Raw genomic sequence first — 55,178 nt, 5'->3', positions numbered from 1 at the left:
GGTGCCGTCCGGCTGGACGACGGCCCTGATGATCACGCCGGTGTCGGTATTGCGCACCGGGATGAGCGCCCCGGCCGCGCCGGACTGCATCGCCGCGCCGTAGGTGACGATGGACAGACCGCTGTCTTCCACCACGACCTTGACCATGGCGCCGCGGGCAACGGTCCAGGGATCCTCCACCGCATTGCTGGGAATGGGCTGACCCGGCAACAGCGCGCGCCGCGCCATGCGGCCGACCAGGACCTGGCGACCTTCGATGAACATGGCAACGCCGAGCAGGCTCGGGGCGAAGGCACGCTCGGTGATCATGTCGTCCCGGATCAGCTCGCCGGCGCGGATCGAAACCGCCGGCACCGGAAGCCGCTTCTCCTCGGCCACGGCGCTGCGCACCGAGGCCAGAATCAGCAGCACGGCGGCCAACCCGCGCACGATCAAGCCCACCCTGTTCAACATCGAGACACCGGAACTAGCGCAAGCCCTTCGAGACGGTCTGGGCCATTTCATCCGAGGCCTGGATGACCTTGGCATTCATTTCGTAGGCGCGCTGCGCCGAGATCAACTCGGTGATTTCCTTGACCGGATCGACGTTCGAGGCTTCGAGATATTTCTGGTTGATCTTGCCGTAGCCGGAATCGCCGGGCAGGCCGACGACCGGCGTGCCCGACGCCGTGGTCTCCTTGTAGAGATTGCCGCCCAGCGGCTCCAGGCCCGCCTCGTTGGCGAAATTGGCGAGGTTGAGCTGGCCGATCTGCCGCGGGTTCACTTCCGTGTCGAGCTTGGCAAACACCTGGCCGGTGGCGTTGACCGTGACCTCGACCGTTCCCTGCGGCACCGTGATCGCGGGGTCCAGCAGGTAGCCGTCGATCGTGACGAGCTGGCCGTTGGCATTGGTGTTGAACGAGCCCGCACGGGTGTACTGCACCTCGTTGTTGGGGCCGAGCACCTGAAACCAGCCGCGGCCGTTGATCGCCATGTCGTAGGGATTGCCGGTCTGCGTCAGCGCGCCCTGGATGTGCAGCTTGCGGATCGCCGCCGACTTGACGCCGAGGCCGAGATTGGCGCCCTCCGGTATAGGCGAGGAGCCGTTGACGTTGGCGACGCCCTGCATGCGGTCCATCTGATAGAACAGGTCGGTGAACTCCGCGCGCGCACGCTTGTACGACGTCGAGTTGATGTTCGCGATGTTGTTCGCGATCACTTCGATGTTGGTCTGCTGGGCGTTCATGCCCGTGGCCGCAATGGCAAGCGATTTCACTTAACCCACTCCTTCAGATCAAATCGACATCCGGACGACTTCTTGATAGGCCTGCACGACCTTGTCGCGGACCGCGACCGCCGTCTGCAGGGCCTGCTCGGCCGACATCAGCGCCTCCACGACCTTGCGGGTCGATTCCTTGCCTTGCATCGCCGAGATCGACGCCGCTTCGCCCGCCTTCAGCGTTCCGATCGCGTCGGTCGTCACCTGCTTCATGACCGATTCGAAGCCGACATCGTCGCCGGCCTGGATCGGAGCTGTCACCGCGGGCGAGATGGCCTGCGTCTCGGTCGCGCGCGTCGCGACCTGCCCTGCGGAGATCGCCGTGGATGAAATCGCCTCAAGCATTGTCAGCTCCTTAGCAGGTCGATGGTCATACCGAGCATCGACCTCACCTGTTTCACGACCTGGAGGTTGGCCTCATAGGACCGGTTGACTTCCCGCATGTCGGCCATCTCGATCATCATGTTGACGTTCGGCAGCTTGACGTAGCCGGCCTTGTCGGCGGCGGGATGCCCGGGATCGTACTCGACGCGGTACGGCGTGGTGTCGACGCCGATCTCCTTGACCTTCGCAAGCTGCGAGCCCGACGCACGGTCCATCGCGGCGTCGAAGGTGATCGTCTTGCGCTGATAGGGATCGGCGCCCGCGGTGCGCCCGGTCGAGGTCGCGTTCGCGAGGTTCTCCGAGACGATGCGCATGCGCGTCGACTGCGCTTCGAGCCCGGAGCTTGCAACAGTCAGAGAGGCGCTCAGTGAGTCCAGCATGTCAATTCACCTCAGGCTTTCGCGCCGGCCAGGACCATGCGGTGGAACGACCGCACGATCGCCGAATTCATCGAATAATCGCGATTGACGTCGCTGCCCTTGATCATTTCCTGCTCAAGGCTGACGGAGTTGCCGGAGTGAACCACTTCCCAGCTGTCCTTCTTCGCGGTCGCGCGCGTGTCGGTCTCGGCCGGAGACAGCTGCATGTGCGACGGCGACGTCGTGGCGAGCCTCACCGGCATGCCGTCGAGGATCTTGTTGAAGGGCTCGACGTCGCGCGCCCTGAAGCCCGGCGTGTTGGCGTTGGCGACGTTGGTGGCGATGGTCGACTGGCGGAGCTCGAGGTAGCGCGCCTGCGACGATGCGAGTTCGAAGAGATAAAGCGGTCCCACGACAGCCCCGTTATTGTCCGTTGGGGGAAGCCTAGGGCGTTAAGCTTTCGTCAAGCTGTTGGGCCGGACGCCGTCCTCGGAATTCTACTGAACTTTCTCGGTTCGCGGCGCCTGCTTCGACTGCAGGAAGTAGATGATCTCGGCGACGGGGCGGAAGAATTCCGCCGGGATCACCTGATCGACCTGCACCGCCTCGTAGAGTGCGCGCGCCAGCGCCTTGTTCTCGATGACGGGGATCCGGTTCTGCTCGGCGACCTCGCGGATCTTCAGCGCGATCACGTCCATGCCCTTGGCCACGACGAGCGGCGCGGGGTTCTCCTCGCGCTGGTAGCGCAGCGCGATCGCGAAGTGCGTCGGGTTCGCAATCACCAGCGTCGCGCGCGCAGCGGAGGCGATCATGCGTTGCCGCGAGCGGTCGCGCGCCAGCGAGCGCAGGCGCGCCTTGACCAGCGGGTCGCCCTCGGCCTGCTTGTGCTCGTCTTTGATTTCCTGCTTGGTCATGCGCAGCTCGCGCCGCCAGTGGAAGCGCGCCCAGGCGAGATCGATCGCGACCAGCACGATGGTGGCGATACAGATCGCCGAGACGATCCGCATCGCGATGTTGAGGATCATCTCCGGCAGCGCGACCGGATCGGTGTACATCGCCTCGAATGCCTTCGCCTCCGACGCGCGCAGCACGAAGACGACCACGGAGGTCACCGCAGCCAGCTTGAACAGCGACTTGGCGAACTCGACGAGGCCCCGCGTTCCGAACAGCCGGCTCCAGCCGCCGATCGGAGAGATCCGCGACAATTCCGGCTTGATGCGCTCCAGCACGAAGCGCGGCGCGTTTTGCAGCAGTGAGGAGGCGAGTCCGAAAACCATGAGGATGACGACCAGCGGCACCAGGAAACGCAGTGCCTGCAGGCCGACCACGGTGAGCAGGTTCTGCGCGTCCGCGCCGGTGGAGAGCGGGAAGCCTTCCGGATCGTCGAGCAGGCTCGTCAAGGTCGGCGTCAATTGCTGCACGCCCTGACCGATCAGGAACGCCATGATGACCAGCAGCGCGGCCATCGAGGCGAACATGGAAGCCTCCCGAGAGACCGGGATTTTGCCCTGTTCGAGCGCATCACGGACTTTCTTCTCGGTCGGCTCTTCTGTTTTGCTCTCCTGATCGGATGATTCTGCCATGCACGTTCAGCGGTCAGCGGAAGACCAGCTCATCCTCCTGCTCGGGGTTGAGCTCGATTTCACCCTTCTCCGCGAGGTCGAGCGCGAGATCGGTGATCACGCGCCGGGCCTCCAGCACGTCGCGCTGGTTCGAGGGCTCGCCGATGGCGAGCTCGTGCTCGACGACGCGGCGGACGCGCGATGCGACCGAGGACAGGATCAGCTCCCGGAAGTGCTTGTCGGTGCCCTTCAGTGCGATGACGATGCGATCGGTCGGCACCTGGTCGAAGATCATGGTGCGCGCCTTCGGCGTCAAATTGGTCACGTCGTCGAAGGTGAACAGCAGCTCCTTCAATACTTCGGCCGACTTCGGCCGCTTCTCCGACAGGCTCTTGAGCATGTCCTCGATATGGCCACGCTCCATCTTGTTGATGATGTCGGCGACACGGGCGTAGGTGTCGGCGCCGAGATTGCGGGCGAAATTGAGCGTCAGGTCCTCGTGCAGCGTCTTCTCGAGCACCTTCATCGCGTCGTCGACGATCGGCTTGAGGCTGAGCACGCGCCGCATCAATTCGTTGCGCAGGCTCGAGGGCAACTGGCTCATCACCTTGGCGGCACAGGACGGCTTGACCTTGGACAGGATCAGCGCCGCGGTCTGCGGATGCTCCTTGGAGAGGTAGGTCGCCAGCGAGTTTTCCGACACCGACGAGACGCGATCCCACACCGACCGGCTGGAATTGCCGAGCAGGTCGGTCATGATCGCCGAGACCTGGTCGGCCGGAAGCACGTCGCCGAGCACGGCCTCCAGGCCGCCGATGGTGCCGAGAATGTTGGCGCCCATCGAGAACTGCTGGGCGAATTCCTCGACGATTCCCTCTAGCTCCTGCGCCGTGATCGGCCGCAGCTCCGCCGCAGCCTTGGTGACGACGCGGATTTCCTGCGGCTCGAACTGCGAGAGCACGCTCGCGGCCGCCTGCCGGCCCATGGCCAGCAGGAGCGCGGCGACCTTTTCCGTTCCGCCCAGCGTGGCAACGCCTCGCTGCTTGACGGGAGCGATGCCGACCTGTGCAGCCATGGTCAGCTATCGCCCTGCCCCAGCGGTCCGACAATCTCCGTGAGCGAGACGCCGAAGCGGGAATTGTCCTCTTCGACGACGACCACCTCGCCGCGCGCGACGATGCGGCCGTTGACGACGACGTCGACGGGCTCGCCGACCCGGTGGTCGAGCGGAACCACGGCGCCGCGACCGAGCTTCATGAGGTTGGCGACCGGGATGGTCGCCGATCCCAGCACCACCTGCATGGTGACGGGAATGCGCAGGATCGCATCGACGTTGGCGAACTTGCCGCTCTCTTCCGCCGTGCGCGCGGCGATTTCCGCGAGCCGCTCCAGCGGGGTCGTGTCGCCATGCCCCTCGTCGGCGGCAGCTCGCGTGGCAGAGTCATAGTCGAAGGATTGCGCCATCTGGTATCGCCTCTTGGTATTTTCGCTCCCGGAGCGCGCTCGCGTTCCGCTCGTATTGGTTCTGCCGGCTTCGGCTTCAGTGCTTGTTCACCTCGGCGCCGCCGGCGGTCGCAGCCGGCGCGAGCCCGCTGCGGGCATCGAGCGCCGCGATCGCCTCATGGGCCTGGTCGATCTTGGTGCTCAGCACGTTGGCGAGCCGCCCGAGATTGGCGGTGGAATCATGCGCCGCGGTGATGACCGTGTCGAAAGCGCCCGCCGTCTCGTGGACGATGGTGGAGAATTCGCCCTGGTAGCTGCGCAGACGCGCCAGCTCGCGGTGCATCTTGGTCACCCGCATGCTGGTGAAGGCAAGTGCGATCAGCAGCACGGCATCAACGAGATAGGATATCATCGACGAACTCCCGTTTCTGGTCGACGGGATCGGCCACCTGCATGGCGTAATAGCCATCAAGCTGGCCGATCTGACACCAGAACAGCACCTGATTGTTGCTCTCGAGGCGGGCCAGCGTGCGCGGCGTGGCCTCCAGCTCCAGCACCTGCCCGACCTTGAATTTCACGACGTCCTCGAGCGAGATCATCTTCTCGTCCAGCACGGCGCTCAGTGTCACCTCGGTACGGTTGACCTCGCTCTCCATCTGCTCGCGCCAACGCGGATCGGTGGTGCGGCCGTCGCTGGCGGTGACGGTTGCAAGCTTCTGCCTCAGCGGGTTGAGCGCGGAATGCGGAATGATCAGGAACATCTGGCCGCCGCGGTAGAGCGCCTGCACCATCATGTTCGCGCAGATCGACATGTTGCTGGCGCGACCGATCGCCAGCGACGCCATCGCCGTCTCGACCCGCTCCACGCGGAAGGTGACGTTGGAGGTGCCGGCAAACGCGGATTGCAGCGCCTTGGCGAACCGCTCGAACAGCGCCTGGACCAGCCGGATCTCGATGTTCGAGAAGGTGCGTTCGACATCGAGCGGCGGTTCCGCGCCGTCGGATCCGAACATCGCCTCGACCATCGTGAACACGAAGTCGCGGTCCAGCATGATGATGACGCGCGAATCCCACTGCTCGGCATAGAGCACCGCGGCGACCGCGTTGCCCTCGTAGTCCTTGATGATGTCGCCTAGCGGATCGTTGGTGATGCCGTTGACCGAGAAATAGCACGGCGTTCCGGCCATCGGCTGCAGGCTGTCGGTGCACGATGCCGCCATGCGATCGAAGATCACATTGAGCATCGGCATGCGTTCGATCGAGATGCCGGCAGCGTCCAGCAGGTAGTTGGGGAGCTGCTTCTTCTGATCGACGCCGACGTCGTCTTCCATCATCATGCGCGGGCCGCCTTCGGTTCAGCATCGGACACGACGGCCTTGGGACCCGCGATCGTCTCGTTCTCGACGACGTCGATCGAGGGCCGCTCGCTGCTCGCGATCATCTTGCGGCCGTGCTCGACGGCGATCTGCGGCATGGCACCGTTCATGAAGGCCAGCAGCGTCTGCTTGACGATGATGTAGGGGCGGCACTTCTTCTCGCGCGTCATCTTGATCTTGATCGCGAAGGGCGAAAGCACGCCATAGGACAGGAAGATGCCGGCGAAGGTGCCGACCAGGGCCGCGCCGATGAAGCCGCCCAGCAGCTTCGGGGACTGGTCGAGCGCGCCCATCGCCTTGATGACGCCGAGCACGGCGGCGACGATGCCGAGCGCCGGCAGCGCCTCGGAGACCGTGACCAGCGCATGATAGGGCGCCAGCTTGCCCTTCACGATGGTGTGGATCTCCTCGTCCATCAGCGCCTCGATCTCGTGGGTGCGCGCATTGCCCATGATGATGAGGCGGACATAGTCGCAGATGAACTGGAGCAGCGAGGGATCTCCGAGCACGCTCGGAAACGCCTTGAAGATCTCGGAGGAGGCGGGATCGTCGATATGCGCCTCGACCTCGTTGCGGCCCTTGCCGCGCAGCTCGCGCATCAGGGCGTGGAGCGCCCCGAGCAGATCAAGGTAGTAACGCTGGCCCGGCACCGCGCCGGTGATGGCCTGCATGCAGGCGACGCCGGTGTCCACGACCGTCTTCCACGGATTGGCCACGATGAAGGTGCCGACCGCGGTTCCCATGATGATCACGAATTCCCACGGCTGCATCAGCACGCCCAGGTGGCCGCCCATGGCGGCAAATCCACCGAGCAGCGCCGCTACCGTGATGAAAACCCCCACGAAACTGCCCAACGCGCCGCTCCATCGCCGATCCCATCGGGAATATCTAGTCGGCGAGCCTTGCGCGAAGCTGGCTTCCTGCCTCGCCAGCCCCGCGCAAGCAATCGGCGGCAGTTTGGGGCGGCGTCGCAACAGCGGCCAGAGGGGCGCGTGTCATGCTATCCACCATCGCGGACTACACCAGGCTGACCAAGGACACGGGCAAGTCGCTGACGCAGGTCGCGACGCAGCCGGACGTCAGCCGCGAGACCGATTACTTCCTCAGCCATATCGGCAACGTCAAGACGATCGACGACTTCCTGAAGGACTATCGCCTCTATTCCTACGCGATGAAGGCCTACGGCCTCAGCGACATGACCTACGCCAAGGCGTTCATGCGCAAGGTCCTGACCGAGGGGGTCGCGAGCAAGGACGCCTTCGCCAACAAGCTGACCGACACGCGTTACCGCGAATTCGCCACTGCCTTCAATTTCGCCGCGCTCGGCGCCAACGCGACCAAGACCACGCTGGCTACGACCGGAACGGCAACCCACTATGTCACGCAGACGATGGAGCAGAAGGCCGGCGACCAGAACGAGGGTCTGCGGCTGGCGCTGTATTTCACCCGCAAGGCCTCCACGATCACGACCGCCTACCAGGTCCTCGCGGACAAGGCGCTGACGCAGGTGGTTCAGACCGCGCTGGGCCTGCCCTCGACGATCAGCGCGGCCAACATCGACGCCCAGGCCAAGATGATCACCAACAGGGTCAAGCTCACCGACTTCCAGGACCCGGCCAAGGTCACCAAATTCGTGCAGCGCTTTGCGGCGATGTGGGACGCGACCCAGGCCCAGAGCGACAGCTCGACCAATTCGGCCCTGGTCCTGATCGGCGGTGCATCCTCGGCCAGCATGGATAGCAACATGCTCGCGACTCTTCAGAACATCAGGTTCAACAGGTAAGCCATGCAATCGGCCCTCTATGTGGGTCTGTCGGCCCAGGTCGCCCTCGAAAAGCGCCTCCAGACGATCGCCAACAACGTCGCCAACGTCAACACGGCGGCGTTCCGCACCGACGTGGTGAAATTCGAGACCGTGCTGTCCAAGGCCGGTCCGAACCCGGTTGCCTTCTCCTCGCCGGGCGACAACATCATCTCGCGCGAGCAGGGCAACATCACCGAGAGCGGCAACCCGCTCGACGTCGCCGTGGTCGGCCAGGGCTGGATCGCCTTCGCCGGCCCAAACGGCACGGTCTATACCCGGGACGGCCGGCTCCAGATCGCCGCCAACGGCGATCTTCAGACCGTGACCGGCTTCCCGGTCGTCGATTCCGGCGGCGCGCAGATCACGCTCGATCCCAACGGCGGACCTATCTCGATCGCGCGCAGCGGTGCGATCACCCAGGACAACAACGAGATCGGCACCCTGGGCCTGTTCAACATCCCGGCCGATGCCAATCTCGAGCGCTACGGCAATTCCGGCGTCACGCCGGACCGACCCGCCACAGCCATCGCCGATTTCTCGCGCGACGGCTTCAAGCAGGGCTATGTCGAGGGCTCCGGGGCCAATCCGATGATGGAATTGACCAAGCTGATCGCCGCCTCGCGCGCCTTCGACGGCACCAACTCGATGATCGAGGGCACCGAGGGCTCGCTTCAGAACGCTATTCGGACGCTGGGCGAACCCGGCAAGTAAGGCGCCTCGCGCGCACTCGGATTGAGGTTGGACTGATACCTTGAACGCTCTTCGGCAACTCGAGTGGGCGCTGCTGGAGCTTCAGCAGAACACTCCCCTGGCAAGCGTCAGCGGCGCGATCTCCGAGATCGCACCGACGCATTTTCGTGTCTCCGGCCTGTCGCGCTTCGTCAGGCTCGGCGAGCTGATCGGCGTCAATTCGGGCGGCAAGGCCCAGATCGGCGAAGTGGTGCGGATCGACAGCGACGGCATCGTTGCCAAGCCGTTCGACCGGCAATTCGCCGGCGGCCTCGGCTCGGTCGCGTACCGGATGCCGCCTCTGTCCTTTGCGCCCGATCCGAGCTGGAAGGGCCGCGTCATCAACGCCCTCGGTGCGCCGCTCGACGGCCTCGGCCCCCTCACCCCGGGATCCCAGGCAGTCTCCGCGGAGGCCGAGGCGCCGTCGGCCATGAAGCGCGCACGCGTGCACAAGCCGCTGCGCACCGGCGTGCGCGTCATCGACCTGTTCGCACCGATCTGCGCCGGCCAGCGCGTCGGCATCTTTGCCGGCTCCGGCGTCGGCAAATCGACGCTGCTCGCGATGCTCGCCCGCAGCCAGGGTTTCGACACCGTGGTGCTGGCCCTGGTCGGCGAGCGCGGCCGCGAGGTGCGCGAGTTCATCGAGGACGTGCTGGGTAACGATCGTCAGCGCGCCGTCACCATCGTGTCGACGGGAGACGAGAGCCCGATGATGCGGCGGCTGGCGCCGAAGACGGCCATGGCGGTCGCCGAATATTTCCGCGACCGCGGCGAATCGGTCCTGCTCATGGTCGATTCGATCACCCGTTTCGCCCACGCCGCCCGCGAGGTCGCGCTCGCCGCCGGCGAGCCGGCGGTGGCGCGCGGCTATGCACCGACGGTCTTCACCGATCTGCCGCGCCTTCTGGAGCGCGCCGGCCCCGGTGAGGAAGGCTCCGGCACGATCACAGGGATCTTCTCCGTGCTGGTCGACGGCGACGATCACAACGAGCCGATCGCCGACACCATCCGCAGCACGCTTGATGGACACATCGTGCTCTCCCGGCACATCGCCGACCAGGCGCGCTATCCGGCCGTCGACGTTCTGGCCTCGGTGTCCCGTCTCGCCCACAACGTCTGGGACCCCGAGGAGCGCGAATTGGTGAGCAAGCTGCGCTCCATGATCGCCAAATACGAGGACACCCGCGATCTTCGTCTGATGGGCGGCTATCAGCCGGGGCGTGATTCGGGGCTCGATCAGGCGGTCGACATGGTCCCGAGAATCTACAGCGCGATGCGGCAGGACGCTTCGGCTCCGCCGAGCGCCGACCCGTTCCGCGAGCTCCGGGACATGCTGCGGGGCGACTAGCAGCTCGCCGGGCCGCAAGCGTGCGACGTCCGCCCGCTTTGCGGGTGCCCGCAGGTTTCCGCCGTGACCCCTCCACCATTCGGGGAGAGACGGAAGGTTGCGTCCGGAGCGCAGGAATCAGCGATTGCGGGAGCGTGGCGATCGACAACCGGCGCGTGCAATTCCTGCGAGTTCCCTCAGCGATTCTCCGACACCCCGCACAAGTTGTGGATGACGTGGCGATCCACATCGTCGGTCTGCACAAGCTTCGATCAATTTGCGTCGGAACACAGACAGCAAGATGAGGTGCAATCAAAGTGGCGCAGAACCGAGTGCATGTCGTTCGCCGCACAACGTATTGCATTCACTATCATGTGTCCCGACGAGCAAGATTGTCTTGAACGTTACATTCGCATGCAACGACATCTGGGGCTCGCGAGGGTCTCTACTTGATTTTGTTGAGAAGCTCATTCATCGTTTCGGCGGAATATAAGAAACGTCTGCGTGTGACTTGAACTCAGGGGCTTCGGTTGAACTATTCCGATCCATCGTCTGCTGGCGACGGCGAACCGGGCTCCCGTGTGACGACGCCGTTGGCATGCCAACGCCGCAGTGTCTCACTTCGCAGCACGCGAACCCCATCGCTTCCGATCGGGCGCGCCGCAATTCGTTCCTTCGAAGGAGAGCTCGACACGATTTGCGCGCCGAACGGCTGCAACCGTTCGATGTCTTTCGGAGGATTCGCGGGGCACAACGCAAAGCGGCTTCGGGACGCCGCCGACGAAGTTCCGGGGACGAGGTAGGTTCATGCCATTGGCACGAGAAGCCGTCGAGCTGCTGGTTCAGGCGGCGAGGGCTTGGTATTTCGAAGGCAACCAGCATGGATTGCGCGATCGGGAATGGATGGCGCTGCGCTTTCTCGGCCGCGCCAACAGGTTTTCGCGCACGCCCTCCGCGCTCGCCGGCTTCATCGGCGCCACAAGAGCGACTGCATCGCAAATCGTGAAGACGCTGGAGAGCAAGTCCTTTCTGGTGCGCAAGCCGTCGCAGGAGGACAAGCGTTCCGTCGTCCTGCACGTCACCGCCCAGGGCGAGAAGTGCCTGAGCCAGCACGACCCGATCAATCACGTGGTGAACGCCGTCAGAGGGCTCGGCAACGACGAATGCGTCAAGCTGCGCGACTCGCTGCGCGAGGTCCTCAACCACCTCGACGCAGCACATCAACGACTCGATGCCAGTGTTTGCCGCGATTGCATGTTTCTCGCCGAACGCGGCCCGGGCACGGGCAAGGGACGTGCGAGCGCCGAGTTCATGTGCCGGCTCTATCGCGCTCCGATCTCGCTCGAGGAAACCGAGCTGCTGTGCACCAGCTTCGAGCGCACGCGTGACCGCCCGAAGATCGAGGAGCATCTCGATCGCGCACGAATGGCAAGCCAGGGCTAGCCGCGCGCATTCCCGAGCGAGTCTTATGGGCTGAGCCTGCGGATCGCTTCGCGGTCGTGCGTTTCTTCGGAAGACCCGCGCGATCCCCTCATTAATTTCCCGGCACCATTGCGCGCGCAGCGAAGCTTCCGCTGAGAGATTTCGAGTGCTTCGCTGCGTCCGCAATCACGGGGCCAGCCTTGCCGGCGTTTGTCCAGCGCCGACGCAGCCGGGGACTCGATGTCCGGAAATCGACCTCCATGGAAGGTTCCGGCCCGGACACCAGAGCTTCGCAATCGTGCGAGCGCTCCCTTGTATGCATTATCCCAGTTGCCATCCCCCCGGACTTCGCTTTACATGCCGGCAACTCGCTCGCGGATAACGCCCGGAGCACCAACAATCACAGACATTTCAGGGGACGGAGCATGGCGCGTAACATATTGATTCTCGGAGCTTCTTACGGATCTCTGCTGGGCACAAAGCTGCTGATGGCCGGGCACAATGTGACCCTGGTCTGCCGCGCCAAGACCGCGGAGCTGATCAACCGCGAAGGTACCGAGGTGCGCATCAAGCTGCGCGACGAGGCGGTGCACCGGGCGATCTTCTCGCGCGACCTGCCCGGCAAGCTCGACGCCGTGACGCCGCAGAATGTCGACCTCTCGCGCTACGATCTGGTCGGCCTTGCGATGCAGGAGCCGCAATACACCAACCACACCGTCCGCATGCTCATGGTCAAGATCGCCGCGGCAAAGCTGCCGTGCCTGTCGATCATGAACATGCCGCCGCTGCCTTACCTCAAGCGCATTCCGGCGCTCGCGGACATGGATCTGGAAGAGGCCTACACCAATGCGCAGGTTTGGGAGCGGTTCGAGCCCGGCCTGGTGACGCTGTGCTCGCCCGATCCGCAGGCATTCCGCCCGCCGGAAGAAGCCGCCAACGTGCTGCATGTCGGCCTGCCCACCAACTTCAAGGCGTCGGTGTTCGCCGACGAGAAGCACAACAAGGTGCTGCGCGAGCTGGAGGCCGACATCGACGCGGTGACGCTCGACGGCCACGACGTGCCGGTGAAGCTGAAAGTGTTCGACTCGCTGTTCGTGCCGCTGGCCAAATGGTCGATGCTGCTGACCGGAAATTACCGCTGCATCACGCCGAACGAGCCGCAGTCGATCCGCGACGCCGTGCATGGCGATCTGAAGCGCTCGCAGACGATCTACGATCATGTCGACGCGATCGCGCGCAAGCTCGGCGCCGATCAGCAGGATCAGGTGCCGTTCGGCAAATACGCCAAGGCCGCCGAGAGCCTGCTCAAGCCGTCATCGGCCGCACGCGCGGTCGCGGGCGGCGCGCCCTTCATCGAGCGTGTCGACCTCTTGGTGAAGCTGATCTCGCACCAGCTCGGCGTGCCCAATCCCGAGATCGACCGCACGGTCGACACCGTGGACCAGAAGCTGAACGAGAAGATCGTGCAGGGCGGATCCGGCGCGCAGTAAAGCGCCGCTTCCGCTGCCAACGCGCAGCGCTTCACGCCGCCGGGAAGAAGCGAAGCCAGATCACGCCGGTCACGCGACGAGCATAACCGCTTTCAGCAAGCTCGCCGAATGGTCGCTGAATGGCATCAGGCGGATTGGAAACCGGGGCTATGCCACCCTCGTCGTCTCCGGCCCCGATCGTTTCCTGCTGCTCGGACGCACCGCCGTTCCCGAGCCGACGCTGTTCGGCACGGCCTTCGTGCCGCTCACCGCGGACACGTTCCGGTTCTGGCGGGCGACATCGCCGGAACATCTGCAACGATTGCACGAGCGCATCGCCGAGATGGAGCGGATCAGGCAGGAATTCGGCTCCTGCGCGATCCCCGCCAACGAGGATGACGATCCGCAAGCCCCCTATCGGCCCGCACTGCTACAATTGTCGGGACACCCGGGGGCCGTATCCGGAGGCTGACGCCGATCGCGCGAAGCCATCGTCGCCGCGCGGCGCCGGGCCATTCATGCATTAATGCGCGTGTCCGCCCTCGCCGGCATCGCCGACATGGTCGCTGCCGCCGTGATCGGCGCTGCCGCCATGGCCGCCTGATCCGGATTCGCCAGCAAAGAAGCCCCAACGTTCGGCATCCAGGACCATCGACGTGTAAAGTGCCCTCACCGCACCGTATTCAGGGTCGGAGGGCTCGAGCTCATCGAGCTTCGCCCTCATCTCGGCGATATCCCTCAACCGTGCCCGCTTGTTGAAGAGCCAATAAATGCCCCCGCCAAGCGTAACGAGAGCCGCAACGCCAAACACCGTGACCGTAATCGTGGCGGGGCTGGTTAGCATGCTCATCATGACCCGTGTTTCCTGGCGCTCTGCCGGCCGACAGCATAGCCAACGCGTAGTGCAACCCCGTAAAGACATCGACAATTTTTGGGTGAAATTCTGATCGAAGCAGCCTGAAAGCGACTCCTCCGCAATGTTCCCAGGGAGCACCGTAAACGCCGCCGTGGGCAACGCGGCATGATTCGCGCTCTTGTGCTCGACGCGCCGCGACGGGGTTGATAAGCCCCTGTCCGCGAATGACGGGGACTTGAGTCGGGCATGACGGTTGCAATCGAGATGGGGCAGACCACGGCAGGCGCCGCGGCCGCCATGGACCTCGAGGAACTGCTGGCGACCCGCCTCCTGGTGCAGGGCAATTCGGGCTCCGGCAAATCGCATCTGCTGCGGCGGCTCCTGGAACAGAGCGCGCCATGGGTACAGCAGGCCATCATCGATCCTGAAGGCGACTTCGTCACGCTGGCCGAGCGCTTCGGCCATCTCGTGATCGAGGCCGAGGACCACACCGAGCGCGGCCTTCAGGTCGCCGGCGAGCGCGCGCGGCTGCATCGCGTCTCCACCGTGCTCAATCTCGAAGGCCTCGACGCCGAGAACCAGATGCGCCGTGCCGCGGCGTTTCTCGGCGGAATGTTCGACGTCGACCGCGACCATTGGTATCCGATGCTCGTGATCGTCGACGAGGCGCAGCTGTTCGCGCCGGCGGTGGCGGGCGAGGTCTCGGACGAAGCGCGCAAGCTGTCGCTCGGCGCCATGACCAACCTGATGTGCCGCGGCCGCAAGCGCGGCCTTGCCGGCATCATCGCGACCCAGCGCCTCGCAAAGCTCGCCAAGAACGTCGCGGCGGAGGCCTCCAACTTCCTGATGGGCCGCACCTTCCTCGACATCGACATGGCGCGCGCCGCCGATCTGCTCGGAATGGAGCGGCGGCAGGCCGAAGCCTTTCGCGATCTCGAGCGCGGTCAATTCATGGCGCTGGGCCCCGCGCTGTCGCGCCGTCCGCTGCGTCTCAACATCGGCCCAACCGACACCTCTCCGCGCAACTCGACGCCGCGGCTGATGCCGCTGCCGGAGGCTGCGACGGAAGACATGCGCGCCGTGATCCTGGCCGCGCCGCCGCCCGATGCCAACCGGCCGCAGCGACGGCCGGCGCCGGATCTGCTGGAGCAGCTTCGCGCCGCGAAGGCGGCCGCCGCGCCGGTGATCCAGCCTGAGGTGGTCGAGGTGCCGGTCAGTGCCGAGGAGCTGGCGGAGCGGCGCGAGCGCGTCAATCGCACGCTGCGCGCCGTGCTCGCCGAGCCCGACGCGGGTTTTCGCGCGGTCGGCGTGCTCTATCAGGAGTTCATGGTCCGCTGCCGCATCGAGGGCCTCGGCGCAGCCGTGCCGGATCTCAACGAATTCCGCCGCATGTTGACGCATGCGCGCGCCGGCCTCGGCACGGATCTCGCAGAGGACGATGCCTGGCAGGACGTGTCGCTGCGCGCCTCCATCCTGCCCGACGACATGCAGGGCGTGTTCATGATGATCGCGCGCGCGGCCAAGGAAGGCTGGCCTTGTCCGGGCGATGCGGCGATCGCGCGCGCCTATGGCTCGCATTCGCTGCGCCGCGCGCAGCGGCTGCTCGGCTACATGGAGGAGCAGGGCCTGATCGTGGTCCAGCTCGACGGCGGCGGCCGCCGGATCGTGACGCTGGTCGAGCTGGCCTGGGCCACCGCGCCGGGCGATCCCAATGGCGACGATCTGCCGGCGGAGCAGGTCGCGAGCGCGGCATCGGCCTGAGGCGAGATCAACGCCGTCATGCCCGGGCTTGTCCCGGGCATCCACGTTCTTCGTGCGGGAGGCAAGACGTGGATGGCCGGGTCATAGGCGAGCGCGAGCGACGCCGTCCTTCGGACGGCTATGCCCGGCCATGACGTGGAGAGATCAGCGCACTGCGTCAGGCCGCCTCGGAGCCGCCGAGATAGGCGTCACGCACGCGGGGATCGTCCTTCAATGCGCGTGCCGGGCCCGACAGCACGATCTTGCCGGTCTGCAGCACATAGGCTTCGTGCGCGATCTCCAGCGCAAGGCTGGCATTCTGCTCGACCATGAACACCGAGACGCCTTCCTGGTTGATGGCGCGGATCAGCTCCAGCACGCGGTCGACATAGAGCGGCGACAGGCCCATGGTCGGCTCGTCCATCACGATCATCCGGGGACGGCTCATCAGCGCACGCGCCATCGCGACCATCTGCTGCTCGCCGCCGGAGAGCGAGCCGGCGCGTTGCGACAGCCGCTGGCCGAGCTTTGGAAACAGCGTCAGCATCTTGTCGAGATCCTGTGCGACGGCCTCGCGGTCGTTGCGCACGAAGGCGCCCATCAGGATGTTTTCCCGCACGCTCATGTCCGCAAACAGCCGCCGCGCCTCCGGCACCGAGGCAATGCCGCGGCGGACGATCTGCGGCGTGGTCAGCCCAATCAGCGAGGCGCCGTCGAAGGTCACATTGCCCGAGCGGGGCTTCACGAGGCCAAGAATGATCTTCATCGTCGTCGACTTGCCGCTGGCATTGCCGCCGAGCAGGCAGACGATGTGACCACGCGCAACCGTGATCGACAGATCGAAATGCACCTGGGCCTGGCCGTAGAACGTATTGACGTTCGACAGCGCCAGCAGCGGCTCGGAGGCGCCCGTCGTCATGCCGCGCTCTCCTGCTCTGACGTCCCCGATAGCCCGTGACCGAGATAGGCCTCGATCACCTTGGGATCGCTGCGCACCTGTTCGCCCGACCCTTCCGCGATCTTCCTGCCCTCGTCCATCACGATGACGCGGTCGGAGAGGCGCATCACCATCTCCAGCTTGTGCTCGATCAGCAGGATGGTCAGGCCTTCCGCCTTCAGCTCGGCGACCAGCGCCTGCATCTCCGCGGTCTCGGTCGGGTTCATGCCCGCGGTCGGCTCGTCGAGCAGCAGCAGGCGCGGCTTCAGTGCCAGCGCACGCGCGATCTCGACGCGGCGGCGATTGGCGTAGGACAGGCTGTAGGCGGGCTGATCGATCCGCGGCAGCAGCCGCTCGCCGAACCGGGCGAGGATGGCCTTTATTTCCTCGCGCAGCCGCTCTTCCTCGTCCCTGACGCTGGCGGGGCGCAGCAGCGCGAGGCCCAATTCCAGCAGCGGACCGATCACCGGCACGACCGGCTTCACCGCACGCAGCCGCGTGTGCGCGCCGATCAGGACGTTGTCCATGACGCTGAGATTGCCGAAGACGCGACCGAGCTGGAAGGTGCGCGCGATGCCCTCGCCTGCGAGCCGCTCCGGCGACAGGCCGGTGATGTCCTGGCCTTCGAACCGAACGGTGCCGGCATCGGGCCGGTCGAGACCGGTGACGAGATTGAACAGCGTTGTCTTGCCGGCGCCGTTGGGGCCGATGATGCTGACGAGCTCGCCCTTGGCGAGGTCGAGATCAATCGCATCGACGGCAGTGAGACCGCCGAAGCGGCGCGTCAGCCCGCGCAGGGACAGCATGGGAGACTGCTCCGCCATCACATCGTCCCCAACAGGCCCTGCGGCCTGAACCGCACCAGCAGCAGCAGCACGATGCCGTAGATCAGAATGCGATACTCCGCCGCGATCCGGAACACTTCCGGCAGCCCGACCAGCGCCACAGCTCCGAGCATTGCACCGACGACATTGCCGAGGCCGCCGAGGATGACGACGGTCAGCGCCAGGATCGATTGCTGCGTGTTGAAGGTCTCGTGGTTGATATAGGAGTACAGATGCGCCGCAATGCCGCCGCTGATGCCGGCCGCAAAGCCGCCGAAGATGAAGGCGAGCGATTTGTAGCGGTTCAGGCTGAGCCCATAGGCGCGCGCGGCGATGTCGTCGTCTCGGATGGCGCGGAAGCTGCGGCCGAGATGCGAGGTCAGCAAGCGGCCCTGCAGCAGCGCCAGCACCACCATCACGGCAAAGCTGAACCAGTAGATCGAGGTCGGGCTGATCAGATCGTAGCCGAACACCGACAGCGGCGGGATGCCGGAAATGCCGATCGGCCCGCGCGTCACGCTCTCCCAGTTCAGGATCACCAGCGACACGATCTCGCCAATGGCGAGGGTGGCGATCGACACATAATGTCCGCGCAGGCGGAAGGACGGCGAGATCAACAGCGTGCCGAGCGCAGCGCTCATCAACCCGCCGCCGATCACGGCGAGGCCGACCGGGACATTGAGGGTCAGCGACAACAGCGCAGACGTATAGGCGCCAATCGCCAGCAGCGCGGCATGTCCGAGCGAGACCTGCCCCATCGTGCCCGCAACCAGCGTCAGGCTCAGCGCGAGCATGCCGAGCAGCCAGGCGTTGATCAGGGTCTGCAGCACGTAGAACGAGACCGGGAACAACGGCAGGACCGCAAAGCCGGCAGCAGCGACAGCCAAAGCCCACCACGGAATGCGCACAGGGCGGCTCGGCGCGATGAAGGTGCCGGTAAGCGGCTCGGGCGGCGCCTGCCGCGCGCTGGCGAACAGACCGTTCGGCCGCAACACCAGCACGACGACCAGCAGCAGGAAGGCGAACAGATTGCGATAGCTGGTGCCGAACACCGCAACGCCATAGCTCTCGACGAGGCCCAGCAGCAGGCTGCCGATCACAGCGCCCGGAACGTTGCCGGCGCCGCCGACGACTTCGGCAACGACGCCCTTCAGCGTCGCCTGCAGGCTCATCGCGGTGTCGATCTGGTTGTAGTACATGCCGACCAGCATGCCGGAGACGCCGCCGAGCGCGGCGGCAATGCCGAACACGGCCTGATTGACGCGGTTGACGTCGACGCCCATCTGCATCGCGGCGTCGCGGTCCTGCGATGCCGCGCGCACGGCCCAGCCGAGCTTGGAGTAGCGCAGGAACACGAACAGCAGCAACGCGCTGGTGAGGCCGACGCCGGCGATGAGCAGATCAAGAGGCCCAATGGTGCCGCCGCCGACCTGGAAGCGAACATCCGGCAACTGGCTCGGCAACGCCCGCGGATTGGGCGAGAAGGTCAGCATCACCAGCTGATCGAGCACGAAGCTGATGCCGATGGTCGCGAGCAGCGGCGCGATGCGCACCGAGTTCTGCAGCGGCCGCAGACCGAACCGCTCGATGATCAGCCCGACGATCGCTGCCGCCGCCGCGACCACGATGATGGTGAGCGGCAGCGGCGTATGCAGCTGAACCACCGCGACCCAGCCGATATAGGCGCCGACCAGATAGATCGAGCCCTGCGCGAAGTTGATCAGCCGGCTGACGCCGAAGATCAGCGCGAGCCCGACCGCAACGAGGGCGTAGACATTGCCGACGATCAGCCCGTTGATCGTATAGTCGAGCCAGGAAGACACGCTGGTATCACCGCGTCGAGAGGGAAGCGGCCGGAGCCCCCGCTCCGGCCATCAGGTTAAGTCGGCTTGCCGTCCCAGAGCGCGAACTGGCCCTTGCGCACGACGAGCTCGGCGTTCATGGCGCCCTTGACGCGGCGGGTGGCGATGTCGAACGTCGCCGTGCCGAAGATTACGCTCGGAACATCCTTGACCTTGGTGAAGGCGTCGCGGATCGCCTTGCGATCGGTACCGCCGATCTTCACGACGGCGGCAGCCATGTTCATCGCGTCATAGGCGTAGGCGTTGAAGGCGTCCGGCTCCTGGCCGTTGTATTTCTTCTTGAAGCCCGCGATGAATTTCTGCACCTCGGGCCGCGTATCCTCGGGGAAGTAGCGCGTGCCGACGTGGACGTCCTCGACCGCCTCGCCGCCAAGCTCGATGAATTTGGGCGAGTAGACCGAGCTCGCAGCGCACATCACCTGCTTCAACCCGACCTGACGCGCCTGACGGGCGATCAGCGCGCCGTCGGAATAATAGGAGATCAGGATCAGTCCGTCCGGATTGGCGTCGCGCACGCGCACCAGCGTCGAGCGGAAGTCGCGTTCCTCCGCGATGTAGCCCTCGGTGACCGCGATTTCGGCGCCATATTCCTTCGCCGCCTTGACGAAATAGTCGCGGCTGGTTCGGCCCCAATCGGTGTTGAGGTGCAGCACCGCGAGCTTCTTCAGTCCGAGGCGCTTGACCGCATAGGCCGCCAGCAGCGGCTGCTCGTCGGCCTGGCTCACGGACGTGCTCCACATGAAGTCGCCGCCCTTGGTGAAGTCAGGATGCGAGTTGGTGAAGCCGAACTGCACGAGGCCGCCGCGCTGGTAGATCGGCGATGCCGCCATCGAGGCGGGGCTGGAGAAATCGCCGAGCTCCAGCACGATGGCGGGATTGGAGACGAACTTCTGGGCGATCGCGACAGACTGGCGCGGATCGCTCTGGCTGTCCTCGAATTGGTAGGCGAGCTTGCGGCCGTTGATGCCGCCCGCCGCCATGATCTCGTCGAGCGCGAGATCAAAGCCCTGCTTCCACTGCGTGCCATATTGCGCGTTCGGTCCCGTGAGGGGACCGCTGACGCCGAGCAGGATCGGCTCGGAGGTGTCAGCGAAGGCACCGCGCGAGACGGCCGCTCCCGCCATCATGGCGGCCAGCGAGCCCTTCACCAGGGTACGACGATCGATGTTGCTCATTTAACGGCTCCATCCACTCAATGTTGAAACAAGCAGCAATTCCTGTGCCGGCGAGATTGCCTATTTCGAGGGCTCGCCGAGTGACAGCATCAGCCGGTTCGCCCAGTTGAAGAACGAGGCGCCGTTGATGACGTCGACGATCTCGGCATCGTCGAGGCCGGCGCGGCGCAATTCTTCGATATTGTCAGGACCGAACGCGATCGGCGTTGCGGCCAGCGCGACCGAGGCCTTGACCACCGCATTCCAGCGCTCGCCGAGATCGGCCTTGACGCCTTCGTCGAGCAGGCGCTGCACGTCGTCGCGGCGCTTGGAATAGGTGCTGGCAAAGCGCGCATGGACGGAGGCGCAATAGATGCAGCCGTTGTAGCGCGAGGTCGCGGCCGCCGCGAGCTCACGCTCGGCGCGCGGCAGACCATCGGCGACGTTGTAGAAGATGTCCTTGTCGGTCTTGGTGCGGGCTTCCAGCACCTCGGGGTCGCGCACCAGCAGGCGGAAATATTCCGACTTGGCGCGGGCGCGGTCGACCAGGCCATTGAAGTGCCGCTCGGTCAGCTCGGCCTCGGGCAGCGGATCGATCCAGGAAACCCAGCCGAGCTCGTCCTGGGTAAAGGCGACGGGTGGATTGACGGTGCTCATGATTGCAGCCCTACGCGCTTGCCGCGGCGAGCGTGCGCAGGCCGCTGACGACGCGCACCTGGAACGACAGGAACGCGACGAGTTGGGAGAAGGTGACGATGCCGGTGGTGGACCAGCCGGCGGCAAGCAATGCCTTCATGTCGGCGTCCGCGGCGTCGCGGGGGCGGAACACCAGCAGATGCGCCTGCTCGAACGCGGCTGCGAGCCTTGCGCCGAGCGCCGGCTTGCTTGCCGCACTGACGCGATAAATCAGGCCGGCCGTGTTTTCGACCGACAGCGGACCGGCGGGATACGAGCCGTACGGGCCCGAAGTCATGCCCCGCGCGATTTCGGCATCGATCGCCGCGATCAGGCGCGCGCCATCGGCATTCGCGGCAAGCTTCTCGCGATAGAACGAGGCAACCGGGGATTCGCCATGCAGGCCGGTGACGAGGGCCGCGACCGCGGCGCGCTCGACAAGCGAGAAATCGCCGGCGTCGATCGGCTCGAACAGTGACAGATAGCTCTTCTGCGCATTCTCGCGCGCCTGCAGGCGCCGTGCCCGGATCGCATCCAGAGCCGACCCGGGTGCGATCCCCGCGAGCGTGTCGATGATATCCTGTGTTGCCATCATTCAGCCTCGCACACATTCATTCCGGTCAACCCGCCAGCGCCACGTCGGGCGCGGTCCGGGTCCAGCCCAGCGCCGGCGCCACCTTCTCCGCGACCAGATCGATCGAGCGCAGGACATGGGGATGCGGTGCATCGACCGAATGCACCTGGAAGACGAGGTCCGTCACCCGCTCCAGCGTCGCGTCGGCCCGCAGCGAGGCGATGACGTGGTCGGCGTCGCCGACATGGGTGTCGAACGCCGTGATCATCTCTTCCAGCGTCTCGCCCGGCGGAAGGTGCCCGCCCTTCATGAATTGCGGCAGCGCGCGGCGCAGGCCGATATCGGCAAGGCGCAGGGCCTCGGCATGGTCATCGGCGACGAAGACGCTGCGCGAGGCCATGATGCGCGGCTCCGCCCCTTTGGGCAGCGCCTCCATATAGGCGTCGATCACCGGGTTCTGGATCTCGGCGAGCGTCGCCTTCGGCGCCTCCTTGGTCCGCGGCTGGGTACGCGAGAGCAACAGGCCATCGCCCGCCTTGCCGGCGCGCGCGCCGCCGGCGACGGAGAATGTCGCCTGCCAGATCCGCCTGTCCAGTTGCGGCCGCTGCGGATAGATGGTGTCGCCGCCGTCGAGCGGCTTGCCGACCAGGGCGGTGCGGACGACTTCGAGATTGCGGGCAAAGATGTCGTTGCGCTGGGCGCTGTCGAGGCCGAAGGCGGCAAAGGCCGACGGGTTGCCGCCGGTGCCGACGCCGAGCTCGAAGCGGCCGTCGCAGAGCAGATCGAGCACGGCGGCGTCTTCCGCCACCCGCACCGCATTCTCCAGCGGCAGCGTGACGATGCCGGTGCCGAGGCGGATGCGGGAGGTTTGCGCTGCGACGTAGCCCAGAAAGGTGAAGGGCGACGGCAGGCCGCCTTCGCGTTCGTGGAAGTGATGCTGCGCGATCCACGCGGAATCGAGCCCCGCTTGCTCGGCGCGCACGATCTGCTCGGCCGCGAAGCGATAGCGGTCCGCCGGCGGCGCCTCGTCCAGCAGCCGCGTGAAGAATCCCAGGCGTTTCAGATTGGCAAAGCGTTTCATGCGACCCCTGTCGGGCGAGGATGGCCAGGCGCCTGATGATGTCGGGTCGTGCGGCTCCAGACAAGCGGGCATTGCGCAAGGCTCATGCGCAGCTCTCATGCGCAAAACCGCCCGCCGGGATCGTCCCTGCGCTGGAGCTGGGCAGACTGCCTACCAGCTCGGCAGCACCGCGCCCTTGAACTTGGTCAGGACGAACTCCTTGACCTCCGGCGTGTGGTAGCTGTCGACGAGGATCTTGACCCAGGGCTTGTCCTTGTCGGCCGTGCGCACGGCGATCAGGTTGACGTAGGGCCCCTTCGGGTCCTCGCGCAGGATCGGATCCTTGACCGGATCGAGGCCCGCCTGGGTTGCGTAATTGGTGTTGATCGCGGCGGCATCGACGTCGTCGAGCGCGCGCGGTGCCTGCGCCGCGTCGACCTCGATGAATTTCAGCTTCTTCGGGTTCTCGCTGATGTCGAGCACCGTCGGCTTGAAGCCGGTGCCGTCCTTCAGCTTGATCACGCCCTTGTCGCGCAGCAGCAGCAGCACGCGGCCGCCATTGGTGGGATCGTTGGGGATCGAGACCTTGCCGCCTTCGGGGATGTCGGCGAAAGCCTTGTGCTTCTTCGAGTAGACGCCGATCGGAAAATTCACGGTCAGCGCGACCGACTCGATCTTGTAGCCGCGGTCGGCTTTCTGGTTGTCGAGGTAAGGCTGGTTCTGGAACGAATTGGCCTGGATCTCGCCGGCGTCGAGCGCGGCGTTCGGCACGACGTAGTCGGAAAATTCGAGCAGCTGGATGTCGAGGCCGTTCTTCGCCGCGATCGGCTTCACCGCCTCCAGGATCTGCGCATGCGGCCCCGGCGTCACGCCGATCTTGATGGTCTCGGCGGAGCTTGCTGCCGACCATGCGGCGAGCACGGTGGCGAGGATCAGGGGGAAGCGAAACGACATCTTGGTCTCCATGGAACGGCACGAATGATTGGAACCGTATTCGCTTCTCCGCAAGGGGAAATCAATGAAATGGAAATCCAAATTGAGTGCCGGGAGCGGGCTGCGCCTTCTGCGTTCGGCAGCAAACGCGGAACGAATTCACGGCGACGGCGGGGCCTTCCGCAAAGCGTGAGGCGCATCACGGCAATGCGGCGCCGCGTGCGCAAGATTTGCGGCACGGCAATCGCAACTCAGGGAGACATCGACCATGACCACTCTTGCTGCGCCAAAGCTCACCGGCCGCAAATGGCTCGAATGCTTTGCACTCTATTTCGTGCTTCAGGGCGTGCCGATCTATTCCGGCGTCGCGCTGGCGATCAAGCTGATCGACGCGTCCGAATTCGTCGGCGAGCCGTTCGGCGCCGCCATCTTCGTGGCCATGCTGTCGACCTTCCACGCCATGCTGACCTCGGGGCTCGGCGCCAGATTCCCGCATGTCTTCAGGCACAGCTTTCAGCCGCTGTTCGCCGATACGGCGTTGTCCTTCTCCGAGAGGATCACGCGCTGGCTGGCGCAGCCGAACACGGCGCTGCAGCTTTTGAGCCAGGCCCTGCTGCTGTCGGCGCTCGCGATCGGCGTGCTCGGCATCAGGTAGCTGCCGGGACGTCAGGGGTTCGATCGCCGATGGCTGATATGTGGCGATTTCCCGGCGGCTGCAATGAATCTCCGGCCGCGGCAACATCACGAAACTTGATGCGCCTGTTGCGGCCGGGCTAACGTTCCCTCGCGGCCTTCGAACTTCCCCAAGTTCAGCCAAGTTCGCACTGGATCGCCGCCCGGGCTCCTCGGGCGGCGATCCGGGTCTTGATCCAGGTCACGATCCGGTTCCTGGCCCGCAGAAGCTCTCCCATCGTCATTTCGTCGCATGGCCCGACGGCCACGCCGGCATTGCCGCCTCGTGCATGATGCAACATGATGCCGGCGACTGATGTCTTCGAGGTGGAGGGTTATCCGATGAACGAGAACGAAATCCGGCGTCTGGTCGGGCAGGTGAAGCAAGGCACGCTGTCGCGGCGCTCGTTCATCCAGAGGGTGGCCGCGGTCGGGATCGCGGCCCCGATCGCAAGCCAGATCCTGGTCTGGCACGACGTCGCCATGGCGGACGCCAGGCTGCCCTACAAGCCGACCAAGGCCGGCGGCGGCGGCCCGCTCAAGCTGCTGTTCTGGCAGGCCCCGACCCTGCTCAATCCGCATTTTGCGATCGGCACCAAGGACCAGATGGCCTCGCGCGTGTTCTTCGAGCCGCTCGCCGGCTGGGACAAGGAGGGCAATCTGATCCCCTGCCTCGCCGCCGAGGTTCCGACCAAGGCGAATGGCGGCCTTTCCGCCGACGGCATGAGCGTGATCTGGAAGCTGAAGCAGGGCGTCAATTGGCATGACGGCAAGCCCTTCACCGCCGACGACGTCGTCTTCACCTGGACCTATGCCGCCGATCTCGCCACGGCCGCCTACAGCACGGGATCCTACAAGGACATCAAGGTCGAGAAGATCGACGACCATACGGTCAAGGTGATCTTCAAGGCGCCGACGCCGTTCTGGGCCGATCCCTTCGTCGGCTCGGTCGGCCAGATCCTGCCGAAGCATCATTTCGGCGACTATGCCGGCGCCAAGTCGCGCGAGGCGCCGGGCAATCTGAAGCCGGTCGGCACCGGCCCGTACAAATTCGTCGAGTTCAAGCCCGGCGACCTGATCCGCGCCGAACGCAATCCCGACTATCACGTCAAGAACCAGCCGTATTTCGACACGCTCGAGATCAAGGGCGGCGGCGATGCGGTGTCGGCGGCGCGCGCCGTGCTGCAGACCGGCGAATACGACTTCGCCTGGAACATGCAGGTGGAGGAGGAGGTGCTCAAGCGCATGGAGGCGAGCGGCAAGGGCAAGCTCGATATCACGCCCTCCGGCAATGTCGAGTTCATCATCCTCAACACCACCGATCCCTGGACCGAGGTCGACGGCGAGCGCTCGAGCGCCAAGACCAAGCACCCCTCGCTGTCCGATCCCGCGGTGCGCCGGGCGCTCAACCTGCTGATCGACCGCGACTCGATTCAGAAATTCATCTACGGCCGCGGCGGCATCGCCACCGCGAGCTTCGTCAACGCGCCCAAGCAGTTCAAGTCGCCCAAGCTCAAATACGAGTTCAGCATCGACAAGGCCAACAAGATTCTCGACGAGGCCGGCTGGAAGAAGGGCGCGGACGGCATCCGCGAGAAGGGCGGCAAGAAGCTCAAATACGTGTTCCAGACCTCGACCAACGCCCCGCGGCAGAAGACTCAGGCCATCATCAAGCAGGCCTGCGAGAAGGCCGGCATCGACATCGAGATCAAGGCGGTCACCGCCTCGGTGTTCTTCTCCTCCGACGTCGGCAATCCCGACACCTATTCGAAGTTCTACGCCGACATGGAGATGTACAACACCACGCAGCCGCAGCCCGATCCGGAGCGCTTCCTGAACCAGTGCGTCTCCTGGGAGGTCGCCTCCAAGGACAACAAATGGCTCGGCCGCAACATCTCGCGCTGGTCCGATCCCGAAGCCGACAAGGCCTACAAGGCCGCGCAGAACGAGCTCGACCCCGCCAAGCGCGCCGCGCTGCTGATCAAGGTCGACGAGACCTTCTGCGAGGCCAACGTCTTCCTGCCCCTGCTCTCCCGCAACGTCGTCAACGCCAACGTCAACAACCTCATGGTCGACATGTCCGGCTGGGACGTCACGACGTGGAATCTGGCGGGGTGGTATCGGGTCTGAGTGGGCTTGGAGAGCGCGGCGAATGCCGTGGTGACATCGTCGCGCTCGTCACAGGCGCATCAGCTGCGGGCGTCGAGCTGGCTGCTGCGGCCGGACGCGGCACCCTGCTGTGCGGCATAGGCGGACGCCGCGCTCGATGCCGGTGAGTATTGCCCGAGCGACTCGGCGAGCTCTTCGGCGGCGTCGGTGAGCTGCTTCATGATCGCGGCGCTGTCCGTCGACGTCTTGCCTGCGGAGTGCAGGACCTCGAACGAGATTCCGTTCGGAAGATCGACATGAATCTTGTCGATCCCGACCGCGTTTGGCGTGTCGTCATTGGCGGCCGGATCGGCACTCGCCGCCGACTGCCCAGGCGTCTGATTGTCGGCGAGCCCCCGCACGAAATCCTCGATGGACTTGAGGGCCTGACTATCGAAGCCGCCGCCGCCGAAGTGGAAGATGCCGACCGACATGCCGTTCGGCAGGTCGACCTTGATCTCGTCGTAGGGGGTGCCTTCCTGCAACAGGGACGAGAAGGTCGAGACGCCGGTCTTCGAGTCATCGGCTGACTTCGATGCGCCGGCCGGGAATGGCGACCCCGCCGCGCTGCCACCACCGATGCTGCTCAAGCTGCCGACACTCATATCCGAAACTCCCACTGTTCATTTGCGAACGCAGCTCCTGCGTGCAACGTGCATGCCAGCTCGCGGATTCATGTTCATCAAGGACTTATCGCCGATTGCGGATAGCAGCTCCGTCACAGCGGCAAATCCGTCCCGGCAGAATCTGCCGATCCGCGATGGACGAGACCTGCCACCTGTGCGCCGTAGTGCCGTAGGGTGGACAAAGGCGCATAGCGCCGTGCCCACGATCTCTCTCCATCAGCAACAGGGCGTGGGCACGCTTGCGCTTTGCCCACCCTACGAGATCGAGCTTGTGGCACGCAGCTCATTTTGCAGGCACGCTGGATTGCTTCCGCCTTCGCCAAGGCTTCGGCGGACAAGTCGCTGCGCTCGCAATGACGCCGTGGCGTCAGTGCGCGCCAAAAACAAAAAGCTGCAGCTTCGGTCCCGATCGGAACCGAAGCTGCAGCGGCCGTCCGTTGCAGGCTTACTGCTTGATCTTCCCGTCCTTGTCGAACTGGGAGACATAGGCCCAGAGATTGTTGACCTCGGTCTCGTTCTTGATGCCGGCGAACGCCATCTTGGTGCCGGGGATCTTGGCCTTGGGGTCCTTGATGTATTCCTTGAACACGGCCTCGTTCCAGGTGATGCCGGAATTCTTGTTGGCGTCCGAGTAGCTATAGCCCTCGACCGTGCCCGACTTGCGGCCGTTGAGGCCGTTGAGCTCAGGGCCGACCTTGTTTTTGGCGCCTTCGCCGATGGCGTGGCAGGCCAGGCATTTGTTGAACGACGTCTTGCCGGCCGCGGCATCCTGCGCCATCGCGGCGGGTGCGGTGGCAATCGCGGTGAGGATCGTCAGTGCGCCAAAAATAAGTTTTGTCATCGGGTGCTCTTCGTCTCTTCCCTGGTGGGTCTGGGCTGGTCAGTCCATTGCCGGATCGGCAATCGCCGGACCTGCCGGTTTTGGCAGGCCTGCGCGGCTTGGACAAGCCACCAAACCATGACAGGTTTCATGATTCCCGACTTGTCCCAGAGCGAACTGGCGGAAGATGGGCGATCCGACTTTCGGATGGCCTACCCAAAGGGCTGCGGACGTGATTGATTTGGCGAGACAAATTGATCGTGCGGCGCGAGCCGGAAAGATATGCCATGAGGGATTTGATATGGCCATCATGATGCCTGCGAGCGACCAGGCGGTGCTGGCGCGCCGCGCTGAGATCGTTGCTGCATTGCGCGCAATCGTATCAGGCGAGGGCGTGATAGATACGCCTGCGGAGATGCGGGCCTATGAGTCCGACGGGCTGACGGCCTATCGGCAGCCGCCGATGGTCGTGGTGCTGCCCGATACGACCGAGCAGGTCTCGCTGATCCTGAAATATTGTGCAGAGCAGAACATCAAGGTGGTGCCGCGCGGTTCCGGCACCTCGCTATCAGGCGGCGCACTGCCGCTCGAAGACGGCGTGCTGCTGGGCCTCGGCAAGTTCAAGCGCATCCGCGTGATCGATTTCGACAACCGTGTCGTCGTCACCGAGCCCGGCGTCACCAATCTTGCGCTCAGCCAGGCGGTCGCCCATGCCGGCTTCTATTACGCGCCCGATCCGTCCTCGCAGATCGCCTGCTCGATCGGCGGCAATGTCGCGGAAAATTCCGGCGGCGTGCATTGCCTGAAATACGGCATGACCACCAACAACGTGCTCGGCTGCGAGATCGTGCTGATGAGCGGCGAGATCCTGCGCATCGGCGGCAAAGGGTGCGAGAACCCGGGCTACGACCTGATGGGTGTCATCACCGGCTCGGAAGGCCTGCTCGGTGTCATCACCGAGGTCACGGTGCGCATCCTGCAGAAGCCGGAGACGGCGCGCGCGCTGATGGTTGGATTTGCCGAGGTCGAGGCGGCCGGCGAATGCGTGGCGCGCATCATCGGTGCCGGCATCATCCCCGGCGGCATGGAGATGATGGACAAGCCGGCGATCCACGCAGCCGAAGCCTTCGTCCATGCCGGCTACCCGCTTGATGTCGAGGCGCTGCTCATCATCGAGCTCGACGGTCCCAAGATCGAGGTCGACGAGCTGATCACGCGCGTCGAGACCATCGCACGAGGCTGCGGTTCGGTGACGCTGCAGATCTCCAATTCGGAAGCCGAGCGCAATCTGTTCTGGGCCGGCCGCAAGGCCGCGTTCCCGGCGGTCGGGCGGATCTCACCCGACTATCTCTGCATGGACGGCACGATTCCGCGCGGGGCGCTGCCGAAGGCGCTGGCGCGCATCCGCGAGCTCGGCGAAAAGTACCAGCTCGGCTGCGCCAACGTGTTCCACGCCGGCGACGGCAATCTGCACCCGCTGATCCTCTACGATGCCAACAAGCCCGGCGAGATCGAGCGCGCCGAGGCCTTCGGCGCCGACATCCTGCGCGCCTGCGTCGAGTTCGGCGGCGTGCTCACCGGCGAGCACGGCGTCGGCATCGAGAAGCGTGACCTCATGCCCGACATGTTCAGCGAGATCGATCTCAAGCAGCAACAGCGGCTGAAATGCGCGTTCGACTCGCAAGGTCTGCTCAACCCCGGAAAGGTGTTTCCGACCCTGCACCGCTGCGCCGAGCTCGGCCGGATGCACGTGCATGCGGGCCAGCTGGCGTTTCCGGACATTCCGCGGTTCTAGCGCCGGGCCCTCCCGTTGCCATGTGCCAGATTTGCTTTCCGTTCTAAACTTGGATACCGGCTCACTCGTGGATACGCTGAAAGTCAGAGACGCCAAAGACGTCGAAGAAGTGGTGCGCGCGGCGATTGCCAACGAGCAGCCGCTCGAGATCATCGGGCATGGCAGCAAGCGCAGCATTGGCCATGCCATGGCGACCAATGCCGTGCTCGACCTCTCAGCGCTCAATGCCGTCACCTCCTACGAGCCGAACGAGCTGATCGTCACGCTGCAGGCCGGCGCGCCGCTGGCCGACGTACTGTCGCTGATCGACGCCAAGAACCAGCAATTCGCTTTCGAGCCGATGAATACCGCGCCGCTGCTCGGCACGCCCCCAGGGGGCACCATCGGCGGCATGATCGCCGCCGGGCTCGCCGGCCCGCGGCGGATCAGGGCGGGCGGAGCGCGCGACCATCTGCTCGGGGCGCACGCCGTCTCAGGCTTCGGCGACAGCTTCAAGACCGGCGGCAAGGTGGTGAAGAACGTCACCGGCTACGACCTCTGCAAGCTGCTGGCGGGATCCTGGGGCACGCTGTCGGTCATGACCGAGGTCACGCTGAAGGTGATGCCGAAGCCCGAGGCCGAGCGGACACTGCTGCTGCGCGGGCTCGATGATGCCGCCGCCAACAAGGCGATGACCGCGGCGCTCGGCTCGCCCTACGACGTCTCAGGTGCTGCACATCTGCCGTATCAGGCGTTCCGGGCCAATCCCGAGGGGCTTGGCGATCTTGCGGGCGAGGGCGAGGCGCTGACCGTGTTGCGGCTCGAGGGCATCACGGCCTCGGCCGCCCATCGCGCCGGCTCGTTGCGCGAATTGCTGGCTCCGTTCGGAAATGCGACATTGATCGAGGACGCGGCCTCTAGCGCACTGTGGGCCACGATCCGCGACGTGCTGCCGTTCGCGGCCGGCGGCGCGCGCGGCCCCTGGCCGGTCTGGCGCATCGTCTGTCCGCCGGCCTCGGGCGCGGCGCTCGGCACGCAATTGGCGCGCGAGACCGGTGGCGACGTGCTCTATGATTGGGGCGGCGGATTGATCTGGGCCGCAGTGCCGCCGAAGGGCGATGCGCATGAACCGGTCGTGCGGGCGTGCGCGAATTCGGTTGGGGGACACGCCACGCTGATCCGGGCGGCCGAGGAGGTCAGGCGCGAGGTCGACGTGTTCCATCCGCAGGCGCCGGGCGTTGCCGCCCTGAGCGAGCGGGTCCGCGCCAGCTTCGATCCGAAGACCGTTCTCAACCGGGGACGCCTCAGCCGGGGCACTGCTGCATGAAGACCGAGTTCTCGCTCACCCAGCTGGCCGATCCCGATATCGCGGAAGCCGACAAGATCCTGCGCGCCTGCGTCCATTGCGGCTTCTGCACCGCAACCTGTCCGACCTATGTGCTGCTCGGCGACGAGCTCGATAGCCCGCGCGGCCGTATCTATCTGATCAAGGAGATGCTGGAGAAGGACCAGACCCCGACAGCCGACGTGGTCAAGCACGTCGACCGCTGCCTGTCGTGCCTGTCCTGCATGACGACCTGCCCCTCAGGGGTGAACTACATGCATCTCGTCGACCAGGCCCGGGTCAGGATCGAGCAGCGCTATCAGCGTCCCCTGGCCGAGCGGCTGCTGCGCCAGGTGCTGGCTTACGTGCTGCCGGACCCGCAGCGTTTTCGCATCAGCATGGTGCTGGCGCGGCTGGCCCGCCCGCTTGCCGTGTTCCTGCCGACGCCGCGGCCGTCGGCGACGCCCGGCCTGATCCAGCGCGTCAAGGCGATGCTGGCGCTGGCGCCGGCGCGGCTGCCGTCACCGGGGCCGCTCCCGGGCAGTGTGTTTGCAGCGCTCGGCAAGAAGCGCGGCCGGGTCGCGCTGCTCCAGGGCTGCGCCCAGCAGGTGCTGGCGCCGCGCATCAACCAGGCCGCCATCAGTCTTCTCACCCGCCACGGCGTCGAGGTTGTCTTGGTTCGGGACGAGCAGTGCTGCGGCGCGCTGACCCATCATCTCGGCAACGACGGCGATGCCTTGGCGCGGGCGCGGGCCAACGTCGCGGCGTGGGGTGCGGAAGCGGCTGGCGAGGGGCTCGACGCCATCCTCGTGACCACGTCCGGCTGCGGCACGGTGATCAAGGATTACGGCTATCTCCTGCGCGAGGATGCGGCTTTCGCCGCCGACGCGGCGAAGGTGTCCGCACTCGCCAAGGACATCACCGAATATATCGCGGGCCTCGGACTCGAACCGACCGCGCGACAAGACAACAACATCGTCGTCGCCTATCATTCCGCATGTTCGTTGCAGCACGGGCAGAAAATCACGGGCCTTCCGAAAGAATTGCTTTCCAAGAATGGATTCGTGGTGAAAGATGTCCCCGAGAGCCATTTGTGTTGCGGCTCGGCGGGGACCTACAACATTCTCCAGCCCGAGCTTGCGGGCCGGTTGCGCGATCGCAAGGTCGCCAACATCGCAAGCGTCAAGCCGGACATGATTGCCGCGGGCAATATCGGCTGCATGGTGCAGATTGCCAGTGGCACGTCAGTTCCGGTCGTACACACGATTGAGCTTCTCGATTGGGCTACGGGCGGGTCGCGGCCGGCACTGAACACGTAAGGTTGAGCTTTCAGAGCCTGAACTGTCCTCCCCGGGGTGACGACTGAAGACGCCCGATCGACCATTGTTCGGCGGCAACAGGAGGACCACGATGGCGAAAGCGAAGAAGAAGAAAAGCAAGAAGGCCAAAAAGGCCAAGAAGGTTGTAGCGGCGAAGAAGACCGCGAAGAAGGCAGCCAAGAAGTCCGCGAAGAAGTCTGCCAAAAAATCGAAGAAGGCTGCCCCGAAGAAGGCCGCCAAGAAGGCTGCGAAGAAGTCGGCCAAGAAGACCGTGAAGAAGACCGTGAAGAAGGCCGCACCGAAGAAGGCCGCGAAGAAAGCGGCACCGAAGAAGGCGAAGGCAGCTCCCGCGCCGAAGCCGTCAGCGCCGGCGGCAGCTCCAGCTCCCGAACCGGCGGCCGAGACGAGTTGGGCGATGCCTTCGTCTTCTGCGGAAGCGCCGCCGGCCGAGGGGCAAGGCTAGGCCCCGTCCAGCGCCCGTGATCGCCAACAGCAAGGCCGCGGCGGTGACGCTGCGGCCTTTTTGCATCGCCGGAAGGACCTTCAGGAGCGGCCCTGTCCCGCGCGGGTCTGATTCGTAGCGCGGCTGCCACGCTGCCTGGCATCCCCGTACTTGCACGGTCCCGCTGTGCACTTTGCAAGGCAGATTATGTGATCGAGAAGACACACAGCCGGACAACCTTTCGTGGAATCGTCAAAACGCCCAAAAAGGCGGCAGTTGCCCGCGATTTTTGCTTCACGGTCTCCGTCCCTCAATCCAGATTGTCGCAGTAACGCAATTTTGCACGCAGGTCGTTTGCCGGGGGGCTTCCGGGAATCCGACCGGGTTAGTTCTGACGATGGGGATCGAAATGAAAAAAGTGGCTTTGTTGGCAACGGCGCTGGCAATGGTGACGACGGGTTCGGCTTTCGCGGCAGATATGCCCCTGAAGGCGTTGAAGGCCCCGCCGCCCCCGGCCTTCGACCCCTGGGATATCGCCTTCGGCGGCGCGATCATGAGCAACTACGTGTTCCGCGGTATCACCCAGTCGAACAACAAGCCGTCGGTCGCCGCCTATTTCGAGCCGCGCTTCAACGTCAACAAAGACCTCCAGCTCTATGTCGGCGTGGCCGGTGAGAGCATCTCCTTCCCGAACCGCGCCGCGGCCGAGATCGACATCTACGGCGGTATCCGCCCGACCTTCGGTGCGTTCGCCTTCGACATCGGCGTCTGGGGTTACCTGTATCCGGGCGGGACCTGTTACTACGGCGGCACCGGCGTCGACTTCGCGGGCAACTTCCAGGGCGCCGATTGCGCCGCGAATGCCCTGCCGAATGGCAACGTGATGAAGAAGGACGTCAGCTTCTTCGAAGTCTACGGCAAGATGACCTACACGGTGAACGACAACTGGGCGTTCGGCATCAACGAGTTCTATTCGCCGAACTTCCTCAACACCGGCGCCTGGGGCAACTACGCCTCGATCACGGGCAAGTGGACGGCGCCGAGCACGACCTTCGGTTCGAGCGGCGTCGGCATGTATGTGTCGGGCGAATTCGGCCGTCAGTGGTTCGGCACTTCCGACTCCTTCTACGGCACGGGCCCCGCAGCAGCGGGTCCGGGCTATGTCGGCCCGTTCTTCCCGAACGGCATCAAATATGCCGACTATAACACCTGGAACATCGGCGTCGGCTTCACCTACAAGGTCATGACGCTGGACCTGCGTTACTCCGACACCGATCTTTCCAAGGCGGACTGCAACGCTTTCACCAGCGACTACACCTCCACCTTCAACGGCAGCTACAGCAGCATCAATCCCTCGGGCGTCGGCTCGAAGTGGTGCGGCGCGACCGGTATCGCCAAGCTCTCGTTCGACCTGACGGCGATGACCAACCTGAAGTAATTTTCTTCTCAAGACCATCCAGGAGGGCGGCAGAGCGATCTGCCGCCCTTTTGCTTTGGCTCCGCGCTCAGCGCGCCGCGCTCGGCTCCGGGGCCGGCTCGCCGGCTTTGCCGAGGACGTGGATCTCGTCGTCCTTCACCAGCGACACCTTGCGGGTATGGAAGGTGTCGAGCGTCGAGCGGTGGCCGATCGAGACGATGGTGGCCTGGGGCAGCTTCTCCGTCAGCAGCCGATAGAGCCGGTCCTCGGACGGCTCGTCCAGCGAAGCCGTCGCCTCATCGAGGAACAGATAGTCCGGCACGTGCAGCAGCGCGCGGGCCAGCCCAAGGCGCTGCTGCTCACCGAGCGACAAAGTACGGTTCCAGTGACCGTCCTCGTCGAGCCGCTCGGCCAGGCGCGGCATGCCGACCGCAACCAGGGCGTCGCGGATCTTCTCCGGCGGGATGGAGCCGTGCTCGGCCGGGTAGATGACGGCATCGCCGAGCGGGCCGATCGGGAAATACGGCCGCTGCGGCAGCATCATCAGCTTCGACGTCGCAGGGATGGCGACCGTGCCGGTGCCGAACGGCCAGACGCCGGCAATGGCCCGGAACAGGGTCGACTTGCCGGAGCCCGAGGGGCCGGTCACCAGCACCCGCTCCGACGGCTGGATCGTGAAGGCATTGGCTGCGACCAGAGGTGCCCCGTTCGGCAGTTTGACCAGCAACTGCTCGAGCGCGATGGCCTTGCCCTTCGATGGGGTCACGTCGATGGTCGGCTCGAGTGCCGCGCCTGGAGCGGCGGCGCTGACCGACATCTCGAAGCCGTCGAGACGGGCGATCACGGAACGCCATTCGGCGAGCGAGCGATAGGCGGTGACGAAGAAGGACAGCGCGTCCTGCACGCTGCCGAACGCCGAGCCGGTCTGCATCATGTCGCCGAGCTGGATGCGCTTGGCGAAATAGGCGGGCGCCACCATGACATAGGGAAAGATCGTCGCCGCCTGGCCGTAGCTTGCCGTGAACGCGGTGAGGCGCTTGGTCCGGCTCATGATCGCGTACCAATTGCCGATGACGAAACCGAAGCGCTGCAGCAGGCGCCCGCGCTCGGCGCCCTCGCCCTTCAGAAGGGCGATCTGCTCGGAATTCTCGCGCACGCGGATCAGGTTGAAGCGGAAATCGGCCTCATAGCGTTGCTGCTCGAAATTGAGGTTGATGAGCGGGGCGCCGATCCAGTGCGTCAGCGCGGTACCGGCGATCGCGTAAGCCACTGCGGCCCAGACCAGGAAGCCGGGGACGACGATATCGGTGCCGTAAATGTACAAGGGGGCCTTGTAGGACAAACCCCAGAGGATGACGACGAACGAGGCCAGCGTCACGACCGAGGACAAAAGGCCAAGGCCGATGGTCAGCGTCTGCTCGACGAAGGTTTTGACGTCCTCGGTGATGCGCTGATCCGGATTGTCGGCGGCATCGCCCTTGAGTTGCATGCGGTAATGCGTGGCGCCGTCGAGCCATTCGCCGAGGTAATGTTGCGTCAGCCATTGTCGCCAGCGGATCTGGAGCCACTGGTTCAGATAGAGCTTGTAGACGGCCAGTGCGACGAAGGTGAAGGCAAGGCCCAGGAAGACCCAGACCTCCTTGATGAACTCGGGCAGGTCGTAGGCCTGCAGCGCGCTGTAGAACCGGTTCTGCCACTGATTGAGGAGCACGTTGATCGCGACCAGCACCAGCTCCATCGCGACGACCACGGCGAGCAGGCCGCGGCCGACCCATTTGTCCTCGGACCGGAAATAGGGAGCGGCGATTCGCCAGACGATCGCGAGCGTGGCGCTGATGTTCTTCACAGAGCGGAGTCTCCTCGGGAATGTGGACAACTGCCCGGAGCCAAGGACTTGATGCCATGGCGGAAAGCGGCGCGCTTAGACTAAAGTCGCAAGGTCTGCAATTTGCGTTGTCTTGTCGCACCTCGCAACCCTAGCATGGCGTGCGATGGCGCGGAGTAGGGGTGCTCCGGGATTTCGCGACCTTGTGAGCGGGACGGGAACCGCTGCACTCGCGAGGAATTCGCGCCCAGCTCGGGGGTTATCGCTTCAGCGTCAAGCAGGAACGGCTCTCCACGCGGGCCGCCTGCCGCAAACATGCGTGGGGGAGGAAGACCATGTGGAATCAAATCTATGATCCCTTGCACAGCCCCGCGCTGTCGACGATCGCGGCGGCGGTCCCCGTCGTCACGCTGCTGGTCCTGATCGCGAGCGGTCGCGTCCAGGCCCATATCGCGGCCGTCATCGCCGTGATCGTGACCAACCTGATCACGATCTTCGTCTTCACCATGCCGGCGAACATGTCGATCCGCGCCTCGGTGCTCGGCATCGTCACCGGCTTCTTCCCCATCGGCTGGATCGTCCTCAACGTCATCTTCCTCTACCAGGTGACGGTGAGCACGGGACGGTTCGAATTGCTCAAGCGCGCCGTCGGCGGCGTCACCGAGGACCGGCGGCTGCAATTGCTGCTGATCGCGTTCTCCTTCGGCGCGTTCTTCGAGGGCGCCTCCGGCTTTGGCACGCCGGTCGCCATCACCGGCGCCGTGCTGATCGGGCTCGGCTTCTCGCCGCTCGCCGCGTCCGGCCTGTCGCTGATCGCCAACACCGCGCCGGTCGCCTATGGCGCGCTCGGCACGCCGATCCAGGGCCTTGCCTCGGTCACCGGCCTCGATCCCTACATCCTCGGCGCCATGGTCGGCCGGCAATTGCCGTTCTTCTCGCTGATCGTGCCGTTCTGGGTGGTGTGGGCGTTCGCGGGCTGGAAGGGCATGAAGGATATCTGGCCGGCGATCCTCGTCACCGGCGTCTCGTTCGCGGTCCCGCAATATGTGATCTCGAACCACATCAATCCCTGGATCGTCGACATCGGCGCGTCGCTGATCTCGATGGGCGCACTGATCCTGTTCCTGAAGGTCTGGCAGCCGAAGCAGCTCTGGCTGTCGCCGGCGTTGCGCGGCCGCGATGAATCGGCGGCGACCATGGCGGCGGCGAAACCGCTGGACAAGACGCCGCTGACGCAGAGCGAGCTGTTCAGCGCGCTGCTGCCGTGGATCATCGTCTGCATCGTGATGCTGATCTGGGGCAACGGCGGCTTCAAGGCCTGGGCGAACTCGATCTTCGTCTGGAACTATCCGGTGCCGGAGCTGCACCAGATGATCAACAAGATGCCGCCGGTCGCGCCAGGGCCGACCAAAGAGGCTGCGGTGTTCAGCTTCACCTACCTGTCGTTCACCGGCTCGGGCATGCTGATCGCGGCGATCATCTCCGGCTTCCTGATGGGCGTCGGTCCCGGCCGGCTTTTGGTCGAGTACGGCCGCACCATCCGGCTGTGCGCGATCTCGCTGATCACGATCTCGGCGATGCTCGCGATCGGCACCTTGACGCGCCTGTCCGGCGTCGACGCGACGCTCGGTCTCGCCTTCGCCGCCACCGGCGTGCTCTATCCCTTCTTCGGCACGCTGCTCGGCTGGCTCGGCGTCGCGCTGACGGGATCGGACACCGCCTCCAACGTGCTGTTCGGAAACCTGCAGAAGATCACCTCCGAGCAGCTCGGCCTGTCGCCGGTGCTGATGGCGGCAGCGAACTCGTCCGGCGGCGTGATGGGCAAGATGATCGACGCGCAGTCGATCGTCGTCGCCTCGACCGCCACCAACTGGTACGGCCACGAGGGGACCATCCTGCGCTTCGTGTTCTGGCACTCGATCGTGCTGGCCTGTCTCGTCGGTGTGCTCGTGACGCTGCAGGCCTATGTCTACCCGTTCACGGCGCTGGTCCTGAAGTAACGCGCCACGTCCGCTTCGATGCAGATCCCCGCGGGGTTCGCCCCCGCGGGGATCTTTGCGCCGACGTTGTGCGAACCTTCTCAATGGCGCCGGCGTCTTATAGAAGGTGCCGCAAATCACGTCGGACGAGAGGTCTCATGGTTTCGATCAAGCGGTTGGTGTGTGCGGCGGTTGCAATGCTCGCGATGTCCAGTGTCGCGCGTGCCGAGGACGGGTTTCCGTTCGGCAGCGAGATGACGCTGGAGGCATTGCCGCAAGCAGGCTCCAAGCGGATTCCGAACATCGAGATCGGCGACCACGGCGAAGTGTTGCTGGAGCTCTGGTGCAAGGGCGGCAAGGGCCAGTTCTCGGTCGCCGGCAACACCGTGATCTTCGTCCCCGGCCAGATCCAGGACCGCAACTGCCCGCCGGCGAGAGCTCAGGCCGACGACGATCTCCTCGCAGCGCTCTCCAGTGTCGAGACCTGGAAGCGTCAGGGCGATGTGCTGACGCTGATCGGCCCGAAGTCGCTGCGATTCAGGACGACGGGGAATTAAGTCTCGCGTGTCCCGGACAAGGCGCGTCGCGCAAGCGATGCGCCGCAGAGCCGGGACCCAGTTCTATCGTCGATCTCGCTTGTGGCTTCTGGGCCCCGGCTCTGCAGCGCATCACTGACGTGCTCCGCTGCGTCCGGGGCACGAGATAGCTGCGCCTACTTCCACACCGACTTGTCGGCATCCCAGCGCTGACCCCTGAGCTCCTTGGCGAGGGCCTCGATCGAACCGTTGTCGTCGGGCTGGTCGCCTTCCTCGTCGATCGAGGCGTCGTCGGAGAGATTGAGCTGGGCACCGCTGCTCTCGTCGGCAGTCGTCGTCGCGGGGCTGCCGATCCAGAGCATGAGCTTGTCGGTCGCGCCCGGCTTGTCGGGTGAGACAAGGCCTGCAACCTCGATCGTATCGGTGAGATCAAGCGCCGGGAAATCCTGGTTCGGTCGCTTCATGGTCACCTTAAGCTTGCCGGTATTGGGGTTCCAGCTCGATGTGCCGGACTTCCCGCCCAGCGTCTGCATCAGCACTTTCAGAACCGCATTCCCGAGCTTGTCCTTGTCGATTTTGTCGCCGGTGCGCCAGTCGGCGGCGGCAAAGCGGATGGTGCGGTCCATCTCGGTCATGCCCGCGGTCCAGCCGGCGGCGGTGACGCCGGGCGTCGCCTTGAATTTGGCCAGCAGCGCACCGGCGCGCTCGGGATCGACCGACATGTTGATGGTCTGCTCGCCTGCGCGCAGCGCATCGCATCCGACGGTGAGGCTCGCCAACGTCACCTCGACCGCCTGGCCCCTCAGGCTCTTCAGGAAGTCGGTGGCCGCATCGAGCTTGACCTTGACCGCAATCGCCTCCGGCGAGACGTCGGTGAAATCCTTCGGCTGCGGCGTGATGCCGTCGTCGGAGGTCTGGTTGTCCTGGAATTCCCTCTCGCTGAGATCGGAATTGTCGGGCGAGGTCACCTCGGTCACCACCTGGCCGATGCTGATCTGGCCGCGAAACTCGAAAGTGTCGCCGCTCTGCTTGCGCAGCAGCTTGACGCTGACGGGCGCCTTCTCGCCGATGCTCTGCGTGGTGCCCGTCAGGTTCTGGCCCGCGACCTGGAGGTTGACGACGAAGCGGTCCTTGCGGTCGGAATTCTTGGCGACGGGATAGCAGACGTCGAGCGTCGCGGCGGTGACCGTCTTGCCCTGGCGCGTCTCCTTCAGGATCACGTCGGCATTGCCGTCCATCAGCCCGTCGATCGAGGTAAAATAGCGCGTCTCGACGCCACCGGGCGCCGCGGCCTTCGGCGAGAGCTTCATCTGGGCGGAGGCGACCTCCGGCGCAACCGCAAGCAGAGCCGCCAATAAAGCTGTCGGGCAAACCAGAAGCACGCGCATCGACGAAATCCCCAGGCAATCAGAATCGGCGCCACCGTAATGGGTTTTGGCCGTCGGTTGAATCGGAAAGCGGAGCCCATCGTCGGCAAAAAAGAAGGCCGCCCGGAGGCGGTCTTCGCGAAGCGTGTCGGTCGAGGATGGGCCTCAGAAGCCGCCCATGCCGCCGCCGGCGGGCATGGCGGGCGGGGCTTCCTTCTTCGGCATCTCGGCGACCATGGCTTCGGTGGTCACCAGCAGGCCGGCCACGGAGGAGGCGTCCTGCAGCGCGGTGCGCACCACCTTGGCGGGGTCGATGATGCCCTTCTCGACCATGTCGACATAGTCCTCGTTCTGGGCGTCGAAGCCGAAGGTCTCGGACTTGTTCTCCAGGATCTTGCCGACCACGATCGAGCCTTCCACGCCGGCGTTCTCGGAGATCTGGCGGATCGGGGCTTCCAGCGCCTTCAGCACGATGTTGATGCCGGCCTGGACGTCGGCATTGGCGTTGGTGAGACGGCCCACCGCCTTCTTGGCGCGGAGCAATGCGACGCCGCCGCCGGGGACGATGCCTTCCTGCACCGCGGCGCGGGTGGCGTTGAGCGCGTCCTCGACGCGGTCCTTCTTCTCCTTGACCTCGATCTCGGTGGCGCCGCCGACGCGGATCACCGCAACGCCGCCGGCCAGCTTGGCGAGGCGCTCCTGGAGCTTCTCACGGTCGTAGTCCGAGGTGGTTTCCTCGATCTGGGCCTTGATCTGACCGACGCGGGCCTCGATGTCCGGCTTCTTGCCGGCGCCGTTGACGATCGTGGTGTTCTCCTTGTCGATCACCACCTTCTTGGCGCGGCCGAGCATCTTCACCGTGACGTTCTCCAGCTTCATGCCGAGGTCTTCGGAAATGAGCTGGCCGCCGGTGAGGATCGCGAGGTCCTCGAGCATGGCCTTGCGGCGGTCACCGAAGCCCGGCGCCTTCACCGCGGCCACCTTCAGGCCGCCACGGAGACGGTTGACGACCAGGGTGGCCAGCGCCTCGCCCTCGACGTCCTCGGCGATGATAACGAGCGGCTTGCCCGACTGCACCACGGCTTCGAGCACCGGCAGCATGGCCTGCAGGCCCGAGAGCTTCTTCTCGTGCAGGAGGATGTAGGCGTCCTCGAGCTCGGCGGTCATCTTCTCGGGGTTGGTGACGAAGTAGGGGCTGAGATAGCCGCGGTCGAACTTCATGCCCTCGACGATGTCGACTTCGGTGTCGAGCGACTTGTTCTCCTCGACGGTGATGACGCCCTCGTTGCCGACCTTCTGCATCGCCTGGGCGATCATCTTGCCGATGGCGGCATCGCCGTTGGCCGAGATGGTGCCGACCTGGGCGACCTCGGAGGAGGCGGCGACCGGCTTGGCGCGCTTCTCGATGTCCTTGATGACGGCCGCAACCGCGCTGTCGATGCCGCGCTTGAGGTCCATCGGGTTCATGCCGGCGGCAACCGCCTTGGCGCCTTCGCGCACGATGGCCTGGGCCAGTACGGTCGCGGTGGTGGTGCCGTCGCCGGCGAGGTCGTTGGTCTTGGAGGCGACCTCACGCACCATCTGGGCGCCCATGTTCTCGAACTTGTCCTCGAGCTCGATCTCCTTGGCGACGGTGACGCCGTCCTTGGTGATGCGGGGCGCGCCGAACGACTTCTCGATGACGACGTTGCGGCCCTTCGGGCCGAGCGTCACCTTGACGGCGTTGGCGAGAATGTCGACGCCGCGCAGCATGCGATCGCGCGCGTCTCCGGAAAACTTGACGTCCTTGGCAGCCATGGTCTGCAATCCCTCGTGTTTCGTGCTGTGTGTTGTTTCGCGCTCTCTTCGTCATTGCCGGGCTTGACCCGGCAATCCATCATTTTGCGAAGAAGATGGATGCCCGGGTCGTCTAGCGCGAAGACGCGCTTCGCGCTTTAGCCCGGGCATGACAGTGGAGCATTCAGCGGCCGTTCAGGCGGACAGCCTTAGGCCAGAACGCCCATGATGTCCGACTCCTTCATGATCAGGAGATCTTCGTTGTCGATCTTGACTTCGGTGCCCGACCACTTGCCGAACAGCACGCGGTCGCCGACCTTGAGGTCGATCGGGACCAGCTTGCCGGCCTCGTCGCGGCCGCCGGGGCCGACGGCGACGATTTCGCCCTGGGACGGCTTTTCCTTGGCGGTGTCCGGAATGATGATGCCGCCCTTGGTCTTTTCCTCGGCGTCGATACGTTTGACCACGACACGGTCATGCAGCGGACGAAATTTGGATTTAGCCATGACGTTTCCCTTTGGAGGCTCGCTTCGGAAGTAGTGGAAAGTGGGTGGGGCGGCGCTTCCGTCCACCCCCTGTCCAGAGGATCGAACGGCGCGCTTAGCAATCGGGCTTTCCGAGTGCTAGAGTGGGCTCGGAAATATGGCTTGGCCGCGATCCTGTCAAGCAAAGGTGGTTAAGCGATTGGTGAGGCGGATATAGGATGGTGGCATTGGAAACTTGTTCGGGGCGCCGACGTATTAAAGGACGTCATTGCTCCGGCAGCGGTTTTGCGCTTGGCTGCGGGAGGGGTGCGGCCATGGTCTTGCTCGGGGGAATGCCATGATCAGTTCAGCTCACGCGCGCACGGTTGCCAATCTGGCGGCCGCTTCTTGTCTGGCGCTGTTGCTGGGCGCCTGCGGCGGCGGCATGAGCCTGCCGTCCTTCTCGTCGTCCTCGCCGCCGCCCGAAGCCGAGCCGGGCGTTGCCCCGGAAATGCCTGCGACCATTCGCGCCGACGAGATCGTGGGACGCTGGGGCCTGGCCTCGTTCCAGAACCCGGCCGATCGCGCCCGCACCGAGGCGGCTGCCCGGGCTCAGTGCAAGAATCCCTACGTGATCACCGCCGGCTCCTCCGGCGGCGTGATCATGCATCTGGCCGACCAGGCAACGCCCCAGGAGCTGCGGCTGAAGGGCTCGCCGAGCGGCAAGAACTATATCGGGCCCGCGGGTCCGACCCCCGGCGAGCAGGACCGCGAGATCGTCTCCTTCGACGGCCGCGTGCTGATCACCCGCTTCATCGACAAGGACGCCGCCACCCGCTACGGCAACATGGTCTACGTCCGCTGCGCGCCGAGGGCGTGATTGTCCTTGCCCTCTCCCCTTGCGGGAGAGGGTGGCTTCGCGGAGCGAAGCCGGGTGAGGGGTTTCCATCCTCACGAGCGGTATGGCGAGCGGATAGAAACCCCTCATCCGTCGCGCTACGCGCGCCACCTTCTCCCGCAAGGGGAGAAGGGAAGAGAGCTCTGGATCTGCACGCCACCACAAACAAAAACGCCGGCCCGAGGGCCGACGTTTTGATTTTCCGTCTGTCGCGTCCGTTCAGTCGAACAGCGCGTCGATGTCGTCCTGCGAGGCGTGGCCGACGTCGCCGTTGAGTTTCGGACCGTTGAGAAGCTTTTCGTCCTCGCTGCGATTGTCGGCCTGCGGAACGACGTGGGCCTTGATCGCGTCGACGCCGCCCCAGATGTCCATCATCGAGTTGATATGCTGCTCGATGAACTTCATCGTGGCCATGACCTTGCTGATGCGCTGGCCGGTCAGGTCCTGGAAGTTGCAGGCTTCGAAGATCGAGATGACGCGTTCCTGGATGTCGTCGGCGAGGCGCTTCTGCTGATCGACCGAGTCGACCTTGGACATTGCGCTGGCGGCCTGGTCGATCGATTCCGCGGCTTCGAGGATCTGCTGGGTCGCCTGCTCGGTGCCGCCGACCACCGCGCCGAGCTCGCCATTGACCTTGGCCATCTCGCCGCCGTCGAAGCTCTTGCCGTGCAGGGTTGCGATCTCGCGCTTGGTGCGGTCGATGGCGTCGTGGATGAGGTCGAGCTCGACCTTGAGCTTTTCGCACTGCTCGATCTGCGCCCGGTACGTCTCGAGCATGTTCCGCGCTTCGGCGAGCTCATGGGCCGTCGAGGCGTCGATCGCCGCCATGGCCGCGCTGCCGGACAGCGGAGCCGCCACGACGCCCTTCGCCATCTGGGCACGGATCGCGCGCAACTCGGCCATGATCTCGCTATGCATCGGGCCGGCCTCTTCGGTTACGTCGATAATCGGCATCTCGCCACTGACGATATCCTCAACGCGAAAACGTTTGCGGTGAACAGCCATCAGGATACTCCCCCCACCTCACTCACGCGTCTTTTTAGGCAGAAGCGATTTAACACGAAGTTCACAGCCGGAACTGTTGTGCGGCGTCGCGCGACGGCACGCAAAGAAGCGATTAACCATGGCCGCGTCGCGTTCATCGAAAATAAACGCTGATCGCCAAATTGCCGCTGCGTTCGCGACGTGGTGAATCCAAACGCCCGATCCGTTTACCAAACAAAACGGCTTTTGCTTTTTATTGACCACGTCGAAGGGCGCGGATCAGCCACCAGCTCTCCACGACGCATGTGATCTAGACGAAACAGTACAGAGTACGTCGATGTTCAAGAAAATGTCTGTCGCGCTGCTGGGCAGCGCTTGCACCTTCATTGCCGGCACGAGCGGTGCTGGTGCCTTCGACAATTCGGTGCCGAATGATCCGCCTGCGGTGCTCTACCAGCCGCAGGTGCCGCCGGCGCCGGTGCGCGTCGCCTCCAATTCGAACATGGGCGGCGGCTTCATCGAGTTCCTGTTCGGCGACGGGCCCGGCCGCGGTCCGGCCTACGCGCCCGAGCGGCCGGTGTATCAGCAGCAGCCCGGCTATTACGACCAGCGCCGCCTGCCGCCGATGGGCGAGCCGCAGATGCAGGGTGGATATCAGGGCGCAGGCCTCCAGCAGGAGGCTGACGATCCGCGGCAGCGGCCGTTCGATCCGAGATTCGAGAAACAATCTGTTGACTATAGCGGCAAGGAAAGCGCCGGGACGATCGTGGTCGATACGCCGAACAAGTTCCTCTATCTCGTCGAGGGCAACGGCCGGGCGATGCGCTACGGCATCGGCGTCGGGCGTCCCGGGTTCACCTGGTCCGGCGTGAAGTCGATCACGGCCAAACGCGAATGGCCGGACTGGACGCCGCCGGCGGAAATGCTGGCGCGCCGGCCCGATCTGCCCCGGCACATGGAAGGCGGCCCGGAAAATCCGCTCGGCGCCCGCGCGATGTATCTGGGATCGACGCTCTACCGCATCCACGGCTCCAACGAGCCCTGGACCATCGGCACCAACGTCTCCTCCGGCTGCATCCGCATGCGCAACGAGGACGTCATCGACCTCTACGGCCGCGTCAATGTCGGCACCAAGGTCGTGGTGATGTGAGGTCTGCTTCGCCTCTCCCCGCTTGCGGGGAGATGGAGAAGGTTACGCGTAATCGCTGCCGCCATCATCGTCGCCGCCGAAATCGCTGTCGTCGGCCATGTCCACGTTATCGTCGCGATCGTCGCCGTAGTCCTGATCGTTGTTGTCGCGGTCGTTCGACGCCTGGTCGAAGAAGCCCTGGCGGGAATCGCGATTCGAGCCGATGTCGTCCAGGCCGGCATCGCGCGCGAGCGAGCCGCCGGACTGGTCGTTGCCGCCCCAAGGACTAGCACTACGATCGCCGAGGGAATTGGTGTCGCCGAAAGCCTGCTGGTGCGATCCGCCCATCATGCCGCGGATGCTCGAGAGCAGCAGCGAGCCGCCGACGACGCCGGCCGCAGCGGCCGCGGCCGTGCCGAGGAACGAGCCGCCGCCACCGCCGACCGGCGGAGCGCCATAGCCCTGGCCTTGACCGTAAGCCTGTCCGTAAGGCGGCGCGCCATAGCCCGGCTGGGCCTGCGGCATCGCCTGACCGGTGTTCCAGACCGGCCGTTGATCACGGGGCGGCACGTTCGGAACCGAGCCGCGCGAGGGGCCTCCGCCGAATAGCGTGTCGCGCATGGTGTCGAGGAAGCCGCCGGACTGCGCCTGCTCGGGCGCGTGCGCCGCCTCCAGCTCCTGGATGCGGGCATGGGCGCGTTTGAGCGCTTCGTCCTGAAGCAGCGTGGTCTGCACCAGCGCATAGACCGCGCCGGGCGCCTTGCGCAGGCCGTCGGAGATCGCGGCGACCGCATCCGGATCGCGGGTTGCGTTTTCCAGCTTCGAAAGCCGGTCGAAAAGGTCGTCGACGAGCTGGCGTTCCTGCGGCGTCATGATCAGTCTCCTTCGCGCAAAACCAAGCGCGCAGCAGATGTAGGGTTCCATTGTGGCCCCAACAGTGCCGGCCGGATTAAATTTCTGTATGCGACAAGCTGCCCCGCGGCTTGTTGTCCGCCGGTTTCATCCCAGCGTCACGCGGCTGTCCGCGAGCAGGCGCGCGAAGGCTTCGCCCGAGAGATAGGCGTGCTCGCGCTCGCGGACATCCGTCATCGGGTCGAGGCCTTTGAGGACATCGTCGACGAAGCCGGGGTGGCACATCACGAGGCCGCCGTCGGGGAGGCTTTCGAGGAAGTGCTGCATCAGCTCGCCGAAATCGCCTGCGCGCGTGAAGTCATAGGCGCCGGCAAAGGCGGGATTGAAGCTCAGGCCGGCACGGCCGGCGCGGCGGCGGAATTGCGCGCTGAGACTGTCGAGCACCAGAGCCTTTGGTGAGGCCAGTCGCCGCCCCAGCGGCAGATCGCGGCCGCCCTGACGGACCCAGGCACTCGGCGCGGCCTCGACGATCGCATCGACAAAGCCGTCGCGCACCTGCGGATAGAGCTGCACATGCTGATGGCCGTCGACGAAGTCGGGCGCGCGGCCGAACGCGTCCATGAAGGCCGCGAGCTGTGCCTTCACCTCGTTGCGGAAGAACTCGCGGTCGAGCCGGCGCATCAATCCGGCGCGCAGCAGTTTCGGAAACGGCATGAACATGTCGCCGTCGAGCGGGCGGAAATGCATGGTGAGGGGGCGGAACGGTGCCGACAGCGTCGCATGCAATCCGACCGCGCAGCGCGGGCTTTGCTTTGCCGACGCCTCGAGCGCCTCGACGTCGCTGCGCGCGATCGCAGGTCCCACCATCATCACCGAGGTGGCGTTGAGGCGGCCGCGTTCGATCAGGTCGCGGATGGCGCGGTTGACGCCCGGGCTGATGCCGTAATCGTCGGCGCAGAGCCAGATCCGCCGCAGGTCCGCGGCCGGGCTCATTCGGCCGCCGTCCGCTTCGCGGCGTCCTGGTTCGAAGCGTCGGCCTCGTAGTGCTTTTCGCTGTGCTCGGCGACGAAGTAGATCGGGCGCGCCTTCAGCTCGGAAAGGATCTTGCCGATATATTCGCCGACGATGCCGATCATGATGAGCTGCACGCCGCCGATCGTCATCAGGCCGATCACGAGCGAGGGATAGCCGGGCACCTGCTTGCCGGTGGTGAACACTTCCCACAGGATCGAAAGGCCGAACAGGAAGGCGCCGCCGGCGAGGATGACGCCGAGCAGGCTGGCGAAGCGCAGGGGCGCCACCGAAAACGAGGTCAGGCCCTCGATCGACAGGCCGAGCAGGCTTGCGGCGTTGAAGGTGGTGACGCCATGGGCGCGCGCCGCGGGCTCGTAGTCGACGCGGATCTGGCGGAAGCCGATCCAGCTGGCGAGGCCCTTGAAGAAGCGGTTGCGCTCCGGCAGCTGCCGAAGTGCCGAGACCGCGCGCGGCGACAGCAGGCGGAAGTCGCCGGCGTCTTCCGGAATCTTCTGGCGGGCGCCCCAGTTGATCAGCGCGTAGAAGCCGTGCACCGACAGCCGGCGCAGGAAGCTCTCGTTGTCGCGATGCGCCTTGGCGGTGTAGACGACGTCATAGCCGTCATCGATCCAGTGCCGCACCAGCTGCTCGATCAGAGCAGGCGGATGCTGGCCGTCGCCGTCCATGAACATGACGGCGCCGAGCCTGGCGTGGTCGAGGCCGGCCATCAGCGCCGCCTCCTTGCCGAAATTGCGCGACAGCGACACCACCTGGACGTCGATCGCGTCGGCGGGCAGGCTGCGTGCGATCGACAGCGTCGCGTCCTTGCTGCCGTCGTCGACATAGACGACCTCGCAAGCGAGGCGATAGCGCTCCCGCACGGTCTTGGCGAGATCGCAGATGCGCTGATGCAGGCCGGCGAGGCCCGCCGCCTCGTTGTAGACGGGGACGACTATCGACAATCCCTTCGCGGCGGCGGTCCCCGCGGTGGTCGTCATGCCGGAAACGTCAGAGCCCAGCGTCATCGATCAAGGTCCCAGAGGCGTTCAAAAGTCATCTCAACAGCATATGGTAGCTGCCGTTTGCTGTCGCAAAGCTGAACGGAAAAGCTGAACCGGCCTGGGGCTCACCGCCGCAGGAACGCCTCGAGCTTGGCGAACAGCGGGTTCTCCCGGTCGAACACGTAGTCGAGCGACACCACCGAAACGGTCTCGGCGCCATGCTCGCGCAGGAAGCTCGCCAACGCATAGAGCTGTCCCGGCGGGCAGTGCAACGTCAGCATGCCTGACGAGGTCGGTCCGCCGAACGGGGCCTCGACGCCGAACCGGCTGTGCGCTTCGCCGAGCAGGGCGGCGTCGCATTGCCGGAAGCGGGTGCGGACCTCGCGGTATTTGTTGGCCCGCGCCCGTGCCGCGATGTGGTCGAGGATGACGCGTGCGGTCTCCCGCGCCTGCGGCGACCAGTCGGCCTCCTTCGACGCCACCAGATTGGCCTGGCTGCGCAGCATCACGCCGTCGTCGAGCACCCGCAGGCCGTTGGCGGCAAGCGTCGCGCCGGTCGTGGTGATGTCGACGATCAGCTCGGCACTGCCGGCCGCAGGTGCGCCCTCGGTCGCGCCCGCGCTTTCGACGATGCGGTAATCGCTGATGCCGTGGCTCTGGAAGAACGAGCGGGTGAGATTGACGAACTTGGTCGCGACCCGCATCCGCATGTGATGCTGCTCGCGGAAGCCGGTGGTGACGTCGTCGAGATCGGCCATGGTGCGGACGTCGATCCAGGCTTGCGGCACCGCGACGACGACGTCGGCATAGCCGAAGCCGAGGCCTTCGATCAGCGACACGCGCTTGTCGGCATCGGCGATGTTCTCGCGCACGAGATCCTCGCCGGTGACGCCGAGATGCGCAAAGCCGCGCGACAGCTGCGAGGCGATCTCGCTTGCCGAGAGATAGGCGACCTCGACATTGTCGAGGCCTGCAAGCGTGCCGCGATAGTCGCGGGCGCCGCCGGCCTTCGACAGCTTGAGGCCGGCGCGGGCGAAGAAGGCTTCGGTGTTTTCCTGCAGGCGGCCCTTGGAGGGAACGGCCAGAACGAATGGCGCGCTCATGATGACGCTCCCACCTTGCGGCCGATCTTCGTCAGCGCATCCACCCACACCGAGAAGCCCACCGCGGCGATCGGCTCGCTCGATCCGAGCTGGGTCATCAACCCGTCATAGCGGCCGCCGGCAACCAGCGGCTCGGCGCCGTTGCCGCGGTGATGCAGCTCGAATTCGAAGCCGGTGTAATAGTCGAGGCCGCGCCCGAAGGCGGTCGAGAAGCGCGTCTGCTTCACGTCGATGCCGCGCGCGGCCATGAAGCCGACCCGGCTTTCGAACTGGTCGATCGCCGCGGCGAGATCGAGCTTCGCGTCGGTCGTGAGTGCGCGCAGCTGGGCGACGGCGTCGTCGGGATTGCCTGATATCGACAGGAAGCGCTTGAGCACGGTGATCGCCTCGCGCGACAGCGCGCCGCCCTTGAGCGTGGATTGCTCGAGGAAGCGGTCGGCGATCTCGGCGGTGGTGCGTCCCCCGACATTGGTGGTGCCGGCGATCGACATCAGGTCGGTGACGAAAGCGAGCGCGGCCTTGCGGTCGGAGCCGGCGAGCGCGGCGAGCACGCCCTCATATTCGCTGCGCGTTGCGGTGGTCGCCGCCGCCAGCCGTTCCAGATCCTGCTCCAGGCTGATCTTGCGGTTGAAATCCTTGACCAGCCGGCGGCGCCAGACCGGATAGAGGTTGAGCGCGTCGAGCAGCGCGTTGAACAGCGCGACGTCGCCGGTGCGGATCTCGACGTCGCGGACGCCGAAGGCGCTGGTCGCTTCCAGCGCCAGCGCCAGCATCTCGGCGTCAGCCGCGGCGCGGTCCTGACGGCCGAAGGATTCGATGCCGGCCTGCAGGAATTCGCTGGCTCGGCCGCTGCGGTAACGAAACACCGGACCGAGATAGCTGAACCCGGCCGGCTGGCCGGCACGGGTCGAGGCGAGATAATCGCGCGCGACGGGGATGGTCAGGTCCGGGCGCAGGCAGAGCTCCTCGCCCGTGAGGTCCGTGGTCAGGTACAGGCTCTTGCGGATGTCCTCGCCGGAAAGGTCGAGGAACGGCTCGGCCGGCTGCAGGATCGCCGGCTCGGCCCTGACGTAGCCGGCCTGCGCGAACGACAAGAGCAGCGTATCCGCCCAGGCGGCGGAGCCGGCAGCATTTGAGGTGGCAGTCGCGGTCATGACGGGGGTCCATCGTCCCGGCGGAGCCGGGCAGGGCAAGGGTAAGGACAGGAATTGCGCAGCCCCTTAGCATGGCCGATGCGCGGTTTCGACCTCCAAAGGATCAATCGCTTAACGAGTTCGCCGCGAAGGCGGCCCGTCTGTCAGGTCTGCAGCGGTCATTTCCAATGAGGTAATAAAATACCCTGCCGCGTGCCGCTCCGGAAGAGGGAGCAACCCCTCATTCGGTCGGGCCAGCGCAGTCCCCGATCGGTTTCGGGGCCGGTGCGTCGGCCGCGACGAAGGCCGGCGCGGTCGAAGCGAATTCGGCGTCTTCTGCGAGGCGCTCCACCAGGTCGAGTATCCTCTGCCTGTTGGGGGCGGTGAGACGGATAAATGCCCTGATCAGCTGCAGCTCTTGGTATCGCCTTGGATCCGGCGCGCCACCGTCGCTGACCGTCATGCCTTCCATCGCGATCGTCCCCTCGAGTGGCCGTCATCGCCTTCGCGAACGCAGCGGCGCGCGATGTCGCGGTGCGGCCGAATGCCTGAAGTCACAATGATAAATTGAGAACCGCCGGCAAGTCGCCGCATACTCATTTTGGGTATGGCGGATGATCCGCTCGCCATAGCCATCGTTTACAAGATGGATGTTGGTTTTCGATTCATGCGCAATGCTTCAGATATCATCCGGACGGTCTCGCGACATACGCTCGCCTACATGCTGTTCTCGATGAGCGAGATGTTCCGGCACTATGAGGAATTCGATCCACTGGATCTTCTGATCGTCCATGCCGTGCTGAACGCCAACGTCATTCACGTGATGAACGATCCGGTGTTGGACGAGAAGTTCTCCAGCATTCATGCCGTTGAGCCGGATGTGATCAAGCAGGGGGTCTCTCGTGCGGCACTCTCCCGCTTCCTCAGCCTGCCGCTCGAGACGGTCCGCCGCCGCGTGACGGGACTGAAGAGGCGGAAGATCCTCGAAGAGACCAAGGCCGGACTGATCGTGACCGAGCAGAACGCATTCAGGTTCGGAAACAACCACGAACTGCAGAAGACCAACATGCTGCTGCTGACCAAGCTGCTTCGCGATCTCAAGCGTGCCGGCATCAACGGGCCGGACGATCTGCGCGCCTCCAAGGTGGCCGCGTCCGCAAAAAAGGCAAAGTAAGCGCACGACATGGATCAGGGCCATCTCGATATCGGGCGCGACGGCGCGCAAAAGCTGGCGACGGACCGCTTGATGTCCTTCCAGGGGCTCAAGCCGTCGCCGGCCCTCGAGCTCAGGGCCTATGACATCGACCATTTCGGCGAGACGGAAAGATATGCCGGCGCATCCAGCATGCCCCTGTCGGCGGGAGCGATGGCCATCATGCGGGCGCGGCTCAGCCTGCCGAGCCTGACGCTGTCGCTGGTGAAGACCTTTCCGCGGATCATTCGCGGCTATCAATTGACGAATGCCGCCGCCTTCGTGGTGCCGATGGACCACGTGACCTCGGCCCGCATCAACGGGCAATCGATGGGCCGTTCCATCGTCATCCTGAGAGGCGGCTCCGATTGCCTGGTCCACGAGCCCGAGGGCCGGCTGATCGCCGTCGTGTATTTCACGCCGCCCCAACGCGAGCCCTGGTCGCAACTCGGTGACGGCTATCATCTGGTCAATCCAACGTCGGACGTCCTGGCCTCGTTGCGCCGTCTGGTCTCCGTCACGTTGGAAACCGCGGCACATGACCCGGGCTTCCTGAACGCGCCGATGTCATTGATGGCCGTCGAGCAATCGCTGCTCGGCACGATGGAAGCTGCGCTGCGCACCAGCACGATGGCCGGCCCCGTGTCGCCCAAGATGAATGGCTATCGGCGGATTGTCGCGGACATGGAACGCCTGATCCAGCAGGATCTGACGATCTGGCTCAAGACGCCCGAGCTTGCGGAGCAGGTGGGCGTGTCCGTTCGCACGCTCCAGAGCGCGACCCAGGCGATCTGCGGCATCAGCCCGCATCGGTACAGCCGGGTCCTGAGGCTCTGGTCGGTGCGCAAGCAGCTGCGCAGCGGCGCGGGGCGGCGCAGCGTGAAGGCCTGCGCGATCGCGCACGGCTTCTGGCATCTCGGCGAGTTCGCGGCGAGTTACAGGGCGGCCTTCGGAGAGCTGCCGTCCGAGACCTTGCAGCGCGCGACGCAGGAAACGATCTAGTTCGTTCCGCCGTCCCAATCGCCCAGCACGGCCTGGACCAGCGCCAGCGCCGCCACCGCGGCCGTGTCGGCCCGCATGATCCGGGGACCGAGGGCGAGGCGCAGGATTTTGGGCTGGCGCAGCAGCAGGGCCCGCTCTTCCTCGGCGAACCCGCCTTCGGGGCCGACCAGGACGTCGATACCCTGTCCGGCGGCGTGTGCGGCCTGCAGGGCCTGAACCGGGTTTTCGACCTCCGCGGCCTCATCGCAGAAGATCAGCAGCCGGTCGGCCGGGCGCTGGCTGAGGAAGCGCTCCAGGGCGACTGGTTCGGCGACGGTGGCGATGCTCAGAATGCCGCATTGCTCGGCGGCCTCGACGACATTGGCCCGCATGCGCTCGGTGTTGACCCGGGAGGCCTGGGTGAAGCGGGTCAGGACAGGTTGCAGCGCGGCGGCGCCCATTTCGATGGCCTTCTGAACCATATAGTCCAGCCGGGCATGCTTGAGCGGGGCAAAGACGTAAGTGAGGTCGGCGAGCCGGTCTTGCGGCCGGGTCTGCTGCAGGATGACGAGGCCGTCCGGCCGCTTGCGGCCCTCAATGGCGGCCTGCCACTCGCCGTCGCGGCCGTTGAACGCCAAAACCTCGGCTCCGGCGGCCAGCCGCAGCACATTGCCAAGATAATTGCTCTGGTCGCGATCGAGCGTGACTTTGGCATCCTGGGCCAGGGGGGCATCGACGAACAGGCGGGGCGCGCGAAAATCGTGGGAGGGCATCGGTCAAAAGTCCAATTTGGCGCCGTTATTAACCGAAACCAGCCGTTTCGGGGGTAAATATTGCCATACCGCTGTGTCGGCGCGCCGCGCTCTTGCCCTATTCGGTGGGTTGTTAAGGGCCGGCGGGAATCGTAAAATCGCGAGCACGCTGGTTGCGCTTCAATTGGGAAGGCGCTGGACCCCGTAAGCTCCTGCCGGAGAGATTTTCTTGATGATCCGTCATTTGATGGTTCCGATCACTGCCGCCATGGTCGCGCTGGGCGCCACGGGCGTTCATGCGCAGAGCGCCTTTCCTGCACCGCTGCCCAATCAGGCCCCATCCAGTTCCGCGTTTCCCCCGGTGAACGGTTCGGCGCCGGTCGCTTCGGTCGGTGCGGCCCCGCAATCGTCCTTTCCCGTGAACGGCGCTGCGCCGATCGGCGGCGCCGGCGCTTTCAGTGCGGCTCCGCCGACGCAAGCCGGCCCGGGCGAAGACTGCATGAAGGCGTTCATGCCCCTGCGCGAAGAAGCCGAGAAGCGCGGCAAGCTGATCAAGGCCGCGAGCGACCGTCACGCACCGCCGGACGAGGCCTGCAAGCTGATCCGCAATTTCGGCCAGGCTGAAGCCAAGATGATCAAGTACATCGATACCCATGCCGCCAAATGCGGAATCCCGGCGCAGGTCGGCGCGCAGATGAAGGACGGCCACAAGAACACCGAGGCCATGGCGGCGAAGGTCTGCAATGTTGCCCAGCAGATGCAGCAGCAGCAGGCGCGTCCCGCCGGTCCGTCGCTGAGCGAAGTGCTGGGTTCGGGCTCGGCACCTGAGGCCAATGCCGGCAAGAAGGGCGGCAGCACCTTCGATACGCTCAACGGCAACGTCCTCACCCGATGAGCGAGACATCCGCCCGCGTTGCCGATTCCACCGGCAACTGGGTCGATACGCTCGCGCCGCACTGGGCGCGGCCTTATCTGCGCGTGTCCCGCTTCGATCGTCCGATCGGCTCCTGGCTGTTGCTGATGCCGTGCTGGTGGTCGGCCGCGCTCGCGAGCGGCATGGCGCATGACGTCCGCACACTGCCGCTCACCATCGTGCTGTTCTTCATCGGCGCCTTCGTGATGCGCGGGGCGGGCTGCACCTGGAACGACATCACCGACCGCGACCTCGACGACAAGGTCGAGCGCACGCGCTCGCGGCCGCTGCCTGCGGGGCAGATCACCGTGAAGCAGGCGCTGGCCTTCATGGTCGCGCAGGCGCTAGTTGGCCTCGTCGTGCTGCTCCAGTTCAACCGCTTCGCAGTTGCGACCGGCATCGCTTCGCTCGTGGTCGTCGCCATCTATCCCTTCATGAAGCGGATCACCTGGTGGCCGCAGGTGTTCCTCGGGCTCGCCTTCTCCTGGGGGGCGCTGATGGGCTTTGCCGTCACCTTCGGACGCATCGACCTCACCGCACTGGTGCTCTATGCCGGCGCGATTTCCTGGGTGATCGGCTATGACACCGTCTACGCGCATCAGGATTCCGAGGACGACGCGCTGATCGGCGTCAAGTCGACTGCGCGCCTGTTCGGCGCGCATACGCATCAGGCGCTGATCCTGTTCTACGGGCTTGCGGTGATGCTGATCGGCGTCGCGCTGGCGTCGGGCGACGTGCGCTGGCCTGCCTGGCTCGGGCTCGCCGCATTCGCCGCGCATCTGGTATGGCAGATCATGCGGCTTCGGATCGATGATCCCGAGCTGTGCCTGCGCCTGTTCAAGTCGAACAAATATGCGGGCTTGCTGCTGTTCGCGGGATTGCTCGCCGACGCCGTGATGCGGGCGGCGTAGCGCCAATGCGTAGGGCGGATTAGTCGTACTGCGTCATGGGTTTCTTCGCGTGCGTGAAGCTGCGATTGCCCCGCAGCA

Annotated in this window: 55 protein-coding genes and 1 pseudogene (1 of these 56 running past the window's edge); 22 read left to right on the top strand and 34 right to left on the bottom strand. The window is 65.2% G+C overall.

The window, feature by feature from the left end; genetic code table 11:
- The 11 genes from flgA to motA all read right to left on the bottom strand — a co-directional run.
- On the bottom strand, positions 1-453 hold the 5' portion of the coding sequence (gene flgA, locus Q0743_RS15505; RefSeq protein WP_298242388.1) for a flagellar basal body P-ring formation chaperone FlgA. 24 nt of this gene lie to the left of the window's left edge; only the first 453 of its 477 coding nucleotides appear in the window; the start codon lies at positions 451-453; its stop codon lies beyond the left edge, outside the window.
- Between the two features lie 13 nt (positions 454-466).
- Entirely contained in the window at positions 467-1,255 is a 789-nt protein-coding gene (gene flgG / locus Q0743_RS15500) for a flagellar basal-body rod protein FlgG (RefSeq protein ID WP_298242387.1), read from the bottom strand.
- A gap of 18 nt (positions 1,256-1,273) precedes the next feature.
- Positions 1,274-1,603: a flagellar hook-basal body complex protein FliE gene (locus tag Q0743_RS15495; RefSeq protein ID WP_298242386.1), complete on the bottom strand. Its 330-nt coding sequence runs from the start codon at positions 1,601-1,603 to the stop codon at positions 1,274-1,276.
- Between the two features lie 2 nt (positions 1,604-1,605).
- Positions 1,606-2,022 (bottom strand): flagellar basal body rod protein FlgC, encoded by a 417-nt coding sequence (flgC, locus tag Q0743_RS15490; RefSeq protein ID WP_100174722.1) that lies wholly within the window; start codon positions 2,020-2,022, stop codon positions 1,606-1,608.
- An 11-nt stretch (positions 2,023-2,033) separates the two neighbouring features.
- A complete protein-coding gene (gene flgB / locus Q0743_RS15485) occupies positions 2,034-2,414 on the bottom strand; it encodes a flagellar basal body rod protein FlgB (protein WP_298242385.1) in 381 nt (126 codons plus the stop codon).
- A gap of 84 nt (positions 2,415-2,498) precedes the next feature.
- Positions 2,499-3,584: a flagellar biosynthesis protein FlhB gene (flhB, locus tag Q0743_RS15480; RefSeq protein WP_097660214.1), complete on the bottom strand. Its 1,086-nt coding sequence runs from the start codon at positions 3,582-3,584 to the stop codon at positions 2,499-2,501.
- A 13-nt stretch (positions 3,585-3,597) separates the two neighbouring features.
- Positions 3,598-4,638, bottom strand: a complete 1,041-nt coding sequence (locus tag Q0743_RS15475; RefSeq protein WP_097660213.1) for a flagellar motor switch protein FliG — start codon at positions 4,636-4,638, stop codon at positions 3,598-3,600.
- Between the two features lie 2 nt (positions 4,639-4,640).
- On the bottom strand, positions 4,641-5,027 hold the full coding sequence (fliN, locus tag Q0743_RS15470) for a flagellar motor switch protein FliN (RefSeq protein WP_298242384.1): 387 nt from the start codon (positions 5,025-5,027) through the stop codon (positions 4,641-4,643).
- A 76-nt stretch (positions 5,028-5,103) separates the two neighbouring features.
- Positions 5,104-5,418, bottom strand: coding sequence for a hypothetical protein (locus Q0743_RS15465; RefSeq protein ID WP_097660211.1), 315 nt, complete (start codon positions 5,416-5,418; stop codon positions 5,104-5,106).
- Positions 5,399-6,340, bottom strand: a complete 942-nt coding sequence (locus Q0743_RS15460; protein WP_298242546.1) for a flagellar motor switch protein FliM — start codon at positions 6,338-6,340, stop codon at positions 5,399-5,401. Before Q0743_RS15460 ends, Q0743_RS15465 begins: the two co-directional genes overlap by 20 nt.
- The gene (gene motA, locus Q0743_RS15455) at positions 6,340-7,236 is read right to left on the bottom strand and encodes a flagellar motor stator protein MotA (RefSeq protein ID WP_097660210.1); all 897 of its coding nucleotides are present in this window, start codon (positions 7,234-7,236) and stop codon (positions 6,340-6,342) included. Before motA ends, Q0743_RS15460 begins: the two co-directional genes overlap by 1 nt.
- Positions 7,237-7,379: 143 nt before the next feature.
- Here motA and Q0743_RS15450 point away from each other — a divergent pair, with 143 nt between their 5' ends.
- From Q0743_RS15450 to Q0743_RS15425, 6 genes and pseudogenes are all read left to right on the top strand, one after another.
- Entirely contained in the window at positions 7,380-8,165 is a 786-nt protein-coding gene (locus Q0743_RS15450; protein WP_298242383.1) for a DUF1217 domain-containing protein, read from the top strand.
- A 3-nt stretch (positions 8,166-8,168) separates the two neighbouring features.
- The gene (gene flgF, locus Q0743_RS15445; RefSeq protein WP_298242382.1) at positions 8,169-8,897 is read left to right on the top strand and encodes a flagellar basal-body rod protein FlgF; all 729 of its coding nucleotides are present in this window, start codon (positions 8,169-8,171) and stop codon (positions 8,895-8,897) included.
- A gap of 40 nt (positions 8,898-8,937) precedes the next feature.
- Complete coding sequence (gene fliI, locus Q0743_RS15440) at positions 8,938-10,263, top strand: flagellar protein export ATPase FliI (protein ID WP_298242381.1); 1,326 nt, start codon at positions 8,938-8,940, stop codon at positions 10,261-10,263.
- Positions 10,264-11,049: 786 nt separating this feature from the next.
- Positions 11,050-11,685 (top strand): MarR family transcriptional regulator, encoded by a 636-nt coding sequence (locus tag Q0743_RS15435; protein ID WP_298242380.1) that lies wholly within the window; start codon positions 11,050-11,052, stop codon positions 11,683-11,685.
- 404 nt (positions 11,686-12,089) lie between these two features.
- Positions 12,090-13,154, top strand: coding sequence for a ketopantoate reductase family protein (locus Q0743_RS15430; protein WP_298242379.1), 1,065 nt, complete (start codon positions 12,090-12,092; stop codon positions 13,152-13,154).
- Between the two features lie 91 nt (positions 13,155-13,245).
- Positions 13,246-13,605 (top strand): annotated as a pseudogene (locus tag Q0743_RS15425) (YkgJ family cysteine cluster protein); the annotation flags it as partial.
- Between the two features lie 51 nt (positions 13,606-13,656).
- Here the strand turns inward: Q0743_RS15425 and Q0743_RS15420 are convergent.
- Positions 13,657-13,986 (bottom strand): hypothetical protein, encoded by a 330-nt coding sequence (locus tag Q0743_RS15420; RefSeq protein ID WP_298242378.1) that lies wholly within the window; start codon positions 13,984-13,986, stop codon positions 13,657-13,659.
- A gap of 249 nt (positions 13,987-14,235) precedes the next feature.
- Here Q0743_RS15420 and Q0743_RS15415 point away from each other — a divergent pair, with 249 nt between their 5' ends.
- On the top strand, positions 14,236-15,750 hold the full coding sequence (locus Q0743_RS15415) for an ATP-binding protein (protein WP_298242377.1): 1,515 nt from the start codon (positions 14,236-14,238) through the stop codon (positions 15,748-15,750).
- A 157-nt stretch (positions 15,751-15,907) separates the two neighbouring features.
- Here Q0743_RS15415 and Q0743_RS15410 read toward each other — a convergent pair whose 3' ends face one another.
- The 8 genes from Q0743_RS15410 to Q0743_RS15375 form a co-directional block, all read right to left on the bottom strand.
- A complete protein-coding gene (locus Q0743_RS15410) occupies positions 15,908-16,648 on the bottom strand; it encodes an ABC transporter ATP-binding protein (RefSeq protein WP_298242376.1) in 741 nt (246 codons plus the stop codon).
- Positions 16,645-17,490 carry an ABC transporter ATP-binding protein gene (locus Q0743_RS15405; protein ID WP_298242375.1) on the bottom strand — a complete coding sequence of 282 codons (846 nt, stop codon included), beginning with the start codon at positions 17,488-17,490 and terminating at the stop codon, positions 16,645-16,647. Before Q0743_RS15405 ends, Q0743_RS15410 begins: the two co-directional genes overlap by 4 nt.
- Positions 17,490-19,313, bottom strand: coding sequence for an ABC transporter permease (locus Q0743_RS15400; RefSeq protein WP_298242374.1), 1,824 nt, complete (start codon positions 19,311-19,313; stop codon positions 17,490-17,492). The genes Q0743_RS15405 and Q0743_RS15400 overlap by 1 nt, the downstream gene beginning before the upstream one ends.
- 56 nt (positions 19,314-19,369) lie before the next feature.
- Complete coding sequence (locus Q0743_RS15395; RefSeq protein ID WP_298242373.1) at positions 19,370-20,527, bottom strand: ABC transporter substrate-binding protein; 1,158 nt, start codon at positions 20,525-20,527, stop codon at positions 19,370-19,372.
- Positions 20,528-20,587: 60 nt separating this feature from the next.
- Positions 20,588-21,163, bottom strand: a complete 576-nt coding sequence (locus Q0743_RS15390; RefSeq protein ID WP_298242372.1) for an alkylhydroperoxidase domain protein — start codon at positions 21,161-21,163, stop codon at positions 20,588-20,590.
- Between the two features lie 10 nt (positions 21,164-21,173).
- Entirely contained in the window at positions 21,174-21,773 is a 600-nt protein-coding gene (locus Q0743_RS15385) for a CMD domain protein (protein ID WP_298242371.1), read from the bottom strand.
- Between the two features lie 28 nt (positions 21,774-21,801).
- Positions 21,802-22,836, bottom strand: a complete 1,035-nt coding sequence (locus Q0743_RS15380) for a putative FMN-dependent luciferase-like monooxygenase (RefSeq protein ID WP_298242370.1) — start codon at positions 22,834-22,836, stop codon at positions 21,802-21,804.
- 150 nt (positions 22,837-22,986) lie between these two features.
- Complete coding sequence (locus Q0743_RS15375; protein WP_298242369.1) at positions 22,987-23,781, bottom strand: MetQ/NlpA family ABC transporter substrate-binding protein; 795 nt, start codon at positions 23,779-23,781, stop codon at positions 22,987-22,989.
- Between the two features lie 235 nt (positions 23,782-24,016).
- Between Q0743_RS15375 and Q0743_RS15370 the strand changes: the two genes are divergently transcribed.
- Both Q0743_RS15370 and Q0743_RS15365 read left to right on the top strand, forming a co-directional pair.
- Positions 24,017-24,403 (top strand): hypothetical protein, encoded by a 387-nt coding sequence (locus Q0743_RS15370; RefSeq protein WP_298242368.1) that lies wholly within the window; start codon positions 24,017-24,019, stop codon positions 24,401-24,403.
- 359 nt (positions 24,404-24,762) lie between these two features.
- Positions 24,763-26,550 carry a peptide ABC transporter substrate-binding protein gene (locus Q0743_RS15365; protein WP_298242367.1) on the top strand — a complete coding sequence of 596 codons (1,788 nt, stop codon included), beginning with the start codon at positions 24,763-24,765 and terminating at the stop codon, positions 26,548-26,550.
- 59 nt (positions 26,551-26,609) lie between these two features.
- Here the strand turns inward: Q0743_RS15365 and Q0743_RS15360 are convergent, their stop codons facing one another.
- Both Q0743_RS15360 and cycA read right to left on the bottom strand, forming a co-directional pair.
- Positions 26,610-27,173: a hypothetical protein gene (locus Q0743_RS15360; RefSeq protein ID WP_298242366.1), complete on the bottom strand. Its 564-nt coding sequence runs from the start codon at positions 27,171-27,173 to the stop codon at positions 26,610-26,612.
- Positions 27,174-27,639: 466 nt separating this feature from the next.
- Positions 27,640-28,035 (bottom strand): cytochrome c-550 CycA, encoded by a 396-nt coding sequence (gene cycA, locus Q0743_RS15355; RefSeq protein ID WP_298242365.1) that lies wholly within the window; start codon positions 28,033-28,035, stop codon positions 27,640-27,642.
- Positions 28,036-28,315: 280 nt separating this feature from the next.
- Here cycA and Q0743_RS15350 point away from each other — a divergent pair, with 280 nt between their 5' ends.
- The 5 genes from Q0743_RS15350 to Q0743_RS15330 all read left to right on the top strand — a co-directional run bounded on the left by Q0743_RS15350 (position 28,316) and on the right by Q0743_RS15330 (position 34,311).
- Positions 28,316-29,809, top strand: a complete 1,494-nt coding sequence (locus Q0743_RS15350; RefSeq protein WP_298242364.1) for an FAD-linked oxidase C-terminal domain-containing protein — start codon at positions 28,316-28,318, stop codon at positions 29,807-29,809.
- A 67-nt stretch (positions 29,810-29,876) separates the two neighbouring features.
- A complete protein-coding gene (locus Q0743_RS15345; protein WP_298242363.1) occupies positions 29,877-31,115 on the top strand; it encodes an FAD-binding protein in 1,239 nt (412 codons plus the stop codon).
- Positions 31,112-32,431: a glycolate oxidase subunit GlcF gene (gene glcF / locus Q0743_RS15340; RefSeq protein ID WP_298242362.1), complete on the top strand. Its 1,320-nt coding sequence runs from the start codon at positions 31,112-31,114 to the stop codon at positions 32,429-32,431. Before Q0743_RS15345 ends, glcF begins: the two co-directional genes overlap by 4 nt.
- 91 nt (positions 32,432-32,522) lie before the next feature.
- Complete coding sequence (locus Q0743_RS15335) at positions 32,523-32,894, top strand: hypothetical protein (protein WP_298242361.1); 372 nt, start codon at positions 32,523-32,525, stop codon at positions 32,892-32,894.
- Between the two features lie 388 nt (positions 32,895-33,282).
- Entirely contained in the window at positions 33,283-34,311 is a 1,029-nt protein-coding gene (locus Q0743_RS15330) for a TorF family putative porin (RefSeq protein WP_298242360.1), read from the top strand.
- 67 nt (positions 34,312-34,378) lie between these two features.
- Here Q0743_RS15330 and Q0743_RS15325 read toward each other — a convergent pair whose 3' ends face one another.
- A complete protein-coding gene (locus tag Q0743_RS15325) occupies positions 34,379-36,136 on the bottom strand; it encodes an ABC transporter ATP-binding protein/permease (RefSeq protein ID WP_298242359.1) in 1,758 nt (585 codons plus the stop codon).
- Positions 36,137-36,450: 314 nt separating this feature from the next.
- Between Q0743_RS15325 and Q0743_RS15320 the strand changes: the two genes are divergently transcribed.
- Both Q0743_RS15320 and Q0743_RS15315 read left to right on the top strand, forming a co-directional pair.
- Positions 36,451-38,115 carry an L-lactate permease gene (locus tag Q0743_RS15320; protein ID WP_298242358.1) on the top strand — a complete coding sequence of 555 codons (1,665 nt, stop codon included), beginning with the start codon at positions 36,451-36,453 and terminating at the stop codon, positions 38,113-38,115.
- Positions 38,116-38,252: 137 nt separating this feature from the next.
- Positions 38,253-38,651 carry an META domain-containing protein gene (locus Q0743_RS15315; protein WP_298242357.1) on the top strand — a complete coding sequence of 133 codons (399 nt, stop codon included), beginning with the start codon at positions 38,253-38,255 and terminating at the stop codon, positions 38,649-38,651.
- 155 nt (positions 38,652-38,806) lie between these two features.
- Here Q0743_RS15315 and Q0743_RS15310 read toward each other — a convergent pair whose 3' ends face one another.
- From Q0743_RS15310 to groES, 3 genes are all read right to left on the bottom strand, one after another.
- On the bottom strand, positions 38,807-40,018 hold the full coding sequence (locus Q0743_RS15310; protein WP_298242356.1) for a hypothetical protein: 1,212 nt from the start codon (positions 40,016-40,018) through the stop codon (positions 38,807-38,809).
- Positions 40,019-40,162: 144 nt separating this feature from the next.
- Positions 40,163-41,794 carry a chaperonin GroEL gene (gene groL, locus Q0743_RS15305; protein WP_298242355.1) on the bottom strand — a complete coding sequence of 544 codons (1,632 nt, stop codon included), beginning with the start codon at positions 41,792-41,794 and terminating at the stop codon, positions 40,163-40,165.
- A 188-nt stretch (positions 41,795-41,982) separates the two neighbouring features.
- Complete coding sequence (gene groES, locus Q0743_RS15300) at positions 41,983-42,279, bottom strand: co-chaperone GroES (protein WP_097657489.1); 297 nt, start codon at positions 42,277-42,279, stop codon at positions 41,983-41,985.
- 316 nt (positions 42,280-42,595) lie between these two features.
- Here groES and Q0743_RS15295 point away from each other — a divergent pair, with 316 nt between their 5' ends.
- Positions 42,596-43,117 carry a hypothetical protein gene (locus Q0743_RS15295; protein ID WP_174719255.1) on the top strand — a complete coding sequence of 174 codons (522 nt, stop codon included), beginning with the start codon at positions 42,596-42,598 and terminating at the stop codon, positions 43,115-43,117.
- Between the two features lie 237 nt (positions 43,118-43,354).
- Here Q0743_RS15295 and Q0743_RS15290 read toward each other — a convergent pair whose 3' ends face one another.
- Positions 43,355-44,140, bottom strand: coding sequence for a protein phosphatase CheZ (locus tag Q0743_RS15290; protein WP_298242354.1), 786 nt, complete (start codon positions 44,138-44,140; stop codon positions 43,355-43,357).
- Positions 44,141-44,456: 316 nt separating this feature from the next.
- Between Q0743_RS15290 and Q0743_RS15285 the strand changes: the two genes are divergently transcribed.
- Complete coding sequence (locus Q0743_RS15285; RefSeq protein ID WP_298242353.1) at positions 44,457-45,269, top strand: L,D-transpeptidase; 813 nt, start codon at positions 44,457-44,459, stop codon at positions 45,267-45,269.
- Positions 45,270-45,311: 42 nt separating this feature from the next.
- On the opposite strand, the gene Q0743_RS15280 is transcribed toward Q0743_RS15285, so the two are convergent.
- From Q0743_RS15280 to Q0743_RS15255, 6 genes are all read right to left on the bottom strand, one after another.
- A complete protein-coding gene (locus tag Q0743_RS15280; protein ID WP_298242352.1) occupies positions 45,312-46,121 on the bottom strand; it encodes a DUF2076 domain-containing protein in 810 nt (269 codons plus the stop codon).
- A 126-nt stretch (positions 46,122-46,247) separates the two neighbouring features.
- Positions 46,248-47,093: a ChbG/HpnK family deacetylase gene (locus tag Q0743_RS15275; RefSeq protein WP_298242351.1), complete on the bottom strand. Its 846-nt coding sequence runs from the start codon at positions 47,091-47,093 to the stop codon at positions 46,248-46,250.
- The gene (locus Q0743_RS15270; protein WP_298242350.1) at positions 47,090-48,139 is read right to left on the bottom strand and encodes a glycosyltransferase family 2 protein; all 1,050 of its coding nucleotides are present in this window, start codon (positions 48,137-48,139) and stop codon (positions 47,090-47,092) included. Before Q0743_RS15270 ends, Q0743_RS15275 begins: the two co-directional genes overlap by 4 nt.
- Positions 48,140-48,240: 101 nt before the next feature.
- A complete protein-coding gene (hisG, locus tag Q0743_RS15265; RefSeq protein WP_298242349.1) occupies positions 48,241-49,218 on the bottom strand; it encodes an ATP phosphoribosyltransferase in 978 nt (325 codons plus the stop codon).
- Positions 49,215-50,372, bottom strand: coding sequence for an ATP phosphoribosyltransferase regulatory subunit (locus Q0743_RS15260; protein ID WP_298242348.1), 1,158 nt, complete (start codon positions 50,370-50,372; stop codon positions 49,215-49,217). Before Q0743_RS15260 ends, hisG begins: the two co-directional genes overlap by 4 nt.
- A 220-nt stretch (positions 50,373-50,592) precedes the next feature.
- The gene (locus tag Q0743_RS15255) at positions 50,593-50,823 is read right to left on the bottom strand and encodes a hypothetical protein (protein WP_298242347.1); all 231 of its coding nucleotides are present in this window, start codon (positions 50,821-50,823) and stop codon (positions 50,593-50,595) included.
- A 195-nt stretch (positions 50,824-51,018) separates the two neighbouring features.
- Here Q0743_RS15255 and Q0743_RS15250 point away from each other — a divergent pair, with 195 nt between their 5' ends.
- The gene (locus Q0743_RS15250; protein ID WP_298242346.1) at positions 51,019-51,525 is read left to right on the top strand and encodes a hypothetical protein; all 507 of its coding nucleotides are present in this window, start codon (positions 51,019-51,021) and stop codon (positions 51,523-51,525) included.
- A 9-nt stretch (positions 51,526-51,534) separates the two neighbouring features.
- The gene (locus tag Q0743_RS15245) at positions 51,535-52,545 is read left to right on the top strand and encodes a helix-turn-helix domain-containing protein (RefSeq protein ID WP_298242345.1); all 1,011 of its coding nucleotides are present in this window, start codon (positions 51,535-51,537) and stop codon (positions 52,543-52,545) included.
- Here the strand turns inward: Q0743_RS15245 and Q0743_RS15240 are convergent.
- The gene (locus Q0743_RS15240; RefSeq protein ID WP_298242344.1) at positions 52,542-53,297 is read right to left on the bottom strand and encodes a 16S rRNA (uracil(1498)-N(3))-methyltransferase; all 756 of its coding nucleotides are present in this window, start codon (positions 53,295-53,297) and stop codon (positions 52,542-52,544) included. The two genes, Q0743_RS15245 and Q0743_RS15240, sit on opposite strands and share 4 nt — an antisense overlap.
- A gap of 211 nt (positions 53,298-53,508) precedes the next feature.
- On the opposite strand from Q0743_RS15240, the gene Q0743_RS15235 reads away from it, so the two are divergent.
- Together Q0743_RS15235 and ubiA are read left to right on the top strand one after the other, a co-directional pair.
- Positions 53,509-54,171 carry a hypothetical protein gene (locus Q0743_RS15235; protein ID WP_298242343.1) on the top strand — a complete coding sequence of 221 codons (663 nt, stop codon included), beginning with the start codon at positions 53,509-53,511 and terminating at the stop codon, positions 54,169-54,171.
- On the top strand, positions 54,168-55,100 hold the full coding sequence (gene ubiA / locus Q0743_RS15230) for a 4-hydroxybenzoate octaprenyltransferase (protein ID WP_298242342.1): 933 nt from the start codon (positions 54,168-54,170) through the stop codon (positions 55,098-55,100). Before Q0743_RS15235 ends, ubiA begins: the two co-directional genes overlap by 4 nt.
- The last annotated feature ends 78 nt before the right edge of the window (positions 55,101-55,178 follow it).

The organism is uncultured Bradyrhizobium sp., assembly GCF_936943645.1.
Taxonomy (GTDB): domain Bacteria; phylum Pseudomonadota; class Alphaproteobacteria; order Rhizobiales; family Xanthobacteraceae; genus Bradyrhizobium.
The sequence above is the reverse complement of the archived record's forward strand: the minus strand, read 5'-3'. Positions and strand labels throughout refer to the sequence as shown.

Excerpts from the sequence above, each read along its gene's own strand:
- Q0743_RS15320 (WP_298242358.1), top strand. The coding sequence starts at position 36,451 with ATGTGGAATCAAATCTATGATCCCTTGCACAGCCCCGCGCTGTCGACG.
- Q0743_RS15360 (WP_298242366.1), bottom strand. The coding sequence starts at position 27,173 with ATGAGTGTCGGCAGCTTGAGCAGCATCGGTGGTGGCAGCGCGGCGGGG.
- Q0743_RS15285 (WP_298242353.1), top strand. The coding sequence starts at position 44,457 with ATGTTCAAGAAAATGTCTGTCGCGCTGCTGGGCAGCGCTTGCACCTTC.
- Q0743_RS15295 (WP_174719255.1), top strand. The coding sequence starts at position 42,596 with ATGATCAGTTCAGCTCACGCGCGCACGGTTGCCAATCTGGCGGCCGCT.
- Q0743_RS15310 (WP_298242356.1), bottom strand. The coding sequence starts at position 40,018 with ATGCGCGTGCTTCTGGTTTGCCCGACAGCTTTATTGGCGGCTCTGCTT.
- flgF (WP_298242382.1), top strand. The coding sequence starts at position 8,169 with ATGCAATCGGCCCTCTATGTGGGTCTGTCGGCCCAGGTCGCCCTCGAA.
- flhB (WP_097660214.1), bottom strand. The coding sequence starts at position 3,584 with ATGGCAGAATCATCCGATCAGGAGAGCAAAACAGAAGAGCCGACCGAG.
- Q0743_RS15270 (WP_298242350.1), bottom strand. The coding sequence starts at position 48,139 with ATGACGCTGGGCTCTGACGTTTCCGGCATGACGACCACCGCGGGGACC.
- Q0743_RS15395 (WP_298242373.1), bottom strand. The coding sequence starts at position 20,527 with ATGAGCAACATCGATCGTCGTACCCTGGTGAAGGGCTCGCTGGCCGCC.
- Q0743_RS15365 (WP_298242367.1), top strand. The coding sequence starts at position 24,763 with ATGAACGAGAACGAAATCCGGCGTCTGGTCGGGCAGGTGAAGCAAGGC.
- Q0743_RS15375 (WP_298242369.1), bottom strand. The coding sequence starts at position 23,781 with ATGGAGACCAAGATGTCGTTTCGCTTCCCCCTGATCCTCGCCACCGTG.
- Q0743_RS15495 (WP_298242386.1), bottom strand. The coding sequence starts at position 1,603 with ATGCTTGAGGCGATTTCATCCACGGCGATCTCCGCAGGGCAGGTCGCG.
- glcF (WP_298242362.1), top strand. The coding sequence starts at position 31,112 with ATGAAGACCGAGTTCTCGCTCACCCAGCTGGCCGATCCCGATATCGCG.
- Q0743_RS15350 (WP_298242364.1), top strand. The coding sequence starts at position 28,316 with ATGGCCATCATGATGCCTGCGAGCGACCAGGCGGTGCTGGCGCGCCGC.
- Q0743_RS15385 (WP_298242371.1), bottom strand. The coding sequence starts at position 21,773 with ATGGCAACACAGGATATCATCGACACGCTCGCGGGGATCGCACCCGGG.
- groL (WP_298242355.1), bottom strand. The coding sequence starts at position 41,794 with ATGGCTGCCAAGGACGTCAAGTTTTCCGGAGACGCGCGCGATCGCATG.
- Q0743_RS15415 (WP_298242377.1), top strand. The coding sequence starts at position 14,236 with ATGACGGTTGCAATCGAGATGGGGCAGACCACGGCAGGCGCCGCGGCC.
- Q0743_RS15240 (WP_298242344.1), bottom strand. The coding sequence starts at position 53,297 with ATGCCCTCCCACGATTTTCGCGCGCCCCGCCTGTTCGTCGATGCCCCC.
- fliN (WP_298242384.1), bottom strand. The coding sequence starts at position 5,027 with ATGGCGCAATCCTTCGACTATGACTCTGCCACGCGAGCTGCCGCCGAC.
- Q0743_RS15235 (WP_298242343.1), top strand. The coding sequence starts at position 53,509 with ATGATCCGTCATTTGATGGTTCCGATCACTGCCGCCATGGTCGCGCTG.
- Q0743_RS15330 (WP_298242360.1), top strand. The coding sequence starts at position 33,283 with ATGAAAAAAGTGGCTTTGTTGGCAACGGCGCTGGCAATGGTGACGACG.
- groES (WP_097657489.1), bottom strand. The coding sequence starts at position 42,279 with ATGGCTAAATCCAAATTTCGTCCGCTGCATGACCGTGTCGTGGTCAAA.
- Q0743_RS15390 (WP_298242372.1), bottom strand. The coding sequence starts at position 21,163 with ATGAGCACCGTCAATCCACCCGTCGCCTTTACCCAGGACGAGCTCGGC.
- Q0743_RS15250 (WP_298242346.1), top strand. The coding sequence starts at position 51,019 with ATGCGCAATGCTTCAGATATCATCCGGACGGTCTCGCGACATACGCTC.
- Q0743_RS15475 (WP_097660213.1), bottom strand. The coding sequence starts at position 4,638 with ATGGCTGCACAGGTCGGCATCGCTCCCGTCAAGCAGCGAGGCGTTGCC.
- Q0743_RS15370 (WP_298242368.1), top strand. The coding sequence starts at position 24,017 with ATGACCACTCTTGCTGCGCCAAAGCTCACCGGCCGCAAATGGCTCGAA.
- Q0743_RS15430 (WP_298242379.1), top strand. The coding sequence starts at position 12,090 with ATGGCGCGTAACATATTGATTCTCGGAGCTTCTTACGGATCTCTGCTG.
- Q0743_RS15245 (WP_298242345.1), top strand. The coding sequence starts at position 51,535 with ATGGATCAGGGCCATCTCGATATCGGGCGCGACGGCGCGCAAAAGCTG.
- Q0743_RS15260 (WP_298242348.1), bottom strand. The coding sequence starts at position 50,372 with ATGACCGCGACTGCCACCTCAAATGCTGCCGGCTCCGCCGCCTGGGCG.
- Q0743_RS15335 (WP_298242361.1), top strand. The coding sequence starts at position 32,523 with ATGGCGAAAGCGAAGAAGAAGAAAAGCAAGAAGGCCAAAAAGGCCAAG.
- Q0743_RS15275 (WP_298242351.1), bottom strand. The coding sequence starts at position 47,093 with ATGAGCCCGGCCGCGGACCTGCGGCGGATCTGGCTCTGCGCCGACGAT.
- Q0743_RS15405 (WP_298242375.1), bottom strand. The coding sequence starts at position 17,490 with ATGGCGGAGCAGTCTCCCATGCTGTCCCTGCGCGGGCTGACGCGCCGC.
- Q0743_RS15255 (WP_298242347.1), bottom strand. The coding sequence starts at position 50,823 with ATGGAAGGCATGACGGTCAGCGACGGTGGCGCGCCGGATCCAAGGCGA.
- ubiA (WP_298242342.1), top strand. The coding sequence starts at position 54,168 with ATGAGCGAGACATCCGCCCGCGTTGCCGATTCCACCGGCAACTGGGTC.
- Q0743_RS15380 (WP_298242370.1), bottom strand. The coding sequence starts at position 22,836 with ATGAAACGCTTTGCCAATCTGAAACGCCTGGGATTCTTCACGCGGCTG.
- Q0743_RS15460 (WP_298242546.1), bottom strand. The coding sequence starts at position 6,340 with ATGATGGAAGACGACGTCGGCGTCGATCAGAAGAAGCAGCTCCCCAAC.
- flgC (WP_100174722.1), bottom strand. The coding sequence starts at position 2,022 with ATGCTGGACTCACTGAGCGCCTCTCTGACTGTTGCAAGCTCCGGGCTC.
- Q0743_RS15435 (WP_298242380.1), top strand. The coding sequence starts at position 11,050 with ATGCCATTGGCACGAGAAGCCGTCGAGCTGCTGGTTCAGGCGGCGAGG.
- Q0743_RS15465 (WP_097660211.1), bottom strand. The coding sequence starts at position 5,418 with ATGATATCCTATCTCGTTGATGCCGTGCTGCTGATCGCACTTGCCTTC.
- Q0743_RS15410 (WP_298242376.1), bottom strand. The coding sequence starts at position 16,648 with ATGACGACGGGCGCCTCCGAGCCGCTGCTGGCGCTGTCGAACGTCAAT.
- Q0743_RS15290 (WP_298242354.1), bottom strand. The coding sequence starts at position 44,140 with ATGGCTGTTCACCGCAAACGTTTTCGCGTTGAGGATATCGTCAGTGGC.
- Q0743_RS15420 (WP_298242378.1), bottom strand. The coding sequence starts at position 13,986 with ATGATGAGCATGCTAACCAGCCCCGCCACGATTACGGTCACGGTGTTT.
- Q0743_RS15450 (WP_298242383.1), top strand. The coding sequence starts at position 7,380 with ATGCTATCCACCATCGCGGACTACACCAGGCTGACCAAGGACACGGGC.
- Q0743_RS15280 (WP_298242352.1), bottom strand. The coding sequence starts at position 46,121 with ATGACGCCGCAGGAACGCCAGCTCGTCGACGACCTTTTCGACCGGCTT.
- Q0743_RS15315 (WP_298242357.1), top strand. The coding sequence starts at position 38,253 with ATGGTTTCGATCAAGCGGTTGGTGTGTGCGGCGGTTGCAATGCTCGCG.
- hisG (WP_298242349.1), bottom strand. The coding sequence starts at position 49,218 with ATGAGCGCGCCATTCGTTCTGGCCGTTCCCTCCAAGGGCCGCCTGCAG.
- cycA (WP_298242365.1), bottom strand. The coding sequence starts at position 28,035 with ATGACAAAACTTATTTTTGGCGCACTGACGATCCTCACCGCGATTGCC.